The sequence below is a fragment of the Dyella agri genome (assembly GCF_044904705.1).
Classification (GTDB): domain Bacteria; phylum Pseudomonadota; class Gammaproteobacteria; order Xanthomonadales; family Rhodanobacteraceae; genus Rhodanobacter_A; species Rhodanobacter_A agri.
In genome coordinates this window covers 1-57,671 of record NZ_JADIKL010000012.1, presented here as the reverse complement: position 1 = coordinate 57,671, position 57,671 = coordinate 1, and the positions used below count along the sequence as shown (strand labels likewise).

Here is a 57,671-nt window from a genome sequence, read left to right as displayed (position 1 = left end):
TGCCGTCGAACGTGTTCTGCGCCAAGGCCGATGCAGGAGCAAACAGCGCGAGCACGAGGCCCGCGATCAGCAGACTTTTCATGACGAACCCCTCCCCAGAGCAGAGGCCTCCGCTTGATAGCGGCAGGCCTGCCGCCCGGAACCTCGCGCCGGGTTCTACGCGCGTCGCCGTTAAGCGTGCGTGTTCCCCTGGCCCGGCCTTTTAGGCGCGGCTTTCACGGCGAAAAGCTATGCTTCCGGCGTGGGCTGCCAGGCAATGGAGACGGCGTCATGCTCGAACAGATCGATGGATTGCCGCCGGGCGCGCTGGGCTTTCGCGCACATGGTCAGGTGACCGCGGCAGATTACGAGCAAGTACTGGTGCCAGACGTGGAGGCGGTGTTTGCGCTCAACCGCAAGCTGCGCATGTTGTTCGTGGTGGCGCCGGATTTCACCGGCTTCGACGCCGGTGCGATGTGGGACGACTTCATGCTCGGCATACGCCACATCAGCGGCTGGGATCGCGTGGCCCTGGTTACCGACGTGCCGTGGCTGCGCACCGCGACCAAGGCGACGCGTTTCCTGGTGCCGGCCGATTTCCGCCTGTTCGGGCTGGCCGAGCTGGAAGAGGCGGCACGCTGGATCGCCGAACCCGTGGACGGCTGAGCGAATGGATGGCCGAATGCGGTCATGCGAAATCATTACTTGCGCCGGCGCCCATCTTCTGTTTTAGTCGGCGCATGACCTTCACGACTGCCCCGTTCCCGAACGCCACCGCGCCTGCCGCGCGGAGCTTCGCTGCGGCCGTCAATAACAATCGCGCGAACAATAACGCCAATCGTTGGCGGGCCCGCGCGTAGCTGAAAGCAACACCACCAGACACGCGACCAAGGCCCGCCCAGTGCGGGCCTTGGTTTTTTTGTGTGCTTGATTTCTGTGCGGACCCGTCCGTGCAAAAGCAGAACCGGCCGTTGATGGCTGATTTGAGTCAACCAAGGCGCGTATCCATCCGCGCAGGGCAATCCCGGCCATCCATGGCCGACTTTCAAAAAGAGCTTTGTTTCCAACCCGCCGCATCAACCATACAAAGGCCAACCAGCATGTGTTCGATTTTCGGAATGTTCGACCTGCAGCCGGGCGACGATCTCGCCGCGCTGCGCCGGCAGGCACTGGAGCTGTCGCAGCGCCAGCGCCATCGCGGTCCCGATTGGAGTGGGGTGTTCGTGGATGCCGGCGTGATCCTGGTGCACGAGCGCTTGGCCATCGTCGATCCGGCTTCGGGCGCCCAGCCGTTGCGCTCGCGCGACGGCGCCCTGGCGCTGGCGGTGAACGGCGAGATCTATAACCACCGCGAGCTGCGCGAAGCCAGCGGCTACGACTTCACTACCGGCTCGGACTGCGAGGTGATCAACGCCTTGTACCGCGAACACGGCGTCGATTTCCTGCCCATGCTCAACGGCATCTTCGCTTTCGCACTATGGGACGGTGCGGCGCAGCGTTACCTGATCGCGCGCGACCCCATCGGCGTGTGCCCGCTGTATTGGGGTCACGACGTGCAGGGTCGCCTGTGTGTCGCCTCTGAGATGAAGGCGCTGGTCGGCATGTGCGCCGATGTCGCCGCGTTCCCGCCGGGCCAGGTCTACGACAGCGCTACCGGCGAGCTGCGCAGCTACTACGCCAAGCCGTGGCGCGACTACGCGGCGACGCAAGGCCATGCGCCGGCGCCGGGCGAGCTGCGCCACGCCTTCGAGCAGGCCGTGCACCGCCAGCTGATGACCGACGTGCCCTATGGCGTGCTGCTGTCGGGCGGCCTCGATTCCTCGCTGGTCGCGGCCTGCGCCGCCAAGTTCGCCCGCGAGCGCATCGAGGACGGCGACCGCAGCGAAGCCTGGTGGCCGCGCCTGCATTCCTTCGCGATCGGCCTGGAAGGCTCGCCCGACCTCGCCGCCGCGCAGGTCGCCGCCGACGCCCTGGGCACGGTGCATCACGGCTTCATCTACACCTTCTGGGAGGGCCTGGACGCCGTGCCCGAGGTGATCCGCTACCTGGAAACCTATGACGTCACCACTATCCGCGCCGCCACGCCGATGTACCTGCTGGCCCGCCGCATCAAGGCGATGGGCGTGAAGATGGTGCTGTCGGGCGAAGGCTCCGACGAACTCTTCGGCGGTTACCTGTACTTCCACAAGGCGCCCTCGGCGGAAGCCTTCCACGAGGAAACCGTGCGCAAGCTCGATGCGCTGCACAGCTACGACTGCCTGCGCGCGAACAAGGCGATGATGGCCTGGGGCGTGGAGGCGCGCGTGCCGTTCCTCGACCTCGAATTCATCGACGTGGCGATGGGCATGGACGCCGCACACAAGATGGCCGGCAACGGCAAGATCGAAAAGCATGTGCTGCGCGCGGCCTTCGAAGGCGCCTTGCCCAAGGAGATCCTGTGGCGGCAGAAGGAGCAGTTCAGCGACGGCGTGGGCTATGGCTGGATCGACGGCCTGAAGGCGCACGCCGAGCAGATGGTGAGCGACCGCGAATTCGCCGCGGCGGCCGCGCGCTTCCCGTTCAACACGCCAGCCACCAAGGAGGCGTATTTCTACCGGCGCATCTTCGAGCAGTTCTATCCGGGCGAGGCCTGCGCGGCCACCGTGCCGGGCGGCAAGTCCATCGCCTGTTCCTCGCCGGCGGCACTGGCCTGGGATCCGGCCTTCGCGGCGATGGCCGATCCGTCGGGACGGGCGGTGCGCGGGGTGCACCAGCAGGCGGTGGCCTGAGTCCACTCGCCCGCCCGCTCAGCGCTTGCGGGCCAGCGTAAGGCCGTCGCCGACCGGCAGCATGGACAGGTCGATGCGTTCGTCGTCGTGCAGGCGCTGGTTGAGCGCCTGCAGCGAACGGGTGTCGTCGTCCCGCGCCGGCTGCGCCACCGCGCCGCTCCACAGCACGTTGTCGATCGCGATCAGCCCGCCCGGACGCAGCAGCTGCAGGCAGCGCTCGTAGTAGTCGGCGTAGCCGGTCTTGTCGGCGTCGATGAAGGCGAAGTCATAGCGACCGGACGCGCCAGCAGCCAATTCCTCATCCAGTGTCTGCAGCGCCGGCGCCAACCGTAGCTCGATCTTGTGCGCCACGCCGGCGCGATTCCAATACGACCGGCCGATGCCGGTGTACTCGTCGCTGATGTCGCAGGCGAGGATGCGGCCGTCATCGGGAAGGGCGAGCGCCACCGACAAGGCGCTGTAGCCGGTGAACACCCCAATCTCGATGGTACGGCGCGCGCCGAGCAGCTTCACCAGCAAAGCCATGAACTGGCCTTGTTCCGGCGAGATCTGCATGCCGGCGCGGGGATGGTTGCGCGTCGCCTCGCGCAGGGCGATCTGTTCCGGATGCTCACGCAATGAATGGGCGAGCAGGTAGCCGTACAGCGTGTCGTCGAGGTTCAGGCTGCGGTTGGACATGGCGGCGCTCCGGCAAGCGATACCGAACGCCCATGGTACGCCGACAGCGGGCTTGGTCACCGCCTGGCGTCTGTCGCAGTGCGGCAATTTTGCTACCATGTCGGGCCATTCGCATGACATGCCAATCCATGATCGAGACCAATCCGATCCTCGCGCAGATCGCGGACCTCACGGCCCGCGTCGAGTCGCTTAGGGGGTATCTTTGACTACGCTACCAAGCGTGAGCGCCTCGAAGAAGTAAGCCGCGAGCTGGAAAGCCCCAACGTCTGGGACGATCCGCCGCGGGCGCAGGAACTGGGCCGCGAACGCGCGCGCCTGGATACCGTGGTCACCGGCATCGACGAACTCACCTCGGGCCTCTCCGACGCGAAAGAGCTCGTGGAGATGGCTGCCGCCGACGGCGACGAGGACACGGTCGCCTCGGTGACCGACGACGTCGCGAAGCTCGAAACCCGGGTCGGCAAGCTGGAATTCCAGCGCATGTTCTCCGGCAAGATGGATTCGGCGAATGCCTTCGTGGACATCCAGGCCGGCGCCGGCGGCACCGAGGCGCAGGACTGGGCCGAAATTCTGCTACGCATGTACCTGCGTTGGGCCGAATCGCGCGGCTGGAAGACCGAGCTGCTGGAGGTCTCCGGCGGCGAAGTGGCGGGCATCAAGTCGGCCACCTTCCGTGTCGAAGGCGACTACGCCTATGGCTGGCTGAAGACCGAAATCGGCGTGCACCGCCTGGTGCGCAAGAGCCCGTTCGATTCGGACAACCGTCGCCACACCAGCTTCACCAGCGTGTTCGTCTCGCCCGAAGTCGACGACGACATCGACATCGAGATCAATCCGGCCGACCTCAAGACCGACGTGTACCGCTCGTCCGGCGCCGGCGGCCAGCACGTCAACAAGACCGAGTCCGCGGTGCGCATCACCCACGTCCCGAGTGGCGTGGTGGTGGCCTGCCAGACCGAGCGCAGCCAGCACGCCAACCGCGACCGCGCGATGAAGATGCTGGCCGCCAAGCTGTACGAAATAGAGATCCAGAAGCGCAACGCCGAGAAGGACGCGCTGGAAGCGACCAAGTCCGATATCGGCTGGGGCAGCCAGATCCGCAACTACGTGCTCGACCAGAGCCGAATCAAGGATCTGCGCACCGGCGTGGAGCGCTCCGATACGCAGAAGGTGCTGGACGGCGACCTCGACGAATTCATCGAGGCCAGCCTGAAGTCCGGCCTGGATGCGGGCGCCAAGCGCGTCGATGCCTGATCGAGTTCCGTTCACCACTGACGAGGTAGCCAGCATGAATGCCAAGAAAACTTGCAGCATCCTGTTTGCCTGTGCCGCGCTGGCAGCATTCGGGGCGAGCGCGCAGAGCGCCGGCCAGGACATCAAGCAAGGCGCCAAGGACGTCGGCCACGGCGTCGCCAACGGTGCGCGCGCGGTGGGCCACGCCACCCGCGACGTCACCAAGAAGATCGGTCACGGCGCCAAGGACGCGGGCACCGGCATCGGCCATGGCGCGAAGAAGGCCGGTACTGCCGTTGGCCATGGCGCCAAGGATGCCGGCACCGCGATCGGCCACGGCGCGAAGGAAGGCTGGGACGCCACCAAGAACGCCACCAAGAAAGTATTCGGCAAGGGCAATTGACCTGCCTCCGACTTCAAACACCTTGTCCGTTCACCCTGAGCGTAGGCCTGCAGGGCCGGAGTCGAAGGGCCGCTCCGCTTGGCGCTTCGACTTCGCTTGACTATCGCAAGCTACGCTCAGCGCGAACGTGAAGTTTCGAGCCATCTCCAAAGAACCCAGCCACGGCCGGCATGAACGCATCGGCCACCACGGAAACCCCATGAGCGATACCAACGATATCCTGCCCGTCGACGAGAACAAGCTGATCGCCGAACGCCGCGAGAAACTCACGGCGCTGCGCGGGCAGGGCATCGCGTTCCCCAACGATTTCAAGGTGGACAGCTTCGTCGGCGACCTGCAGGACGAGTACGCCGACAAGGACAAGCACAGCGCCGAAGCGATCGAGGCGGCACAGCGCCGGGTGAAGGTGGCTGGCCGCATCGTGCTGAAGCGGGTGCAGGGCAAGGTCAGCTTCGCGCAGATCCAGGACATGACTGGTCGCATCCAGCTGTTCATCCACGCCGGCACCGTGGGCGACGCCTACGAGGCGTTCAAGGGCTGGGACATGGGCGACATCGTCGGCGCCGAAGGCGTGCTGATGCGCACCAAGACCGGCGAGCTGTCGGTGAAAGTGGATGCCCTGCGCCTGCTCACCAAGAGCCTGCGCCCGCTGCCAGACAAGCACCACGGCATGGCCGACGTGGAACAGCGCTACCGCCAGCGCTACGTCGACCTGATCGTGACCCAGGAAGCGCGCGACACCTTCCAGAAGCGCTCGCGCATCATCGGCTTCATCCGCCAGTGGCTGGAAGCCGCGCCGCGCCGCTTCATGGAAGTGGAAACGCCGATGATGCACGTCATCCCCGGCGGCGCCACGGCCAAGCCCTTCATCACCCACCACAACGCGTTGGACATGGATCTCTACCTGCGTGTGGCGCCGGAGCTGTACCTGAAGCGCCTGGTGGTCGGCGGTTTCGACCGCGTCTACGAGATCAACCGCAACTTCCGTAACGAGGGTGTGTCGACCCGGCACAACCCCGAGTTCACCATGCTGGAGCTGTACCAGGCCTACGCCACCTACAACGAGATCATGGACCTCACCGAGAACGTGATCCGCGAGGCGGCGCGCCAGGTGATCGGCACCACCGCCTTGATCTGGGAAGGCGCCGAAATCGACGTCGGCCCGGCCTTCCGACGCTGGACGATGGAAGACGCAGTACTGGAGCACAACCCCGAGATCAAGCGCGAGGAACTGCGCGACCGCGCGGCGATGGCTGCCCACGCGAAGCGCCTGGGCGCGCAGGTCAAGGATGGCTACGGCTGGGGCAAGCTGCTGCTGGAGATCTTCGAGAAGACGGTGGAGCACACCTTGATCCAGCCCACCTTCATCACCCAGCACCCGGTCGAGGTCTCGCCGCTGGCGCGCGAGAACGACAGCGACCAGGGCATCACCGACCGCTTCGAGCTGTTCGTCAACGGCAAGGAGCTCGCGAACGGCTTCTCCGAGTTGAACGACCCGGAAGACCAGGCCGCGCGCTTCAAGGCCCAGGTGGAAGCCAAGGACGCCGGCGACGACGAGGCCATGCACTTCGACGCCGACTACATCCGCGCGCTGGAAGTGGGCCTGCCGCCCACCGGCGGCCTCGGCATCGGCATCGACCGCCTGGTGATGCTGCTCACCGATTCCGCCTCGATCCGCGACGTGCTGCTGTTCCCGTACATGCGACCCGAAGCCTGAGCCTGTTCGCTGAGCCGTGACACGACAAGGCCCGCAATCGCGGGCCTTGTGCGTTTCAGGCGGTCAGGCGCCGGATGTGTTGCCGTAGCATGACTGGCGGCACAGTCGGGTAAAATTGCGGATTCGAATGCAACGGAGCCTTGCCCATGTGGTTTGCGATCATCGCCCAGGATCACCCCGGTACGCTGGACAAGCGCCTTGCCGCCCGCGCTGAACACCTGGAGCGACTGAACAAGATGCAGGAGGACGGACGCCTGCTGCTGGCCGGCCCGTTCCCGGCGATCGAGTCGGAGAATCCCGGCCCGGCCGGCTTCACCGGCAGCCTGATCATCGCCGAGTTCGACACGCTGGCCCATGCGCAGCGCTGGGCCGAGGCCGATCCCTATATGGCCGCCGGTGTCTACGCCGAGGTCAGCGTCAAGCCGTTCCGCAAGACCCTGCCGTGAGCGAGGCGATGGTCGAGCAGATACGCGCGCGCCTCGCCGCCGCGTTTTCGCCCAGCGCGCTGGATGTGGTGGACGAAGGCCATCTGCATGCCGGCCATGCGGGAGAGGGCAAGGGCCACTTCCACGTGCGTATCGTCAGCCCGGCGTTCGCTGGCGTGCTGCCGATCAAGCGCCACCGGATGATCTACGCCGTGCTCGACGACCTGATGCATCATGGCATTCATGCCTTGTCGATAGACGCAAGGTAAAATTCCACTTATAACAACCTATTGCAATGCATACTTGCAGTGAAATATCACGCAAGAATGCATTGCGGCACCGTCCCGTGTTTGGCACAGTGCCCTATCACCCGGTCGTCCGGGCTTTTCCTGCTTTCCCAGCGATGACCGCATGCGCCTGACCACGATCAAACTCGCCGGCTTCAAATCCTTCGTCGACCCGACCACCTTGCATCTGCCGGCCAACATGACCGGCGTGGTGGGACCGAACGGCTGCGGCAAGTCCAACATCATCGACGCGATCCGCTGGGTGATGGGCGAGAGCGCGGCCAGCCGCCTGCGCGGCGACTCGCTCACCGACGTGATCTTCTCCGGTTCCACCTCGCGCAAGCCGGTGGGGCAGGCCACGGTGGAACTGATCTTCGACAACGCCGACGGCACGGTGCAGGGCGAGTACGGCCAGTACGCCGAGATCTCGGTGAAGCGCCAGGTGACGCGCGACGGTCAATCCTTCTATTTCCTCAACGGTGCACGCTGCCGCCGCCGCGACATCACCGACTTGTTCCTCGGCACCGGCCTTGGCCCGCGCAGCTACTCGATCATCGAGCAGGGCATGATCTCGCAGATCATCGAGGCGCATCCCGAGGAGCTGCGCACGCATCTGGAAGAGGCCGCCGGCATCTCCAAGTACAAGGAGCGCCGCAAGGAAACCGAGAGCCGCATCAAGTCCACCCGCGAGAACCTCGACCGCGTGAAGGACGTGCGCGACGAGGTGGACAAGCAGCTCGAACACCTGAACCGCCAGGCCCGCGCCGCCGAGCGCTGGAAGGCCTACAAGGAAGAACAGACCCGCAAGGAGGCCGAGCTGCGCGCACTGGAATACCGCGCGCTGAAGGGCCAGCACGACGGCGAGGGGGCAGGGCTGTCCGCCGCCGAGATCGAGATCGAGAAGCAACTGGCCGGGCAGCGCGAGATCGAAGCGCAGATCGAAGTCATGCGCGAGCGCCACACCGAGGCTGGCGAGCATCTGAATTCGGTGCAGGCCGAGGTCTACAAGGTCGGTGCCGAAATCGCCCGCGTCGAACAACAGGTGCGCCACAACCGCGAAACCGCCGAGCGCCTGCAGCGCGCCCAGGGCGACGCCGAGCGAGAACACACGGAACTGGCCGAACACATCGCCGGTGACCGCAGCCAGGTCGAAACGCTGCGCATGGCGCTGGCCGAGGGCGAACCCAAGCTCGAAGCCCTACAACAGATGCAGGACGACACCGCCGAGGCCCAGCGCGGCGCCGAAACGAAACTCGCCGACTGGCAGCAACGCTGGGACACGCATACCCGCACTGCCGGCGAATCCAACCGCGCCGCCGAAGTGGAGCGCACCAAGCTCAACTACCTCGACCGCCAGGCGATCGACCTTGCCAGGCGCCGCGAAGCGCTGGAAGCCGAGCAGAAGGCCACCGACTTCGCCGCGCTGGACGCCGCCGCCGAGCAGATGCATCTGGAACACGATACCCAGCGCGAGAAGGTGGAGTCGCTGGGCGGCCTGCTCGACCAGCACAAGGGCAGCCACGAGAAGCTGCTGGACGAGGAGCGCCAACTGCAGTCGGCGCTGAACGAAGCGCGCTCGCAGCTGCAGACCGCACGCGGCCGGCAATCCTCGCTGGAGGCCTTGCAGCATGCCGCGCTGGGCCAGGAGGAAAACGCAGCCAGCCAATGGTTGTCGCGCCTTGGCCTCGACAAATCGCCGCGCCTGGGCGAGAAGCTGCAAGTGGAAGCCGGCTGGGAAACCGCGGTGGAAACCGTGCTGTCCGGCTTCATCGACAGTGTGCTGGTGGACGGCGCACACACGCTGGCCGCCGAGTTCGGCGGGCTGGAGAACGCCGACGTCGCCTTGCTCGATGCCGCCGAGGGCGGCGCCAACACCGCCGGCACCCTGGCTGCGCACGTGCGCGGCCCGGCGGCGGCCATCGCCGTGCTCGGCCACGTACTCGTCGCCGAGTCGCTGGACGAGGCGCACCAGCGCGTGACCGGGCTGTCGGCGCTGGCGCCCTACCAGTCGGTGATCACCCGCGGTGGCGAGTGGCTGGGTCCGGGCTGGGCCCGTGTGCGCCGCGCCCAGGGCAATCAGGTTGGCGTGCTGGCGCGCGAGCGCGAGATCCGCACGCTGGCCGAGCAGGTCGCCGCGCTGGAAGCACGCATCGAGGAATGCACGTCGCAGCTCGACGAACTGCGCACGCGCAAGTTCGAGGCCGAGCGCGCCCGCGACGACACCCAGCGCGAGCTGTACAACGCGCACCGTCGCGCGTCCGAGCTGGCTGGCCAGCTGCAGAGCCACCGCGGCAAGCTGGAAACCGCGCGCGCCCGCGGCGAAAAGGTCGCCGGCGAACTGGCCACGCTGATCGAGCAGCTCGACGAATTGCAGACGCAGACGCGCGAGGCTCGCGCGCGGCTGGACGAATCGGTCGGCCACATGGGCGACCTCGAGGACCAGCGCCGCGAGCTGGAGAACGAGCGCCGCGCACTGCTGGAAACCCGCGAGGAAGCGCGCATGAACGCGCGCGAGGCCGCCGACCAGGCGCACGCGCTGGCGCTGTCGCTGGAATCCAAGCGTTCCTCGCTGGCCTCGCTGGAACAATCGCTGGCACGCATGGAGAACCAGCTGCGCCAGATCGAGGCACGCCGCGGCGAGATCGCCGAACAGCTCGCCGCCGGCTCCGACCCCATCGCCGAACTCGAAGCCGAACGGCAGACCTATCTCGACCAGCGCCTGCTGGTGGACAAACAACTGGTGGAAGCGCGCCGGGCGCTGGAGGAATGCGATATCGCTTTCCGCCAGCTGGAACAGCGTCGCCATCTCGCCGAACAGAGCCTGGCCGGCCTGCGCGAAAGCCTGTCCGAGAAGCGTCTCGCCGCGCAGGCGCTGCAGCTGCGCGCCGAGCAGTTGGCCGAGGCGATCGCCGCCTCCGGACTTGAGCTGGAAACCCTGCTCGCGGAGCTGGCCGAGGATGTCGATGCGACGCAATGGAAGCAGCAGCTGGTCGAACTCGGCCAGAAGATCGCACGGCTGGAACCGGTGAACCTTGCCGCGATCCAGGAGCACGCCGAGCAGAGCGAGCGCAAGACCTACCTAGACAATCAGCTCAACGACCTCACCAGCGCGATGGAAACGCTGGAAGGTGCGATCAAGAAGATCGATCGCGAGACACGCGCGCGCTTCAAGGAAACCTTCGACAAGGTCAACGCCGGCGTGCAGGAACTGTTCCCGCGCCTGTTCGGCGGCGGCCATGCCTACCTCGAACTCACCGGCGACGACTTGCTCGACACCGGCGTGGCGATCATGGCGCGCCCGCCCGGCAAGCGTCCGTCCAACATCTCGCTGCTGTCCGGCGGCGAAAAGGCGCTCACCGCGGTGGCGCTGGTGTTCGCCATCTTCAATCTGAACCCTGCGCCGTTCTGCCTGCTCGACGAGGTGGACGCGCCGCTGGACGAAGCCAACGTGGGCCGCTTCTCCGCCATGGTGCGCGAGATGAGCGAGCGGGTGCAGTTCATCTTCATCAGCCACAACAAGGCCACCATGGAAGCCGCCAGCCAGCTGTGCGGCGTGACCATGCGCGAACCCGGCGTGTCGCGTCTGGTGCAGGTGGATCTGGCCGAAGCAGCTAAACTGGCGGGGACTGCCTGAGGCAGCTCCGCCTTCGCATGAACTGAGGAACGGTCCGGCTTCGCCGGACTCACGGATTCGGAAGTTGCCCACAGGCGCTGCCCGAGCTACACGAGGAACCGATGATGACGCTGCAACCCGTGCTTGCCCTTGCCTGGAATCCGGCGGTCGGCATACCGCTGCTGATCGTCGGCGTGGTCGTGCTCGCGCTGATCTGGCTGTTCGGCCAGCCGAAGAAGGAACAGGGTAGGCGACGCATGCCGACCGGGCACGGGCAGGGCGCGCAGGGCGGCGAGCGCCGCGAGCCCACGCTGGGCGAAGCTGGCGACGCGGACGGGCTGTCTTTCAGCGCCACCGATCACGCACTGGCTGACGAGCCGCCGCCACAGCAGGGCGAACTGGATGTCGGCCTGCGTGAAGAACTGGAACGCCTCGGCGCCACGCTGGCCGGCGAACGCAAGCCGGCCGAGTCGCGCAGCAAGCTGGCCGGGCAGGCCGCCTCGATCGTCGACGCGCTGCGCGCGCCGTCGTCGGCCGCGCCCGCACCGCTTGCGGCACCGGCTGCGCCGACGCCTGGCTCCGCCGCACCGGCGCCAGCGCCGCAGGCATCCCGCATGCCGCCGCGTTCCGATCTCGGCCGGCGTCCGCCGCAGGTCGCGGTGGAACGCATCGTCACCTTGTTCGTGATGGCGCGCGAAGGCAGCCACTTCAACGGCTCCGACCTGATCGTGGCCGCCGAGAAGGCGGGCCTCGAATTCGGCGACATGGGCATCTACCACCGCCTCGTCGACGGCAAGCGCGAGCTCGGCCCCATCTTCAGCGTTGCCAACATGCTCAAGCCCGGCAGCTTCGACCTGGCCCGGCTCGACGCGCTGCGTACGCCGGGCCTCAGCTTTTTCATGACACTGCCCGCGCCGATGCCTGCGCTCGATGCCTGGGACACCATGCTGCCTACTGCACAGCGCATGGCCGAACTCCTGGACGGCCAGGTGCTGGACGAAGAACGCAACGCCCTCGGCCGCCAGCGCATCGCGCATATCCGCGACGAACTGCGCGGCTGGGACCGCGACCACGAAGGCGAGGAAATCCACTTCGGGCGCTGAGTCCGTACCCGGGCAAGCCAGCGCTGATTGGCGCTGGCCTCGTCGATGAATCTCGACGGGGCAATCAGCGGTTGTGCCGGGTCCGGGCCAATCGTTGTTCGCGGGGCGGGGCTGCGGCTGAGGCTCTCGAGATGGTGTGTCGGCGTCGCTGACGGTTTGGAAAGAAGCTATGGCGTCGTCGGCGACGACGAGGACGAGGACGAGGACGAGGACGATCCTGACAAGCCGCGGCCACCGAAAGTGGCGGCGCCTCGCAGCCGCCGCCAGGCCAGCAGTCCCGCGCCAAGTGCGAGAGCGAAGATCCCGCAGAGCCACGGGAAGGCATTGCCGATCCGCGTATAGAGCGTGGGCCCGGATCCCAGCGGCAGGTCGGCGACGATCATGGTCAGGCCCGTAGGCGCATCCTGCTTGAGGGCGATCAGACGCCCCTGCGCGTCGCTGGCGAACACCAGGCCGTCATTGGCAGCCCGCACGATCGAGAACCCGCCTTCGACGCCGCGCATCACGGACATGATTCCGTGCTGCCAGCCATCGATGCCCATGTCGCCCGCGGGTACGCCCATCAGGCGGATGCCCTTGGCGGCATCGGCGCGGATGGTGTCGGGGAAATCCATGTCCTTGCAGATCTCCTCGGCACGCCCGTCGCCCAACCAGCCCGAGACATGACCCGGCGTGAGATCGTGCTCGAGGCCCGGCACCGGATGGCGTTTGTCGTAGCGCTGAGTCCTGCCATCGGGCGTGATCGCAAGCGCGAAGTCGGCGGCCGGCGCCACGGCGTGGAAGCCGGCAATGATCTGCACGCCTGTATCCCTGGCGGCAGCAACGAGCCGCGCAACGATCGCGCTCTGTCCGGCAGGAGTCGATACCATGCCGCCTTCCGGCGTAACCACGAATCTGGCGCCTTCCCGGGCAGCCGCGCGGATTTCGCGCGCATAGGTTTCGGCCACCGCGACAGCGGCGGGCACGGTCTTCGCCCGCCAGGCGTCCGATACCGCCGCCTCATCGACGATTCCCGCCACCCGCACCACGTCGGGCTGCGGGCGTGCGAGCCGCACGATACCGAACACCAGGTTGGCCGCACAGATCGCCAGCCCGAGGCCGACTGCGGCCGTGTTCCGTTTGAGCCGCAACGCCATGGCGAGGGTATTCGCAAAAAGGCAGATCAGGAACGTAACGACATACATCCCCAAGAGCGATGCACCCTGGATCAGGACGGGCGCTGACATCGTGCTGTAAGCGAGCGATCCGTAGGTGCCGTTCGGCGACTGCAGTTCAATCAGGAACTCGAAGGCTGTCCAGCAAGCCGGAAACGCAAACAGTGTGAGGAGGGGCGATGCCCGGCGCTGCACGAAGCGCGCAAACCACACCGCGACGCAAAACAGCCCGATATCGACCGTCAGCACCGACGCAAGGACAAGCGGTGGTATGAGGTGAAGGTAGGGGGATTGCAACATATAGCCTGCGCCGCCGAGTAGCGCGATCGCGCTCGCCCCGATTACTTGCCACGTGCGCGTATGGCCGTAGGCGAGCCACAACAGCGGCACGGGCGCGAGCCATATCAGGGCCCAGACATGGTCGTATCCCTGTGAGAGATAAAACATGATGCCGCTCAACACGGCTGCAAGCAGGGTGATCATTCGTTTTTCCCGGACGGTTTGAGGGAATCGAGGAACTGGCGCCGCGCCGCGCGATACAACGCCTTTAACTGTTCGTCGCTCGCGAAACGCCTGGCCCGTTGCATCGACACGAATCCCTGTCCGTAGGCCGCGAGCGCCATGGCGATCCCGAGTGTGGGCTCGTCGCGGAACCGACCATCCGCCTTCGCCTGATCGATGCGCGCCATCGCGAGCGCTATCGCCGGCGAGCGGCCCGCGGCGAAATCATCGGGGAACTGGCGCGCCGCGGGCGCAGGCAGGAAGAACGCCGCGTCGAACCGGTGCGGCTGTGTAAGCGCAAAATCGAGATAGGCCTCCGTGAGCGCCTCCAGCCACTCCACCGGGTCCTGGCTGCGGATGCCGCGAACGATCGCCTCCCACGCAGAGATACCGTCCTGCATGAGGGCGTTGATCAGCTCGTCCTTGTTCTTGAAATGGCGGTAGAGCGCCATCGGCGAGAGGCCCGCTTGCTGGGCGACCCTGCGGATCGTCAGCCCCTCGAAGCCCACCGATTCGAGCACGGCTTTCGCGGCCGAGAGTATGCGGTCCTTGGTCATGCGTACACAGTACACGTGAGAGTACTAAGTACACAAGTGGGTCTCGCGGCCCAGGGACCGACTGTGGCCGAAACCCGGAACAGGACAACAGGCCGCCTATCAGGCGGGGCAGGTGGCGAACTCTGGAAGCGGCGGTAGCTCGATGGCCACACCGACCCGCGCACACGGTCAATGTTGGGCAGGGTGATTCAGGGTTGGCTATCGGGGGTAGCTAAACGGCGACGCTCCGTTATGTGTCTTAAGACGCATACGGTGCATCACACCAAATTCTTGACTGAATGCGCACCCGTGGTGGCGCCTGCTCGAACACGTGCCGATTCCACGCCGGACGCGTCGCGGCATGGCTGGGCTCCGTTGAGCTATCGCCCGCACCGCGGGCGTGCACGCATGCTGTTCGATGACGCTACAGCGTGTTCGAGCGCACAATCGCCGCCGCCGCGTAACCGCCGGTCAACCTGCACGGAAGTTTCGTTATCGTCGATTGAACGTCCCGCCGGCTCAGTCTGCACGGTGTGTCTTCCACCATTCGAAGATGGCCTCAGCCAGGGACGCTACACGCGTGAAGGCAGACGCTGGGTTGGTCAGCTCTTCGCCGATCCCTTCGAACACGTCGAGTTGGTAATACTGAGCCAGGGTTCGCCCGCTTTCGCTCAGGCTGCTGAAGGTGACGAAGCCATGGTAGATGAAGGCGTGTCCGTGCCCGCCATGGCTGGCCGACAAGTCGATGCGGGTGAGCGCCGCCTGGCGCACCAGTGGCAGCGAGATCGCGCTGGTGTGGCATTTCAGCTCCAGACCAACCAGGTGCGGCAAGCTGGCAGCGCCTGCCACCCAGGCTTCGCGGTCTTGCTTGTGCAGCAAGCAGATGTCCAGTTCGTGATCTACCTGGCTGGCACCGGTGAACTGCAGCGAATTGTGCAGCTCGAAGGCGGTGCCGTCCGGCGTTTCGAGCATGAGGAAACCTGGCGCCTGGCCGCCTTTGCGCCGCAGCTTGGCTGGCGATCCGCGAAACACGATACGCTCGCCTCGCCGTACCGGCTGGTAGCTGCCCGTATACCAGGCGGCCCGGCCCTGCAGCAGCTCGCTGAGGTCCGCACCCAGTGCCAGCAGGATCCAGGCTTCATATACCTTGCCCTTGTCGTTCAGCGTTGCGTCGTCAACGCCGGCATCGGCGAATCGATCGGCTGCATCCCCGATGGCGGCGGTGGCTGCACGGATGACCTCGTCCAGATCGTTTCTAGGCATATATGTCGCCGAAAACCAGCTCGCGCTCCAGACCGCCAGGCGAGGGGTTGCTTGGCGTGCCTTCGGTAGGTGTCGAAGTGGGTGGGCCGAAAGCGTTGCGGATATCCCGTAATGCCTCTTCGAGAATCAGCAAGGCCTTTTCCACGCTTGCTCGCTCGGTGACCAGCACCGCGGGGCTTAGTGGAAGCGTATGCCCGTCTTCGTCTGGCGTGCCAGCATCGAACCGCAGCAGCATGTTGTCTTCGGGACCGATGCCGAGAATCTGGGGAGCGAGTCGATCCAGGATGTCGAAATGCGCTCGAAGCGGGAGTACGATCATCGACTCCAGCAGGTCGGTCGTCATAAGCACTGCTTCGGGGGAATTACCCTTCAGATCGGTCAGCCTTACGCGGCTTCGGATATCCGCTGCGGTATCTGGGAAACGCTTGCCGATGGCGTCCACGAGCAACCTGGAATACGTCCCCTTGTCCATGGCTGAACGACCCTGATTGAGGAGATATCGCCGACGATACCACCACCACCCGACCTGTCAGGCGATGGCGTCCTAAATGGTGGATACGGGTGCATGACGGCAAAAGCGCGCGGCCAAAGGCCAGTCTGCTCAAGCGGTGTTTGGGGACCGAACGCCACGGCGTTTCAGGTAGGCGCTAGCCAGCCGCGCGATGCGTAGAGCTTTAGGGGGGCGTAATGCCGAAAAATATTGTCATTTGCTGTGACGGCACCGGCAATCAGATTGATAACACCATTTCGAACGTGCTCAAGCTGTACCGAATTCTCGAAAAGGGCGATCGTCAACGCGTTTATTACAGTCCGGGCATAGGGACCATTGGCCAGCAGAACGCTTGGCAACGCTTCAAGCAAAAGGCACGAGGTGTATTTGGTCTAGTAACTGGCTATGGGCTCGATGACGATGTACTGGGCGCCTACCGCTTCTTGAGCCAAACCTACGAGAAGGGCGACAAAGTCTGGCTCTTCGGGTTCAGCCGCGGCGCCTACACGGTTCGCGTTCTCGCGGCTTTTCTCCATGTGATAGGTCTTCTGCGGCCTGATCAACTCAATCTGGCCGGATACGCTCTGACGGCTTTCAAGAAATCGAGCGCCGACAGCCACCGCGCAAGTCCTGGAAAATCCGAGAGCGACAAGATTGGAACTGGCAACGAAGGCCTAAGTACAGAACTTGAGGATGCTTGGCATTTCAGCCGTGTCGCTGGTGGCAAGACGATTCGTATCGAGTTTGTGGGAGTATGGGATACCGTTGCTTCAGTCATCATTCCCCGCAAGGACACGTTTCTGCCTGACCTGCAAACACTGCGCTTCACGCGGACGAATTCAAGCGTCAAGACTTTCCGACATGCGATGGCGATTGATGAGCGCAGGAGAATGTTTCGATTGAATGCCTGGAAGGAGGGGCAACCCTATCGACCGGTCCCCTTTATTCCTGCTTCGGAAATTCCTCAAGATATCCTTCAGGTTTGGTTCGCAGGCGTCCACGCCGATGTTGGCGGAGGCTATCCCGAGTCCGAAAGTGGCCTTTCAAAGTATCCACTTCTTTGGATGATCGAAGAGGCCCATGCCAAAGGCCTTCTTATCCATCGTGCGATGGTGAATCATCTCGTTCTTGGCCGCCCAAGGAAGGGCAGCAACCATACATATGTGGAGCCAGATGCAGCGGCAAAACTACACGTGTCGATGACTGCCGGATGGAAGCCCCTCGAATGGTTACCCAAGAAGTCCAAGTGGCGGGAGTGGAAGCAGCGCCGTTCGGTGCTCGGATGGTACTTGCCGTGCGCTGAGCCGCGCGTCATCCCGGAAGGAGCATTCATCCATCGAACCGTATTTGAGCGGATCGAGCGACTACCGGACTATCGACCGGTGAATCTGCCATCCGAGTACCAGGTGGCTCAGTGACCCGAGATAGAGGCGCCGGAGGAGTAGGGGACAGCTACATCCCAAGAAGGCTCCGTGAGGGCGGCCGAGCCCTATCGACATGTCTTTTGTAGTATGCGGAGTGGGTCGTCTGATTCCTTTCCAAGGGGGAGACCATGTCCAAAGGATTCTCGGCAGAAGCGTTGGCAGGACCCATTCGCGATCGACGCCTTCAAGCGATGGACGACGTCACCGCCGCCGGTCTGATCATTGGGGAAAGTCACGACAATCCGCATGGGCGCGGACTGGCGGCCAATTTGATCGCGGCCGGACGAGTGGATGACTTGTTCCTGGAGATCGCCGACATGCCCATTGCCACGGCATTTGACTCGCATCCGCCAGCCGGGGGCCACGCGACCTTGGGCGCGTGGTTGAACAGTCTGGCCGGTACCGACATCCGTACGAACGCACACTGGGCCCGATTCAAGGAAGAGTGGAGCTTGGCCCTCTTTCGGTACGACCGTCACGAGCAACGTCCCGAAGGGAATCCAGCCACCATGGTGCGGTTGATCGAAATGGCGGTGCAACGCGGTGTGCGCGTGCACCTGGTCGATGACGAATGCACCCTCCAGGGGCGGGGGAACCAGATGGCCGTGCGCAACAGGACCATGGCCCAAAACATCACAGCGGCGACCGCCGGGAATCCCTCACGCTCGCGCTGTCTGTTTCTCGTAGGTGCCGATCACCTTGCTAGTCCTCAATTGACCGGTTTGAACATGCGCGTGATGAAGGACCTCGAGCGCCCGTCGTAGCGCTTACTGCCGTACGTTCTCACTGCGTAAGGTTCTGTGCGCTGGAACTATGTTGATTGCCGGTTCGCGCAACCGCGGGGTGTGTAGCTGCTACATCATGGTGATTAACGACCGTTATCGTGGGTAGTCATCCAACGGTCCCACGGGGGATCGCCGGCGAACTCCTGTTGCAGGAACTCCGTGAACGTGTGGACCTTCGCGGACACGAATCGACGCGTCGGGTAGATGATCAGGGCGTCGGTATGCGGCGGTCGCCATTTCGGCAGCAGCGACACCAGGTCGCCGCGCGCCAGATCGTCGCCGACGATGAAGGTGGGCAGCATGACGATTCCTTGTCCTGCCAGCGCAGCACTGCGCAGCAGGTCACCGCTGTCGGCACGGAAGTCTCCGTGAACGCGAATGGTGACGACGCCGTCCGCGCCTTCGAGCGGCCAGCGACCCTCGAACCCTCCGCTCGGCAGTGTCAGGCAGTTGTGTTCCGCCAGCTCCTGCGGCGTGCGTGGCGTGCCGTGGCGTTTGAGATAACCGGGAGCCGCGCAAACCGCCAGCCGCACCACCGTCAGCGGACGTGCCACATAGGTGGGCGGAATCTCCAGCGATAGGCGCAGGGCGAGATCGAAGCCTTCCTCGATCAGGTCGACGCGACGATCCGTGGCATGCACTTCGAGTTCCACCTCCGGGTACTTCGTGCGGTAGCGGGGAAACAGGTCGGCCAGATGGCGAACGCCGAACGAGAGCGGCACGCTGATGCGCAGCCGCCCCCGAGGTGTCGTCGTGGCCGAACCGACCTCGGCTTCCGCTTCCTGCAGATCGGTCAGCAATTGCGTAGCGCGTTCGATGAAGCGGTGGCCGGCATCCGTCAGGTGAAGCCGGCGCGTCGTTCGTTGCAGCAGGCGCGTGCCGAGGTGCTCTTCGAGCTCGGCGATCAGCCGTGACACCGAGGTGGTCGACATGCCGAGCTTCTCCGCGCCGCGCACGAAGCTGCCGGCTTCGACCACTTTCGAGAATGCCTGCATCGAGAGGAATCGGTCCATTGGATTGTCCTGTATGACGGGATAAATATTGCCATGAAGAGCTATTTATCCGCCAATCCGGGATGCTTAGCATGTCTCCACCGTTTCACCCACCCACTGGAGATCGCCATGAACGCTTCCACCTTTGCTTCCGCGAAGACCGACACGAAATTTGTTCCCACGAAAACCGACACGAGCACCACGTCCTCCCGCGTCACGCTGCGCGATACCGCCGAACTCGGCGGCCGCATCCTTCTGTCATCGTTGTTCGTGCTCTCTGGCCTGAGCAAGATCGGCGCCTACACCGCCACCATGGCCTACATGTCCGCCATGGGCGTTCCCGGCGCTTTGCTTCCGGTGGTGATTGCCACCGAGCTGCTCGGCGGCCTGGCCATCGCCTTCGGCTGGAAGACGCGGGTAGTGGCGTTCCTGCTCGCCGGTTTTACCTTGCTGACGGCACTCACGTTCCATACCCACCTGGCCGATCAGATCCAGATGATCATGTTCATGAAGAACGTGTCGATAACCGGCGCCTTCCTGCTGCTGACGGTCAATGGCGCAGGCCGGCTCAGCCTCGACGGCAAGTCACGCTGATACCTCACACCCATTCCATCATCAGTCCATCGGGAGACATCTCATGAGCTACGCCATCATCGGGTCGGGCGCCATCGGCGGCGCCCTCGCCAAGCAGTTCGCCCGCAGCAAGATCAAGGCCGTGATTGCCAATCGTCGTGGACCGGCCTCGCTGAAGGATGCTGTGCAAGCCTTCGCTCCTGCCGTAAGCACTACAGAAATCACCGATGCACTGAATGCAGACGTGATCATCCTCGCCGTCCCGTTCGGGGCGACGGAGGAGGTCGCCAAGTTGCGCAGTGACTGGACCGGCAAGATCGTGGTGGATGCCACCAACGCGATCGAGTTTCCTGCCTTCAAGCCGCTGGATCTGGGTGGGCGTCCCTCCAGCCAGGTCGTGGCGTCGCAGTTCAAGGGTGCCAAGGTCGTCAAGGCGTTCAACACGCTGCCGGCGGCGGTGCTCGCGGATGAGCCGCGCCGCAGCGACGGCCATCGCACGATCTTCGTTTCCGGCGACCACGCCGATGCCAACGAGCAGGTCGCCTCGCTCGCCACCTTGCTGGGCTTCAGTCCCATCACCCTGGGCCGTCTTGCAGAAGGCGGTTTGCTGCAACAGTTCGGTGGCCCGCTGACGATGCACAGCCTGATCCATCAGCAGGCCTGAGTCATGAGCAGCTCAACGCAAACCCATGAAGGACGGACCGCACTGGTGACCGGCGCGGGGCAGGGCATCGGTCAAGCGATCGCCATGGCACTGGCAAAACGCGGGGCGCGAGTGATCGCGACCGATCTCACGCCCCCCAACGCCACCGTCGGAAAAATCGGTTCGAACGCATTCGCGCTGCAGCTCGACGTCACGCAGGAAGAGGATTGGCGTTCGGTATTTCTGCAGAGCCGTGAGATCGGCGACGTCGATATCGTCGTGAACAACGCGGGCTATTTCCCCAATCGGCTGATCGACGAGCTGGACCTGCCGACGTGGCGAAGGACGATGGCCACGAACCTGGACTCGCACTTCCTCAGCGCGAAGTATTTCCTGCCGGCGATGAGGAAGAAGAAGTGGGGCCGCTTTGTCGGCATCTCGTCGAACATGGTGGGTCTGGCCATACCCGGCATGAGCCATTACATCGCGTCGAAAATGGCGATCATCGGATTCATGCGGGGGCTGGCCAACGATGTCGCCAGCGATGGCATCACCGCGAACGCGCTATTGCCCGGCCTGATCAATACGCTGGCGACCGCAGCGCAATCGGATGAGCAGAAGCGCTCGACCTGGGAGCAGCAGGCGATCAAGCGACTGGGCGAGCCCGAAGACATCACCGGCGCGGTGCTGTTCCTGACCAGCGACGATGCGGCCTTCATGACCGGGCAGGCCATCGTCGTGGATGGCGGTCAGTATCGCGTCGGTTAAGCGCCGGTGCGCGTTTTCGCGGGAAATCTGCAGCAAGAAACCTGACTCTCGACCTGCCAATCGAGCTGCACCTAGCGACTGGGCACCTGCATGGCATGACCAGCTCCGGATGACGTGGTGATCGAGCCCGGACATGACGCGGCAGCATGCAGACTGCCGTTGATGGCAGCCCGGTCGCGTTGAATCCCTTGTTCAATGGTTGCCCACAACAGTCCGCGAGCGGCGCAATCGGCGCCGTAATCGAAAAGCCGCCGCAAGCTCTCCGGACGGAAATCGGCAAAGCTGTGACCCGGATAGTCTGCGGGTATCACCGTAACCCGAAGCCGCATGTGGTGCTCTCGGGTCACGCTGTCGACCAGGGCAAGCGTTTCCTTCGTCTTGTACATCAGTTGTGCCGAGAAGCTCCTGCCGAGAAGTTCGGGGGTCTCAAGCGACGACTCACGAGGCGGGCTGGCCAGTTGGCTGTTGACGATCACGTACACGTTCGCCCCGTTCAGTTGATCGAGACTCGTCGAGACGACGTCGGCGACCAGCGGGGTGATGAACAGCGGCGTGGTCACGCTGCCATCCACATGCAGTTCGTCGTAGGCATGAACCCCGTCGCTGACATGGATGATCACCGGCGGGAACATGCCCGGCACGCTTGCGGAGGCGACAAGCACATCACGGAACAGCTTCCGGGCCGCATCGCCACCGTGCGCTGCAATGGCGCCCATGTCCCAAAGCACCGTTTCCTGCTTGTCGAGATCGGTCGTGGCGACAATCAACCTTCGACCCTTCGCGGTTTCGGCCGCCACGGCAGCGATCATCCGCGGCGTGACGAAGTGGTCCACGAGCTCATAAAGCCGACCATGGCTTCCCAGGCCGGAGGGGAAAACAAGTCGCGCCAGAAAGCTCGTCTTCGGCGAATGGATCAAGTCGCTACGCTCACCTCCGAATGCATCCTGCAGGGCGGGGTCCCACGACGATCCCAAAAACGCAAACGAAGCGATCAGGGCGCCGGCACTCACTCCGGTGACCAGCTGGAAGTCCGGCCGCTGGTGCCCTCGCGTCAAGCCGGCAAGGGCACCTGCACCAAATGCACCGCCGGATCCGCCTCCCGACAGCGCGAGGATATTCACCGGACCGCCGTGTGCGGCTTGGCGCAATCCCTGGATGATGGGCGGCGAAATGGTGGCGAAGCGCCGCCGGTCCGTGGTGACGATACGTATGCTGGGATCGAAGCCGACCGGTGCAGTGTTCGAGATGAGTGTGGGGGGCGGCGGCTTGCGACTTTGAGTCACGCAGCCGGCGAGGGTAATCAGGCATGCTAGGCAAAGAAGCGACTTGACGATATGCATGGATGTCCCCCCGAACCTGCAACCCGCTTGACGTCGAGACGGAATGCGGCCTGATCACGCGCTTGAGTCGCTGCAGTCTAGTGCTGGCTCGATCGCAGGCGAAAGCCCGGTCATCGTCTTCCGCAAACAGGGAGGTCATTGGGGCGTTTACCACTTTGAACGCTCAGAGGCCGAAGGCGACGCCTACCAACAGCATCGTTTCCCCGCGGTTGGGCTCGTGAAGCGAGCCGTTGGAGATGTGGCGAATCTGGAAGCTGAAGTGTTCGCCCTGCCAACCGATGGTACTGGCGAATTCATAGGCGCTGCTAAGAGCCTGCGTTCGACCACTATGCAGCACGGGTTGAAAGCCGAAGAACAGCCGTCGGTACCAGTCACCGGCATCGCCATAATGGAGACGTACTCCGCCCGCGATCAGTCCGATGGAGCCCTTCGTCGTGTAGCGGTCGTGCCTGAAGCGTCGAACAGCGCGGCCATCGATCCAGCCCAGTGACACGTCCGGCGACCAGGTAAAGCGGCTGGAACCGATACGCTGTTCCTTGAAGACACTCTCGACGAACACGGCAGCCGTGCTGTGGCTGTCCATGTAACTCGGACCGACCTGAATCTCCCAGCGGGTTGCCGCCATCGCAGGAAGCGCAGGAACTGCAAGGGCAAGCGCGAGGAGACCACGAAGGCACACGGCATGGCGGCGATGGTGCATGAGTGAGGCGTTGGGGATGAGGTGAAGAGGGTGGGTGTCAGTCCGACAGGTCGGCTTGGTGTCTCGGCTCATGGCGTTTGCCCCGACGTATTGCTGTCAGGTACATCATCCGTTCGTGCGAGTGCCGCTGTATTTCACGAATTGACCGCGCGTTGGATCAACGTGCTTGCAGCATCAGATCTCTTCCAGAGAGAAGAGTGGAAAGCTGCATGTGGGTCGGACGTCCATACACACTTTTGAGTCATGCCAATTCTTCCTTCGAGTCGAAAACTCTACCCAGAGGGAGGCTTCGAAACTTTCTCCATGTGCGTACCGTTGGGATGGGGGTGCAACTCTATCCAGGATGCCTCACCCATCCGGTTGAAAGAGACGACTATGTATGAAGGTGCGTTCGGCGAGAGGCTAGGGCGTTCATTCCGGATCAGCAGTCCGCCCACGCTGTTGAGTCAGACAAGGCGAGGAAGTCGGCTCGCAGTGACGGAGCTGCGCATCGACAAGACGAGCTATGGCATGACCTCGCCCATGGGGAGCGACGATGCCTACCTGGTCTGTTTGAACTTCCGCATGCAGACCGCGCACGAGTTGTGGTGCGACGGCCGATCTGTTTGTTCGATGGCCTATGAGGCGGGCACGACCTATCTCCTGGATTTGCGCCGGGATCCATTTGCCTACATCGGCGATCCGCTGCATTCGCTGTATTTCTACATGCCGCGGCGTGCTATCGGTGAAGTCAGCGAGGATCTCGGGGGTTCGAGTGTTGGTGATATCGCGCTGCAGCCGGGCGAATGCATCGAGGACTCCATCATCATGAGCATCGGCCAGGCACTGCTGCCGATCCTCCGCAATCCTTCGACGTTTCATCAGCCGCTCGTGGACCACCTTCTTCAGGGCCTGTGCGCCTATCTGGCCTCGAATTTCGGTGGGCCCTCGACCGCGAGCAGCATGGTCAAAGGCACCCTCGCTCCATGGCAACAGCGGCTTGTCACGCAGATGATGCGTGAGCGGCTTTTTGAAGGCATATCGGTCGCCGAGCTCGCGGAAGCCTGTGGCTTGTCCGCGGGAGCGCTGGTAAGAGGATTCAAGAAGAGTACCGGCGTTCCGCCGCATCAATGGCTGCTATCGCGCAGGGTGGATCTGGCGCTTGAGCTCATGGCGGATCCCGACGCCTCACTGGCAGACGTCGCCTTCGATGCCGGCTTTTCCGATCAAAGCCATTTCAGTCGCGTGTTCACGCAAAAGATGGGAGTGACGCCTGGCCTGTGGCGCAAGTCCCTGGCATTTGGTAGGAAAGTGGAGGCCGCTTAGTTGCCTGAAGGCGCCATGCCACTGCGGACAAGCCTAGGGCAACGAATCCAGGAAGCCCCGCTTGACGGCGATCATCACGGCATGGGTGCGGTCTTCCGCACCCAGTTTCGCCATGATGCTTTTCATGCGCGCCTTGACCGTATCTTCCGTGATGTTCAACGCCTCGGCGATTTGACGATTGCTGCGTCCCTGGGCCACCAGGGAGAGCACGACGATCTCGCGATCGGTCAGTCCTTCGCGACCCGCGTGGCTTGCGATTTCCTGGGCCACCTCGGGAGCCACGATATGGCGGCCGGCCAGTGCGCTGCGTATCGCCTTGATGATTTCCTCGCGGCGGGCCGTTTTCAGGAGGTAGGACGTGGCGCCGAGCGTGAAGGCCCGGATCACCCGGGCGTCGCCGGGGAAGGTCGTCAGCACGATGATCGTCGCATCGGGAAATTCGCTGCGAATGGTTGTAATGGCTTGCAGGCCATCCATGACAGGCATCTGGAGGTCGATCAACATCACGTCAGGAAGCAGCTTTCGAAATTGCTCGACCGCTTCCTTGCCATCGGAAGCTTCGCCGGTGATTTCCATATCGGGTTCCTGCTCGACGACCGCTCTCAGCCCATCCCGCATGACGGGGTGGTCGTCGACGACGAGGATCCCGAATCGGTCTTTGGTCACGTTCAAATAGGTCACCCGTTTTCTGTCGCCAGCGCCGAAAACAAGGGCATGAGCGGGATCCTCACTTTCTCCCCAGCGTCCCGACTATGCGCTGACGGGAGGGGCAGTTCAATGCTCGAAAGTGTATTTTTCAGCCCGGCGCGCTTTGGGTATTGCTCGCCGTTTCTTCGTCCACGCGTTCATCCCGCCACAAACGCATCGATGTCATTTGGAGAAAAACACACTCCAGTGCAAGAACCTTCAAGAAGAAGATCGACGCTGCGCGTAGCGTAGCTTTCAGGAAAGTTTGATCAATCGGTTTTTGCCCGTCACTCCTGCGAAAGCAGAGATGACGAGGAAAATCAGAGCTTCCTTCACTGGTCCACGATGGGGACTGCATGATGACGACGCGACTTTGTGCGGTGACGCGGGACAAATTGCGGAACAGCACCAGGCCCTTCGATGGTTTGCCAACCACGGACTTCTGGAGTGTCTTGCGATTGGCCAGGGGGATCGATCACGACCAGGCGCGGGTACGCGATTGGTATCTGACCGTGGGGATCCGCGAACTCGGTGGCAAGACGGCCCGGGAGCTGGTCCAGACGGGCGAGGCCGACCTCGTCATGGGCTTTCTGCGGTCGATCAGGCACGGCTATCGCGATTGATCCCGAAGGGAGCGCACATGAGAAACAGCAACCCGTTCGAAGCAGTGAGTGCGCAGCTCGAAGAGGCTCATTCCATGAAGGAGCGAGTCGCCTTCGCGGCGTTTTCGATCCTTGAGGAGCACCTCAAGGATTTCTCCAGCATGCTGATAAGCGGCTTTGGCGACCGATCGCGCGCGGCACGATGGATGTGCATGCATCACAGGGCGCTTGAAGGCCGGAACGCCTATCAGGTCATCGCCGATGGCGAGGCTGATCGGCTTTGGGAGGAGGTGGCGCGTACTTGCGGTCTGTCGGACTGATCCAGTTACGTGTCCATGAAGGAGTGAGTTTTCATCCTTCGTCGTCAGCTTTGTCCAAGAATGGAACGGTATCGGGTGCCATAGTCGCCTCGATGGTTCCCTCATCGAGACGTGCTTCGTCGTGTGCAACATAGGGACGGTGCGGCGCCAGTGATCCGAGGGCCAGTCGCCATGGCATCAACTAATCCCCTGGGGCAGCCACATGAAAAGCACGTTTTTTGTACCGATTACCCCCCGCGGCCTGTCGACGATCGCACCGACACCGCCCTGGCATTATTCAGGCGACTTCCTCGTCATTGATTTCTGGAGCGATCCGAAGGCCGCGGCAGCTGTCCTCCCCGAGGAACTGGAGCCTGACCACAAGGCGGAGGGGCACGCGCAAGCCTATTTCGTGGATTGGCAATTCACGGGAGAGAACGACGAGTTCCTGGATCCAGCGCGCTACCAATATCGCGAGTTCTTCATCCTGGTCGATGCGCTGTACGAGGGCAGGCCGGTCGCGTTTTGCCCCTACATTTTCGTCGACAACGATTCGGCCATTGCGCGCGGCTGGGCACAAGGCTTCCCGAAGCGGCGAGGCGAAATCTTCCAGACGCGCGACTTCGCGGCACACAGCATGGCGGCGCCCAGGCTCGCGCGCGGCAGCCGTTTCGGGGCGTCCGCATCGACGGCAGGCCAGCGCATTGCAAGAGGAATCGTGACGCTGGACAGCGAGGTCACGAACCTGGCCGCCCTGGGCTCGCGGCCCACCGTCAACCTGCGTCACTTTCCGCGACTGGCGGCAGGCGATCGGAAACGCCCAGCCGTACATGAGCTGGTGGAGTCCGTCATGGACAACTTCACGGCTGCCAACGCCTGGAGCGGCAAGGGCGAGTTGAGCTTGCCCGTCTGCGAGAACGAAGAGATCTCCGATCTCGCGCCCGTGCGTTGCGGCAACGGCTATCGCATGTCCGTGTCGTATTCGGTCACCGACCTCAAGACCCTCGTCGACCATTCGTCGAAATGACCCTGCTCGTTCTACCGACATGAAGCCATGGCCATGGGAAACATGCCCGTGATCGTCAAGCGTCTTCCGGCCCTTCTCTCCGGGTTGGCGCTGACGTGGTTGGTGATCCGGATACCCGGTGAATACGCCCATGCGAGCGTATGGCTCATGCCGACGGTGGCGGCATGCTTCGCGTTCGCCACATGGTTCGTGCTCATGTATCGCGACATGGCCCAGGCCTTGAAACCAAACGGCTCAGGTCAACGACAATCCAGGCCCCTGTGCATGGCCGACGCACTCGATGCCGTCGGCCATGTCTGCATCGGCGCCGGCATCCTGAGCGCGTTGATACAGGCGATTTCCAGCCCGGCGCATTGCAGCTGGCAGCTTCCGCTGGCCATGGGTGTCGGTATCTCGGCCGGCGCGAAGGTCTGGCAAAAGATGCCTGCGCAGAGTGCTGCGGGAGGATCCAGGACCCTTCCGAGATCTACTGTCAATTGACGGCATGCCATGCATACCTTGTGAGCTCTGTTCGACTCGATTGAGCAGCTGCGGGGAATGGCCGCGTTCGCTATGGACATGCAGCCATGCGCGTCCGAAGATGGTGCCGCTGACAGCACTCCCATGTAGAAACTGGCGCATGTCGCCGTGGGATGGTCTGAATGGCTCGTCATCCCGGCGAAGGCCGGGGCGACGAGAAAAACAACGCTTTCAACCTCGCCAACGGCGTACAGGGAGTCATCCCGCATGATGATCGGTGGTCATTTCGTGCAGGAAAAGGTTGAAAGGGGTTCACTCCATGTCGTGTCGTAAGTGGAGCTTGGCTCAAGCAGCCTGCGGGTGGCTGCTGGCTGCCGTCATCCTTTTGCTGTCACGACAGGTCCACGCTCAGCAGCGGCCATGGACGCTCGATCGTTACCAGCATGTTGCATGGACCGGCAAGAACGGTGCGCCCACTGGGGTCGCCGCATTAGCGCAGACGTCGGATGGCTACTTGTGGATTGGCACCGACCACGGCCTGTATCGCTTTGACGGCGCGCGCTTCGAGCGCATTGAAGGACTGCCAGGAGAATCGACTTCAGGGCGGCCCGTCTTCGGCTTGCACGCCAGTACTGACGGTGGCCTATGGATCAGTTACGAATTCGGCGACGTAGGCTTTCTCAAAGACGGGCATATCACTGAGTACGGTGCAAAAGCCGGGCTTCCAGGGCATGGCCAAATTGAAGGATTTGCCGAGGACCAGCATGGTGCGATTTGGCTTTACGGTTCCGGAGGTCTCTACACAATCGTCGGAGGGCATTGGAAAAAGATTGGCAGCGATGCTGGACTCAAGGGTAACTACGCGACTTTTCTGTTCATCGCGCGTGATGGCTCTTTTTGGGTGGGTACTCCTGAAGAGCTGTTTTACCGTGCCGCGAATGCCAGGCAGTTCGTGCCTCTGGAACACGAGGGGTCCGTGAGTGACATCGTGCAAGCCCCCGACGGCAGCATATGGGTCGCACACTTGCGCGGCGCCATTGAACGCTGGAAAGCCGGCATGACGGCGCCGATTCGGGATACTGGAAGCATACTGACGACCTCCGTAGGACGTATCCAATTCGATCATCAGGGTGGCCTTTGGATCAATGGACTGGGCGACGGGGTACGTCATATCGCCTCCATTGCGATCGATCAACACACCGACCTGTCAGCACTGAACTCAATGACTGAGCTGTTCAACAGCTCCAACGGCCTCAGTGGCGACTATGCGTGGCCCCTGCTGGTCGATCGGGAGGGAAACATTTGGGTCGGTACCGGCGCTGGCGTAGACCGATTCAGCCGCAGCAATTTCGCCCCAGCCCCGTTCCCATCGGGAACCCACGATTTCGCATTGGCCGCCGGGGCAGATGGAGCGATCTGGACGGGAAGCTCTTCAAAGCCGGTCATGGAACTCAAAGACTCGCGGGTCAAGACGTTTGAGGTACCACCCTACACGCTTGCGGCATACGCGGATCGCGACGGTGTGGTCTATATCGGAGGGCGCGGCGACATATGGAAGATGAGCGAAACAGGCGCCAAGCATCTGGCAAGTCGCCCTGGTCCCAATATGGTGGGATTGGTCCTGGCAATAACCAAGGACTTGCATGGCACGTTGTGGGTATCGATCGGTGGCCCATCAGCATCGGGACTGTATACGTGGGCAAGCGGCGAGTGGAAGAAATCGTCCATCAGCGGCACGCCGCGCGTCGATTTTACCGACGATTCAGGACGGGTCTGGTTGGGCTACAGGGACAATCGGATCGTTGTCGTTGATGGGGGCAACGTCACCACGTTGGGCCCCGATCAAGGCGTGACGATCGGCGATGCGAAGGCCTTCCAACAGGATGGTCGCCGTTTGTGGATAGGGGGTAGCAACGGCCTGGGTTACATGGATGGGCGGCGTTTGCAGGTGGTGGGGCTGGCTGATGGTGGCTCGCTGAAGAACGTCACGGGGATCGTGTTCTCGGCACAGGGCGACTTGTGGGTTCACTCGCTGGATGGCGTCTTCCAATTGCCCGCAAAGGACGTGCGTCAAGCTGAGAAAAATCCGTCGTATCCGATGCATTTTCGAAAGTTCGACACGCTGGACGGGCTGCCTGGCTCCCCGGCATTGCAATTTCCGCTGCCGTCGGTCGTCAAGAGTACCGACGGAAGACTCTGGTTCGCGACCAGCAACGGCGTCGTCTGGCTCGACCCCGCGCAATTGATCTCCAATCCCTTGCCGCCTCCCGTGGTGATCGATTCGATCGAGGCGGACGGCAAGACCTATGTGCCGCGAGATGGGTTGACCTTGCCGGCGCATACCGAGAATCTTCGTATCACTTTTTCCGTGCTGGGCCTGACCAGGCCGGAACGCGTGGATGCAAGGATTCGCATGCACGGCCTGAGCGACGGTTGGCGGGATGTTGGCCAGCAACGCGAGGCCAGCTATTCGCATCTCGGCCCCGGGCACTACCGTTTCGATGTCATCGGAGCCAATGAAGACGGTGTCTGGAACAACGTGGGCGCAAGCGTCGGAATCCGCATAAGACCCGCTTTCTATCAGACGGTTTGGTTCATGGCGCTCTGCGCGTGCCTGGCAGCTCTCGCGCTTTGGCAAGCGTTCGCATTTCGCATGCGCCAGGTCAATCGTCGGCTGCGCGCTCGCCTGGAAGCGCAGCACGCGGAGCGGGAACGGATCGCGCGCGATTTGCACGATACGCTGCTGCAGAGCTTTCCCGGGCTGTTGATGAAAATGCAGGCTGGCGTGGATCGACTCCCGGAAGATGCGGCCGAGCGGCAGTTCCTGGATCAAGTGCTGGATCAGGCGCGCGGGATCATGGTGGAGAGCAGGGATCGCGTGTCCCGGTTGAGATCCGAAGAATACGGCAACCTCGCCGAGGCTCTATCAGGCCTTGCCCATGAACATGCAGGCCGCCCCGGGATGACGTTGAACATATCGGTCGATGGCCGCGAACAAAACCTGAAGAAGGGAGTTTTCGAAGAGGCCTCCTTCATCCTGAAGGAGGCCGTGAGCAACGCCAATGAGCATTCCGGTGGAACCTTGCTGTCCGTGCAGCTTGACTATCGTCCCGATGCACTGGTGCTGGAGGTGCATGACAATGGCAACGGCATCGACCAAGCCATTCTGGACGCCGGCGAGAAGCCGGGGCACTGGGGCCTGATGGGCATGCGCGAGCGCGCCAAGCAGATGTCGGCGAAGCTTTCCATCGAGTCTCAGCCTGGCAATGGAACTCGCGTCACGCTCTGTATTCCCGGGCGTATCGCTTACGCAACACCTCTGAAGACAGGTCGTTTCTTCCGATCCAGGCGCCATGCGACTGATGCATGAAGCGGCGCGCAAGAAGCGTGATCCGTTTCTTCCCAAGGTTCCGGCCAAGTAGCTCACCCGAGGTTAACCCGCCGGGGCGAGTCTCTCCAGGAAATCCATCTCCAACTCGCCTTCATGGGTTTCGGCGCCGACTTTCAGTGCCTCCTTCACGCGCACTTGCGACACCTCGCTGGCGACACTCAAATCCGACTCATGGGCTTCCACTAGCAGCCCTTCTGCCAGGGAGCCAAATGCTCCCCTGTCCACGGCCGCCTTGACGTGAGCGATGGTATGCGCCGGAAACGAGGCGATACGGCGGGCCAGTTTCTCGACAAAAGGCGTCAGCTCGTCCGCCGGCAACGCCCGATTGATGTAGCCGTAAAGCTCTGCCAACTCCGCCGGGAAATCATTGCAGCTCAGGAGTACCTCCAAGGCGCGTCCCCGTCCCATGGCCCGTGGCAATCGCTGCGTGGCGCCGCCGCCCGGAACCAACCCGACCGCGACCTCCGGATGGCCAAAGACCGCTTTGCCCAGGGCGGCAAAACACATGTCCGCAGCCAGCGCGATCTCGCTACCGCCGCCCCGGCATCGGCCTTCGATCTTGGCAATGGTGACCTTGGGCATGTTCCTGAACCGCTCGCCGATCATCTGCGTCAGGCGAAAGCTGCGCGTATGCGACACCAGTTTGGAAGCGGCGCCGACCCGGCCCAAACCGGAGTGGGCTATGAAGAAGTCGGGGAGGGCGCTCTGCAAGACGATGACCCGGACGCTCTCGTCGATTTCGAGCTCCCTGCCGAGTTTGTCGAATTCCGGCGACAGAACCTCGTCGAGAAGGTTTATCGGCGGGTGATTGATGCTGACGAATGCGACCCCGGAGTCGAACGAGAGCTGGAAACATTTGTAGTCGGAATATGGCATGAGGTGGCTCCTTTTCGGTGATCGCTTCAGTGACGCCCGATTTCAGCAGGATCCATTCGACGAGCCTGGGGTCATCCATCAACCCGCGCCCGGACGACTCAATTCTTCGAGCAGGAAAACAAACGACTCATACGGTCGCCCGGTCGCGTGCCGAAGGCCCATCTCGCAGGTTCGGTTCGCCGAAACATAGGCCTCGGCCGGGTGGGCATCCAGAATGGCCTTGACCTCACGGGTCGCCGAAACGACGAGTTCAGGATGCAGGAGGCCTCTATCCCCGGCCGTGCCGCAGCAGGTCGTGCCGATCGGCACCTCGACATCGACGGCCAGATGCGTAGCGATTTGCTTGAGCGTCTTGGCCAATTCCAGATGCGTGATGGAGCAGGTTGGGTGCACGGCGATACGCCCAAGTTTTCGCCGTATCGTCAACTTCGGAAGCAGGTCGCGGCACCATGCAATCGAGTCGATGATGGTCAGACTCTCGTACCTGGCTCTGGTCTCGGCGTCGAGCAGTGGAGAAATATCCTGACTGAGGCCTAGCGTGCACGATGCCGCATCGACGACGATCGGGAGCTCGCCGTCGTCGCTCCACCTCAGCATGGCGTCGGCGATGGATTTGGCCATGAACTCGTGGCCTTTGGGATAGGCTTTCGACTTCCATGGTGTGGAGCAACATAGACCGGCGACGTCCGGCGGTATCCACAACGGCTTTCCAGCTCGCTCGGACAGCGTGACGAATACCTCCGGCAAGGACGGTGAAGCCGGGCTATCCGGATCGCGGCCGAACATGCGATTGATGCAGGCAGGGAAGTAGACGGCTGCGGCACCATTCTTTTGAGTCGACGGCAGAGCCCGCGCCGCCCTGGGCATGGGGCCCGGCACGCTGGGTATCAGATCGGGGCTCGCGACTGCTCGCGCAATTCCGGTCAAGGCCGTCAGCGGCTTGACCCCGAATAGCGTGGCGAAGGCATGGGTGGCGGACAGGCTGGCCCGTGCCAATGTCTCGACCGAGCTCCAGTTCCTGGCGAGCCGCAGCGCGACTTTGTCGGCCGTCGGCGTGGTCTCCTTCGCACGGAATTCGCGGATCAGGGCTCCGGTGTTGATCCCGATAGGGCACGGAATCGCGCATGTACCATCGCCCGCACAGGTCTCGATTCCGTCGTATTGATACTCTTCCTGCAGCTTGGCAAGCATCGTTGACCCGGGCGATTGACGGGCCATTTCACGCCTGGTCACGATCCGCTGCCTGGGCGTCATGGTGACGTTGCGGCTGGGACAGACCGGTTCGCAAAATCCGCACTCAATGCATTGCACGGAATCCGTGACGTTTTCGATCAGCGGCACCGATTTCAAATTCTCCAGGTGGAGTTTTGCATTGCGCGTCAGGATCACGTTTGGCCCAAGAATGCCTTTGGGATCGGCGAGTTCCTTGATTCGCCACATCATGGCGGTGGCCTTCGCGCCCCATTCCGACTCGACGAAAGGCGCCATGTTGAGACCGGTGCCATGCTCGGCCTTGAGCGAGCCGTCGTGCTTGCGGACGACGAGCTCGACGAGTTCTTTCATGAAGGTCGCGTAGCGTTCGAGATCCTCTGGATTGCCAAAGTCCGCAACCAGCGTGAAGTGAAGATTTCCGTGCGCCGCGTGACCCGCGACCCCGGGAATGAAACCGTGCTTGCTGAGCAATTCCTGCACGTCTCTCGCACCCTGCGCAAGACGTTCCGGCGGAAAGCACACATCTTCGGTGATGAGCGTCGAGCCCTTCGGACGCAGCTTGCCGACCAGCCCGAGCAACCCCTCGCGCACATGCCACGCCAGCTCGACAGCTTCTTCCACGCTCGTGAACTCCACGGGGTGGAGGAGACGCGCATTGGCGGTCAACTCGATGACCTTGTTCTGCAAGACCTCGAGCGCCTGCAGGTCCTTGGCGCCGAATTCCACCAGCAGGGCTGCGGCACTCGGATCGAGTGTTTTCCAGTAGCAAGGGGTGTTCGCGAAAGCCTTGCCCGCGGCAGTGAGGGCGGGGGCGATCATCAACTCGACGGCGGTGGCTCCGAGACCGACCAGGCTGGGTACAAGGGCGACCGCTTCATCAATGGTGGGGACCGGTATCCAGGCGACGCTGGTCACATCGGGGGATGGAACGGTGCCGATCACGGCCTCGGCAACGAACGCCAGCGTGCCCTCGGATCCCACGAGCAGACGACGAAAGATTTCGAGTGGGGTCTCGCCATCGAGCAGTGCGCAGAGCCGGTAACCATGGGTGTTCCGTATCGAATACTTGCGCCGCACACGATCGACCAACTCCCGATCTGCCAGAAGCTCTTCGCGAAGTGCGAGCAACCCTTTCGCAAGATCGGGTTCGGCTCGTTCGAATGCCGTTTCCGCGTCGGGCGCCGAGGTATCGATGACGGTGCCGGAGGTCGTCACGAACGTCATCGCCGAGACGGTCTGATAGGCATCGTTTTTGACGGTGCAGCGCATGCCGCCGGAGTTGTTGGCGATCACGCCACCTATGGTGCATGCCCCCAGACTTGCCGGATCCGGCCCAAGCCGTCGACCGTGCCGACTGAGCATGGCGTTGACATGCCCCAGGATCATTCCGGGGCGCGCGCGCACTAGGCGACCGTCGTCCTCCACGCTGGCGCCGTACCAATGACGACGCACATCGATGAGCAGATCATCCGACAGGGATTGACCATTCAAGCTGGTTCCCCCGGCGCGGAGCGTCGCGTGCCTTCCGTTGTCCCGGCAGTAGCGAAAGAGCTTGACGATGTGATCGGTGGTTCGGGGTTGCACGACGACCTGCGGGACAAGTCGATATGGGCTCGCATCGGAGGCAAACCGTACGAGATCGATCGCTCTGTGGAGGACGTTCTGCTTCCCCAGGAGGGCGATGAGATCGGTCTTCAGGTCACCAGGCGTTCCATTGGCCAGCGCGGCGGAAACCGCATCGCTCTTTGGTGGTCCATCGTATCGACCTATGCGCTCAGGGTTTGCGGAAAACAGCTTCCTGCTCATGGCGATGCCTCCTCGTGTGATTCTCGCTGGATGGGATTGCTCAAGACACCCATCCCCTCGATCTCCACCTCGAAGACATCGCCCGCTTGCATGTAGACAGGTGGCTTGCGTGCGGCCCCGACGCCACCAGGTGTTCCGGTGATGATCACGTCACCCGGCTCCAGGCTGATTGCGACACTGATCATTTCAATCAGCACGGGAACGCTGAAAATGAGCTTGTCGATGGACGAATCCTGCATCACCTGGCCGTTCAAGCGACCTTCAATGTGCAGCCCATGAGCTCCCGGTGGGAGGGCATCGGGCGTCACCAGCCAGGGACCGAACGCCCCTGTGCCATCGAAGTTCTTGCCCATCGTCCATTGCGGGGTGCGCAATTGAAAATCGCGGATCGTGGCATCGTTGAACAGGGAGTAGCCCGCCACATGATCAAGGGCCTTGTCGCGGTCGATGCGGCGTCCGCCCCGGCCGATCACTACGGCGAGCTCCGCCTCATAGTCGAGCATGGTCGATTCGCGCGGCATGCGGATCGGTTCGCCATGGGCGATCAGACTGGTCGCGAACCGCGCGAAAATTTCGGGATAGACCGGTTTTTTGAGTCCGCTTTCCGCGAGGTGGTCGTCGTAGTTGAGACCGACACAGAGGATCTTCGGTGGTTTGGGTACCGGAGGCAGTATCCGAACCGCGTCCAGGTCGATGGCGTGCATGGACAGAAGGTCTCTGCCTGCGCGCAGCAGATCCGCACCCTGCGTGATCAGATCGGGAAGAGTGCCTGGAAATCCGTTTTCGCGCTCCGCAAGGCCATGCCATCCCGAGCCGCCGTCCGCTGCAATTCCGAGGACACCATCCTTGTCGAAATGGACGATGCGCATGGATTTCTCCTTCATTGGCTTTCGGTCACATGCCTCAGCGCCATGAATTCGGCCTGGCCAAGGACGTTTTCGATTCAGAAGAGTTTTCGATGAACCCGTGGGCAAGCGAATGGCGATGTTTGCATCGAGACCCAAGCTAGCGCAGCGCAACTTTTCTCTCTTGTATGAGGTTGACTGGGTATGTATGAAAATCGCACGAGGTGTCGCTATGAGGAAGTTCTCCGATCTCCCCACAGTTCCTCACGGCACGCGGTGCTGAAACTGCTCAGGGGATCCATGGTCCTGTTGTCCAGGAGTTCCGTGATGTCCTGGAAGGTCTTGTTGGGGGACAGGTAGGTCTTGATGATCGCGCGAACGACCAGGTCCGCGTGCTCCACGACGCTTGGCGCCGACAGCACTCGCATGCGGCTGACCATGGCGTAGAGTCCTACCAGGTTCGTCACCTCCGGAGTGTCGTGTTCGTAAGCGTCGGCATACCACTTGGAGGCTTCTTCGATGAAGTTCCGGTACAGCTCCTGGCGCTGGCCGAGTTGCGCCGTTCGTTCCTGTGCCTTGAACTGGACCATTTGCGTGAGCCAGGACGCGCCCAGGCTTGTGAAGCCGCCAATGGCGGAACCAGTCAAGGCGGCAAGAGCGGGAACGATTGCTGTATTCATGGCTCAGACTCTTGAGGAGCCGGGACTGACGTCACGTGGCGTCGTGCCGGCCACAAAGATGGCATCCCCACCGCGGTACTTATCAATCCTCGAGCAACAAGCCTTGCGTGGCTCGGTTGTGCATGTGTTGCGTTGAAAGAGACGGACGGCCCAATACCTGTGTCCCATCCGTCACTTGTCGACACGTCAGATGTTCTCGCGCACCATTTCCAGCACATCCCCGCCGCGCCCATGCAGAACGGCCCGAGTCGCATAAAGCGCCATGCCGATAACAGGCTTCAGTTCCGTGAAAGGTGGTTTGACCAGTTCCAATGGACTTACGTGAACGTTGAGAAGGGCAGGCCCGGGTTGCGACAGCCATTCCTGTACGGCTGCCTCGATTTCCGAGGCCTTGCTGACGGTCTTGCCCCACAGGCCGATGGCCTCGGCGACTTTCCCGAAGTCCGGATTCTTCAAGCGGGTGAAGGTGTCGAGCATGCCTTCCGCTTTTTGCTCGATTTCCACGAAGCCCAGTTTGCTGTTGTCGTAGACCGCAATCTTGATGGGTACGTTTTCCTGGATGACCGTGAGCAGTTCGCCGAAGAGCATGGCCAGGCCACCGTCGCCGCACAGCGCAATGACCTGGCGGTCGGGGGCGGCCTTCTTCAAGCCGATGGCGTTGGGCAGGGCGGTTGCCATGGTCCCGTGCAGGAAGCTTCCGAAAATCCGGCGCTTGCCGTTTGACCGGGTATGTCGCACGGCCCAGACGATGGGGGTGCCGTCGTCACCGGAAATGATCGCATCCTCGTCGATGTATCGATCGATCACCGAGGTGAGGTAGGAGCCGGGAATGGTGTCGTCGTGGCCGGGGACCAGATGGCTCTTCCACGATGCCATCGCCTTGGCGAAGCGCTCGACATACTTTTGTTGAAACGACGCATCGTCATGTTGCTCAAGACGTGACATCAGTGCGTGCAAAGTCGGCTTGATATCGCCCACGGCACCGAGCGTGACGTGATGACGTCGGCCGATATGAGTAGGGTTGATGTCGATCTGGACGATCTTGGCCTTGTCCGGGTAGAACTGGCGCCACGCAAAGTCCGCGCCAAGCAACAGCAGCGTGTCGCAATCCAGGATGGCCTTGTAGCCAGCTTCGCTGCCGAGGATGCCGGTCATGCCGACGTTGTACGGATTGTCGTGTTCCAGGAAGCTCTTTGCGCGTGAGGTGTGCGCGACAGGAGCTCCGAGTTTCTCCGCCACCGCCTTGATTTCGTCCAGCGCATTCTCGCAGCCGGTGCCCGCGTAGATGGTGATCTTTTCGCCGGCGTCGAGGATCCTGGCAATCTCGTCGAGTTCTTCGTCATTCGGGATGACTACCGGTTTGCTGTGGTGGACTCGATATGGGAAATCCTCGTGCACTTCGCTATGAGAGATGTCGACGGGGACGATGAGAACGGCGACGCCTTGCCTGGTGAGAGCGGCCTGGCAGGCCATCACGGCCTTCTTCCTGGCTTGCTCGGGGGTAAGGATCATGTCGCAGAAGACCGAGCACTCTTTGAACACCGACTTGAAATCGACTTCCTGGATGAATTCAAAACCCATCTCGCTCATCATCACCTGACTGGCGATGAGAATGACGGGCGCGCGATTGCGATTGGCCTCATACAGGCCATTGATGAAATGCAGGCTGCCCGGTCCACAGCTTCCCGCGCATGCGGTCAGATTGTCGGTCAGCAGCGCTTCTGCGGCGGCGGCAAAGGCACCTGCTTCTTCATGCCGGACGTGCACCCACTCGATGGAACTCTGGTCAAGGTGTTCGGCGGTCAGATTCATGGTGTCGCCGACGATGCCGTAGCAGCGCTTGACACCCGCTTGTTCGAGGACTTCCACGAGGATTTCGGCGACTTTCTTGCTCATGACACACTCCACTGCTTGGGTGAGGGAAGAGGGAAGAGGGAAGGGGACGTCAAGGCGATGCAGGTTGACGGCCGAGTGCCAGGTCAAGCGCGGCCCTGGCAATTTGCACGTCGGCATCGGCGTCTTCCTGGTCGGCTTGCGCTTGCGCGAGAATCGCCTCGTTATTCGTCAGGTCGGTGATGCTGCTGAGTCCGCGTCGATAGGAATCCAGGGTCGCCTGGTAGGCGACGTCGGAGGCCCTGGTGTAGGCAAGCGCTTGCAGGCGGTTGTCGAGGCTCGTCTTGAGGTTGTCGTAGGCCTGTACGACTTGCTGTGAAGCACTGTTCCTGGCGGACGCCAGGGAATCTTCGGCAGCGGATTTCTCCGAAAGGGCGAGTGACACCTTGGTCGCGCGCGCACCGCCATCGAAGAGCGCCCATTCGAACGAGACGAACACGGCATTGCCGGTGCGGTTGATCGACGAATAGGGGCTGCCGTCGTTGCTGATTTCGCCGATGTTCTGGAACACCTGCGCATCGAGACTGATCGTGGGACGGTAGGCAGCCTTCGCCGTGTCGATCTTGGCTTCGGAAGCGGCGATTTTGTCCCTAGCCGCGAGGATGTCCGGTCGCGACTCCAGCGCTTCATCGATCAGCGCGTTCAGTGGTTTCAGGGAGGTCGGCGATGCGACGTCCGTCGGCGCGGCGACTTCGAAGTGGCTCTCGGGTGGCAAGCCGACCGTCGCGACCAGGCCTGCAAACGCAGTCTCGGCGGCGCCGGAAGCCTTGGTGAGCGCCAGGCGCATGGCCGCCGTCTGACGCTGGGCCTCGGCCACCTGGACCACCGTGGCACGCCCATGATGGTGTTGGTCGAGCACGGCCTCTTCGACCAGTCCGGCGGCTTCAAGAGCCTTCTGCGCGGCGCGAATGCGCCCTTGCGCCGAGACGGTCTCGAAGTAGGCCGCCGAAACATCGTAGACCAGCTTTTCCTGCGCGCCCGTGACCGCCGACTGCGCGGCATCGGCATTGTGTCGGGCCGCTTCGACTTCGCCCTTGCGCCGGCCGAAGTCGAACAGCAGCCACTTCACGTCGAGGGTCGGAAAGACCTCGCGCGTCGACGAAACGAAGTAGCCCTTCGGCGAAACCGTGGGCGGCATGGCCAACGGCGTGCGCTGGATGCCGCCCAGCGCCTTGACGCTGACCTGCGGCGCGTACTGGCTCTTGACCAGGCGCGTCGCCAGGTTCGCCTGGTACGCCTGTTCCTCGATTTCCCGCGTTTGCGGGTTGATCGACAACGCCAGCTTCAGCAGCTCCGGCAACGTATAGGTCCGGTTCTCGACCGTGGGCGCATTCGCTGCTGCCGGTGCGGCCGCGGTTGTTTTTGCCGAGACCCAGGAAACGGCGGCATCGCTCGCGAACGTGGGCGTGAGTTGGCCCCAAAGCGCGATCGCGATGCCGCAGCCGGCAAGGCGCGGCGATTTACAGCAGGCGCGATGCATGGTCGATCTCTTCGTTCAGGCGCAGGCGCGCACGACTGGCAAGTGATGCCGGGTTCCGCACGTGAGGAGAAAGCGGATCGGGAACTTCTCCTTTGGAAAGTGCGAGCAGGCGTTGCGACGTGGAGATGTCAGCGGTGGCGGAGGACGAGGCCGCTGGCTGCAGGCGCCGGAGGATGAACGTCGCATGGGTCAAGCGTTCCATGGCAGCTTCCTGCAGGTCGGCGGTATCGGCCGATCGACGGCTCGCGATCCATCGCCCTTCGAACAGCGAGCGCGACTTCAGCAGGGCTGCCTGCTGGGCTTTCGTGTTGATCTCGAACTGCAGGTCCGCGGCGGCTTGTGCCGTGGGAGCGACAAGGAATGCACTCAGCTTCTCAAGCGACGACGACCAAAAGTCACGTGCCTGCTGAAGCGCACTGACCGGCCAGAGACTCGTGAAAAAGACACTGATCCAGAGGTTGCCGACCACGATGCCGACGACGCGATCCCTGAGCACCGTCAGGTCGCTGGCCGGCGCGTAGCCCTGCAACACCCCCAGGAAAAATGCGAACGCCATTTGCATGCCGGCGTATGAAATATTCTCGCTGCCGGTGGAAACCCAGGCACAAAGTACGGAAACGCCGGCGACGAGCAGGCACAGCTGGCCGATATCCGTCAGCGCAGGAATGACGAAGACCAGGCACAGGCCGCCGAGAACGCCTCCCAGGATGGCACCCGAAATTCGCAGCGTCAGCTTGTGCGCACTCTCGCCGAAGGTGGCCAGCGAAACGAAGAAGCACGTCGTGATGGCGGTGCTGATGCCCGGCCAATCCAGCAGCGAGTAAGTGGCGTAGGAGGCCAGAACGGCAAACGTCACCTTGAGTGCGTAGCGTGCGTAGGCCGGATTGTGGAAGGCATCCGGCACAAGGAATCGGCGGGCTGCGCTCGCCTGCGCATGGGGAGTGTCCGCCCGGGTGTGCCCGCCGGCTACCCTGTGCAAATCCCTCAGCGCCAGACGAAGGGCTGCACAGGCGGGGTGGTGGTCGGATTCCGCTTCCATGCCGTCTTGAACCGTCGGGGCGGTCGTGGCGTCGATTTCGCGGCGCTTGAGAAAGAGCGCCCGGCTTTGGCGGACACCCAAGGCAAGCGCATGTCGGGAGGTTTCCGGAAGTTGCGCCGGCAAACCACGGGTGATCTGCAGTATTTCCAGCAGAAGCCCGAGCAGCCGCTGATCGGTTTCCGCGAAGGCCCTGAGCTTTTTATCCCAGATGTACGCCTTGCCTCGCAGCTGGTTGAGCGCCACGAGCTTTTCGCGCAGCAGCGAAGGATCCTGGGAAAGTGGCCGTTCGATGTAGTCGGCGACGGCGTCCATCAATGCCGCGGCACGCTGGCGGGCCAGCGAAACGGGGCTTTCACCGGTCAAGAGGTTGAGCACAATGACCGTGAAGACGGGTGTGGCCACCACGACCCAAAGCCACAGTACGACATGCGTGAGTGCTTCGGTGTTCGGCATGTCATCGACGATGGTTTGCGACAGCACCAGGACGAAGCCGGCGAGAAAGGCGATGGGACCCAGCGTGCTCGTGCGTGAGAGGTAGGAACCCAGGAACGTGCTCAGCGCCAGCAACGGAATCCGCAGCGCGGGTTCCGACGCGTCGAAAACGTAGAACAGGAGCGAGAGCGCGACCGCGAGCGTGGCGGCAACCAGTCCGCCGATCGAGCTGATAAGCGTTGACGCGGTGTCTTCCTGGCTGAGCAGGAAGATGATGTAGGCCACATAGGCCGGCAGTGGCATTTGAAAAACCATGGCGACCGTCACCGCGATGGCCGTTCCCGTGGCGATACGCGTGATGGAACGAATCCGCAAGGCATCGAGTCGGAGCTCGTGACGCAGCAGCGCAGGGAGCCCTTCCGGGGAAGTGCTGTCGCTGACGGAAGTCATTTCACCACCTTGACCGAGGCGGTGGCGCCGATGCGCAGGAAGCTCGCATCGACATGATCCAGGCGCACCCACACCGGGAAGCGCTGTGCAACGACGACCCAGTTGAGGTTCCGGTCAACCTCGGGCAGTCCGGGGCCGGCCTGTCCCTGCGGCTGTACGCCCGGGCCAATGCTTTCGACCACTCCGTGCAGCGGATGCTCGTCGTGCCCCATCACCCAGACCGTGGCGCGATCGCCCGCCTGCAGATGGCGCAAGTCGGTCTCCCGGAAATTGGCGATGGCATACCAATGGTGGTCGTCGATCAGCGTGAAAAGCGGATGCCCCTCGACGGCGAACGAACCGATCGACAGATTGAAGCCGGCGATCCGGCCGTCGACCGGTGCCCGGATGACCGTCTCACGGACGTCGCGCGCGGCCAGGGCCTGGGTCGCCTGCGCGCCGAGCAGTTGCGCCTTGAGGCTTTCCACGTCACCAATGGCTTCCCTGGCTTGCGCGGCTTGCTGGATCGCCACCGCCAGTTGCGTGTTGGCGGTCCGCTCGTTCGTACGCGCTTCGTCCATTTGCTGGGCGGTCACGAAGCCATTGGTCAACAGCGGCGCCATGCGTGCAACGGTGTCGTGCGCCAACGCCAGTTGCTGGCGGGCGCGATCCGCCTCATGCGCGGCCGCTTGCGCACCCGAACCCTGCGCCACCACCTGGCGGCTGGTCAGGTCTATCTCGGCCTGCAGGGCGGCGACCTGCGCTTTCGCCTGGTCGAGCTTCATCTCGAACGGTTCGGGGTCGATCCGGAGCAGGACGTCACCCTTGTGGACGAGCTGGTCGTTCCGGATGTGGGACTCGACGATGCGCCCACTGACCTCCGGCGTGATGCCTGCGCTGTAGGCAAAGACGTAGGCGTCATGCGTGCGCGGGCGCCGATCCTGGACGATCATTGCCGCGATCAGCATCACCACGGCACTGGCGATCGCAATGACCGCGATGATTCGACCCAGGGTGGTCTTTTCGGACATGCGCGGTGTCTCCCTCATCCCAGCCACAACAGCCAGATCGCCAGCGTCACGGCGATCCAGGCGCACAGGTAGACGACTGCCGGAAGCGGAAGCGCCTCGTCGATGCCGGCCTTGCCGAGGACGACACGCAGGACCACGGCACCGACCAGTCCGAGCAACGCGCAAATCATCCAGGTCGGGAAATAAGACCCCAGGATGTTCCGGGAGGGCGACGCGCTGCACGCCGCCAAGGCGGCGAGCGGCACCAGGGTCAGCGCAGTACGTAGCCACGCCCGCGCGTGCAGGAACGAAAGCGGGAACTTCAAGTGTCGACGTGATTTCGCCATGGTCCTGTCCCTTTGATGCAGTGCGTGACGCGATGCGCCGCGTCAGCGAAGGAGGTTCACTTTCGCCAGATCGATCAGCTCGCCACCGCGGCCGTCGAGAACCGCCTTGATCATGAAGAGACCGAATTTGTGGGCTTCGTCGAACGTCGTCTTGGGCGGCATCGCCAATTCCTGGCGCGCGCTCACCACATCCACGAGCGCGGGACCCTCGTGTTTGAACGCTTCAACGAGCGCCGCGCGCAAGTCTTTCGGATCCTCCACACGGATGCCCCTGACGCCAATGGCGTTGGCCATGTCAGCGAAGTTGGGGTTGACCAGGTCGCAACCGGTGTCGACGAAGCCGTTCGCCTTCATCTCCATCTCCACGAAGCCCAGGGTCCCGTTGTTGAGGAGGATGATCTTGACCGGGAGCTTCAACTGCACGAGCGAGAGGAAGTCGCCCATCATCATCGAGAAGCCGCCGTCGCCCGACAGCGAGATCACCTGGCGTTGCGGGAAGGCGACCTGCGCGCCGATGGCGTGAAGCATCGCGTTCGCCATGGAGCCGTGGTTGAACGAGCCGACGATGCGGCGCTTGCCGTTGACCTTGAGATACCGTGCCGTCCAGAGAATCGGCGTGCCGACATCGCAGGTGAAGATCGCGTCTTCCGTGGCCAGCTCGCTGACGAGTCGGGTCACGTACTGCGGATGGATCAGCTTGCTGCCCTCCCTGGGCTCGGCCAGTTTGTCCAGGCCTTCGCGCGCCTTCTTGTAGTGGGCAAGCGCTGCATCCAGATGGCTGGAGTCGACTTTCTCGGGTATCGAGGGAAGCAGGCTCTGGAGCGTTTCCCGCACGTCACCGATCAGGCCAAGATCCAGCGGGCAGCGATTGCCCAGGGCTTCCGGGCGCATGTCGATCTGCGCGATCTTCGCGTGCTCGGGGAAGAACTGGCGATAAGGGAAATCCGTACCCAGCAACAGCAATGTGTCGCAGCCCTTCATGGCGGCGTAGCCGGACGAGAAGCCGACGAGTCCGGTCATGCCGACATCGTAGGGATTGTCGTATTCAATGAATTCCTTGCCGCGCAGCGTATGAACGATCGGCGCCTTCAGGCGCCGGGCAAGTTCGATCACTTCGTCATGTGCTCCGGCGCAGCCCGCACCACAGAACAGGGTGACGCGCGTCGCGTCCTTCAGCAGAGTGGCCAGTCGCTTGAGGTCCTTCAGGGCAGGGTGAACGATGGGCTTGGTCGGTATCACCCAGTGCGGCGGCTCGGCCACGGCTTCCTTGAGTGCGATGTCGCCGGGGATGACGACAACGGCCACACCGCGTCGAGCGACGGCAGCGCGGATCGCGCGCCCCAGGATCTGCGGAAGCTGGCCCGGATTCGACACCAGTTCCACATAGTGGCTGCACTCCTTGAACAGCGATTCCGGATGCGTGGCCTGGAAGTAGTCGATGCCGATTTCGGTGCTCGGGATATGCGCCGCGATGGCAAGCACGGGGACGCCGCTGCGCTGGCAATCGAAAAGACCGTTGATCAAATGGAGATTGCCCGGTCCACAACTGCCGGCGCAGACCACCAGCTCACCGGTCAAATGCGCTTCGGCGCCGGCGGCGAACGCCGCACCTTCCTCGTGGCGCGTGTGCAGCCATTCGATGGTGCCCAGGCGCCGGAAGGCGTCGGTCAGGCCGTTGAGCGAATCACCGACGACGCCATAAACGTGCTTGATGCCTGCCCGCTCGAGAACGCGGGCGATGTAGTCGGCAGAAGTCATGGCCATGGTAACGGTCTCCCTTGCAATGAATGCCTGCGCACGACTTGGTGCCGATCAGACGAACCGGACAAATCCATCAGCAGGCGGGGTCCGAATCGACTGGATCCGTGGATCTGCCGCGAAGCGAAAGACGGCGCACAAGGTGATCGAGGCCGGCGGTCATGCCGTCCCGTCAGAAGAGAGGGCGAGGGCACTGGATGACGGCCAGTGATCGGACAACGCAACTGGGCACGAAGAGGCCAACTTTCACTGTCGTTTCCTGGAGAACCGTGCTTTCGGCGTCAGGGACGTTAGCGCCGATGCCTCGCAGCGGGCTTGTACGCGATTGATCGGATATGTACGAAACCCATGCGGCTTCTTCAGCCAGGGAATGGCGCGGAAGTGCGCCAACACTTTTGAGTCATGAACCCTTGGGCTCGATTCGCAGTGACGGCGATGGAAGGTCTCGTCTGTTCCTTGCGAGACAGTTTCGTCCAATACCGCTTCGTGCCCCCGACCTAACGTCGTCGCATCTCCATGTCATGCATGGACGAAACGACGTTCACCTATCGGCCGCCGATCGCGGAGACCCATCATGAAGCTTGGAAACACGGTGCTGTCGTCTCTGGCTCGTTTGACAACGGTGATGGCCTGCACGTCGTTGAGCGCCTGTAGCGAGGGCGTTCTCCTCCCCAAGGGACCTGTCGGGGCACAGGAGAAGCAACTTCTGCTGGAAGCGCTCATCCCGATGCTGATGGTGATTACACCCGTCATCATTCTCACGCTGTGGTTTGCGTGGTGGTTTCGCGCCTCCAACACGCGGGCGAAATATCGACCGCGATGGGCATACTCCGGAGCCATCGAGTTTTCGATATGGATGATCCCGCTGCTGGTGATCCTCTTCCTGGGAAGCCTGGCGTGGGTCGGTTCGCACAAGCTCGACCCGTATCGGCCGCTGGCGTCCAAGCGCAAGCCGCTCGTGGTCCAGGTCGTGGCGCTGGACTGGCGCTGGCTGTTCATCTATCCGGAGCAGGGCGTGGCCAGCGTCAACGAGCTGGCGATACCGGTCGATACGCCGGTCTCTTTCCAGCTGACGTCGGCGACCGTGATGAATTCGTTCTTCATCCCCTCATTGGGTGGGCAGGTATACGCCATGCCCGGCATGCAGACGCAGTTGCATCTGCAGGCAGACGAGGCGGGCAACTACCGCGGCATCTCGGCGCAGTTCAGCGGCGGCGGATTCTCGGACATGCATTTCCAGGTACTTGCGACCGACGCGGCGGGTTTCGCGGCCTGGATAGCGCGCACGAAGTCGGCGGCCACACCGCTGGATGCAGCGGTCTATGACCGCTTGGCGGCAGATCACAAAACCGGTGAGGTCGCTTACTACTTCCCGGTTTCCGATGGCCTGTTCGACCACGCCATTGAACATGGCACGCAACGTCCGGGATCGGCGTCCACCGTCTCCGCCAGCGCCGCCGGCGCCGCGCTCACATCCGTTCGATCGGAGCCATGATCATGTTTGGAAAGCTCACGCTAAGCGCGATCCCCTTCGACCAGCCCATCGTCATGGTCACCTGTTCGGTGCTCATCGTCGGCATCCTGGCGATCCTTGCCCTGATCACCTGGAAGCGCAAATGGACATGGTTGTGGACCGAATGGATCACGACCGTCGACCACAAGCGCATCGGCATCATGTACACCTTGCTGGCAGCGGTGATGCTGCTGCGCGGATTCAGCGACGCGATCATGATGCGTTCGCAGCAGGCGTTGGCCAGCGGCAATGCCCACGGCTTTCTGCCGCCCGAACACTACGACCAGGTCTTTTCGGCGCACGGCACGATCATGATCTTCTTCATGGCCATGCCCTTCGTGGTGGGCCTGATGAACTTCGTCGTGCCGTTGCAGATCGGCGCGCGGGACGTCGCCTTTCCGGTACTCAACTCGGTCAGTTTCTGGCTGACCGCCGCAGGCGCGCTGCTCATCAACATCTCATTGGGGGTAGGCGAGTTCGCCCGTACCGGTTGGCTGGCCTATCCGCCGCTGTCGGAGCTTCCATTCAGCCCCGGTGTCGGCGTCGATTACTACTTGTGGTCGCTGCAGATTGCAGGCGTCGGCACGCTGCTGTCCGGCGTGAACCTCGTCACCACGATATTGAAGCTGCGGGCACCCGGCATGACGCTGTCCAGGATGCCGGTATTCACGTGGACGGCGCTCTCGGCGAACATGCTGATCATCGCGGCTTTCCCCGTACTGACGGCAACGTTCGCGATGCTGCTGCTGGACCGGTATCTGGGGATGCACTTCTTCACCAACGATGGTGGAGGCAGCCCTATGATGTACATCAATCTCATCTGGATGTGGGGCCACCCGGAGGTCTACATCCTGGTTCTTCCGGCATTCGGCGTCTATTCCGAAGTCATCGCCACGTTCTCGCGCAAGCCCCTGTTCGGCTATCGGTCCATGGTGATAGCGACGATGGCGATTGCGCTGATGGCGTTCACGACCTGGCTGCACCACTTCTTCACCATGGGCTCCGGGGCCGATGTCAACGGATTCTTCGGCATCACCACGATGGTGATCGCGATACCCACGGGCGTGAAGATCTTCAATTGGCTGTTCACGATGTATGGCGGCCGTGTCCGCTTCACGTCGCCGGTGTTGTGGACCATCGGATTCATGGTGACCTTCACCATCGGCGGCATGACCGGTGTGCTGCTGGCCGTTCCGCCCGCCGACTTCATCCTGCACAACAGCCTGTTCCTGATCGCGCATTTCCATAACGTGATCATCGGCGGCGTGGTCTTCGGCTGCTTCGCGGGCTTCACGTACTGGTTCCCGAAGGCCTTCGGGTTTCGACTCCACGAGGGCCTGGGCAAAGCAGCGTTCTGGTGCTGGTTCTTTGGCTTTTATCTTGCCTTCATGCCGCTCTACGCCCTCGGCTTCATGGGCATGACGCGCCGCATGAACCATTACGACGATCCGGCATGGCTGCCTTACCTGCTCGTCGCCGAGTGCGGGGCCGTGGTGATCCTGATCGGCATTCTTCTCCAGATCACCCAACTGGTATGGAGCATCACGCACCGCGAGGCGTTGCGCGCAGGTGCGGACCCGTGGGACGGACGCACCCTGGAGTGGTCAACGACTTCGCCGCCGCCGGCCTACAACTTTGCGCGGGTACCGGAAGTGGGCGGCCTCGACGCCTACTGGGAGGCGAAGCAGGAGGCCATGCCTGCCTCGACCGAGCCTTTCGAGCCTATCGAGATACCGAAGAACTCGGGGCTGGGATTCTTCATGAGTTTCTTTGCCGTGGTCGGCGGGTTCGGCATGATCTGGCACATCTGGTGGATGGGCGTCGTGGCACTCATCGCATTCGTCGCACTGATCGCGTGGAAGTCGTGGGACGAACACGACGAGTTCAAGCTGTCGGCCGCCGAAGTCGCCCGGCTCGAACGCATGCCTCCTCATCTTGCCTGATCAGTAAAGGACAGACTTATGTCAAGCACTGTTGCGTCATTGGACATGCCGTCGGAAGGAGAATATCAGCGCTCCAGGCAACACATCACCGGTTGGGGCTTCTACGTCTATCTCTTGAGCGACGGCATTCTCTTTTCCGCATTGTTCGCGGCGTTTGCCGTGCTGAGGACGGCGACGGACGGTGGGCCCGATGGGCACATGCTTTTCAGCGCGCACAACGCATTCATCGAGACGGCTTGCCTGCTCACCAGCAGTTTCACCTGCGGCATCGCGATGCTGGCGTGCGACCGGCGAAACAAGTTCGTCGCGCTTGCCGGATTTCTGGCCACGGCCGTGCTCGGCATCGTGTTCCTGACGCTCGAGGTCCATGAATTTGCCGATTTCATAGCGCGAGGCCACGGTCCGGATCGCAGCGCTTTCCTGTCCTCGTTCTTTACCCTCGTCGGCACGCACGGCCTGCATGTGACCTGCGGACTCCTGTGGCTCGGCATCCTCCTTGTCCAATTCCTTGGACGCGGGTTCACCCCGGCGATGCTGCGTCGCTTCCTGTGCTTCAGCCTTTTCTGGCACGTCCTCGACGTGGTCTGGATCGGCGTCTTTACGTTTGTCTACCTGGTCGGAGGCAATTTATGACGGCACAGCAGCACGACCCACGGCGCGGGGAATCGCATACCCCGGGACTGGAAAATCAGCGTACCCATGGGAGCTTTGGTGGTTACGTCGTCGGTTACATCGCGGCGATGCTGCTCACCATTGCCGCGTTCGTCATGGCGCCCAGCACCAACATGGCTCCCTTCAGCATCGAGGCGGGGCTGGCCGTTTTGGCGATCGCCCAGATGCTGGTCCACCTGATCTTCTTCCTGCACATCAACACCGCTCCCGTGCAGAAGACCAACGTCATGGCGTTCGCGGCGACGATGCTGATCATCGCGATCGTGGTCATCGGATCCATGTGGATCATGGCCCACCTCAACCACAACATGGTTCCCATGAGCCAGGTCATGCAAATGCAGCGTTGAATGGCCGGGTGGGCACAGCAGCTGCCAACCGGCCTTGGGTTTCCCCTGGGATTCAAGGAGATGATGATGCGTATGTTCAACGTGGCGGCCCTGGCCCTTGGCTGCATCGGCGCCCTGGTCATGTTTCCGGCTTCCCGCGTACAGGCGGCCGACGCCAGTGTGACTTGCAAGCTGAGCTTCAGCTTGTCGGGTTGGTCGGTGATCTACAAGCACGCATCGGGCACCGGTGCGGTGACGTGCAGCAACGGTCAGCACGCCAAGGTGAAGATCACGCTGAATGGCGGTGGCCTCACTGCCGGCAGGTACCGTATCGACAACGGAAAGGGTGAGATCACCCATGTGCGCACGATCGACGATGTCTTTGGCCATTACGCGCAGGTCGGCGCGGATGCGGGCGTGATGAAGAGCGGCGAGGCTCAGCTGCTCACCAAGGGCACCACCTCGCTGGCGCTGCATGGAAGTGGCGAAGGCATTGACCTGGGGCTTTCCGTAGGCGCCGTTTCGATCACCAGGCGGTGATTTTTTGGTTTGAAGGATGAGGGGCGCCGCATGGCGCCCCTTGTTTCAATGGGCATCGAGCGAAGGTCTAGACTGCAGGCGTGTGGCCCGTCCGCGTCGTCGCGGACGCTTTGCATCCGGCCATGATCCTGGAACTCCCTCCACTTGTCTTTGCGTCGGTGCAGCCATGAAAGTTCCACAAGTAACGGGAAAGCTTCGCGAAGTGACGGCCGCCTATGCGCGCGATCCGACGGTGATCATCGAAAGGTCTTATCGGGCCATCACGCAAAGTGACCCAACCTACGCCGGGCTTCCATCGAGTACCAAAGGCGACTTCCTGGAGTCGATCCGGTTCTCGGCCGTGCTTTGGTGCAAGACCTTGTTGACGGGGGAATATCCTTCCGACCACGACATGGAGACATTTCGGAATGTGGGTCGAAGGCGCGTCCATCAAGGCATCGAGTTGGCGTCGCTACTTCGGGCCTATCGGGTGGGTTCAAAGGAACTATGGGCCATCTATCTGGAATTTTCGTCAGAGCACCATGACGTCAAGGACGAGCTTCTTTCCACCGTGTCGCCTTATCTCCTCGACCACTTCGACGAAATGGCCCAGGCGATCGCAACGGCCTACATGGAGGAGCAATACGAGCAGTCGAGATGGAAAGATGCGCTGAGATACGAACTATGCAACCTGGTCTTTGGCGCCACCGGGGACGTGGACGAGTTCAACCGGGTGTCGGAAACCATCGGCATCGATCCGACGATCGCCCGGGTGGCGTTTGCGCTCAACCTCGATGTGCCGGACACCTTACCGTCCCGCGTGGAGACGGAGCTGGACAGGATGATGCTGGTCGTGGCGCGCATGGCGAAGGTCAATGCGGCGGACCTCGTCAGGGCGATGTATCGCGGGCGGTTGATCGTCTGGATGCCATGTATCCGGGGTGATTCCGTGCTGGCCAGCGACCGGAGAATGGGGGAGTTGGCCGCGCGGTTGATCGCCAACGTTCCCGAGTTCAAACAGATGGGCGTAGGGATGATGGGCCAGGGGCCATCCGGCTGGTCCGGTTCCGTGGAAGAAGCGGTCAAGGCGCTGGAGATCGGCGAGCGCCATGGCGGCGGCGATGGCGTCTACCGGTATTCGGACATCGCATTGAACGAAGGCGCGCGACGGTCGGACAACGTGCTGCGCTATCTGGAGTCCCTGGTCGAGCGTCTGTCGCACGAGCCGGATCTGTTGAGAACCCTGGAGTGCTACCTGGAACAGTTCCAGAAGCACAAGCAGACCGCGTCGGTCTTGGGGATCCATCCCAATACGTTGAGCTACCGGCTCGAGCGCATCCAGGAGATCGCGGGCGGGAGCCTGGAAGACCCAGCGTGGCTTGCGAAGCTGTACGTGGCGACAAGGCTGCGCAAGGACAGCTTGTGAGAGCAATCAGTCAGGAAGCGTGGTCTGCTGCGCCTGCAGCCGTGATGACCCTTCGACTTCGACCCTTCGGACCTACGCTCTGGGCGCACGGAGTCCATGACTGAAGTTCGACGCTGATCAGGGCTTCCCGAATGCCTCGGCACTCATGGTCGCAGACGCGCGTAGGTGCCTGAAAATGGCCTGGCCAGCCCAGCGATGAGTGCGCGGCGCCGATGCCCGCGTCGGTTGGCGTTGTGTGTTTTCACAAAAAAGATCAGGAATCATCCAATTCATATGAAGGAGACCTGCTGATAAACAGGTAGCCGAACGCAAACGCGTCGGCTGACGAGGTGATATTTGTGCGAAACGAGTTCTCCATCTCGCACCCGGGCTGGGTGAAGTCGCTGAGTGTCGGGACGGCGCTGGTCTTCGCGTTTTGGAACTTGCACAAGTTGCGGCCGGGATACACCGAGCCGGGAAACCGTTCCCTGGAAGACGAGAGGCGTGCCGAACGCAAGCGCATGGCGCGAGAATTGCACGACACGCTGCTACAGGGTCTCCAGGGCATCCTGCTTGAGTTCGAAGTGCTTTCGTCGGAACTCCCGGAAGGAGAGCGCGAGCGCGCAGCGAAGATCGAGCGGAAGCTTCGTCATGTCGTCATGGACGGACGCAACGCGATCAACGCGCTCCGCTTGCCCGACGACGAGGAAACGGACTGGATGGCGGCCATCCTGGAAATGGGCGAGCGTGAAGCCTCCGATTCGAAGATCGATTTCACGCTGAAGATCAAGGGCGAACCCTGGAACCTTCCGTTGAACGTGCGCGTGGAGGTGTTGGCCATCGTTCGCGAGGGCTTGCGCAATGCGTTCGAGCATTCTCGGGCAAAGACCATCCTCGTCGTCATCAGATACGCAAAACGCGGGCTGAAGATTTCGATTCAGGACAACGGCAACGGTGTCGGCGAGCGATACCTCGAATTGCGCCAGAAAGAAGGGCATTGGGGAATTGCCGGCATGCGCGAGCGCGCCGAGAAACTACAGGGAAGGCTGACATTCACGAGTCAACCTTCCAAGGGAACCGTGGTCAACCTCGTCATCCTGAGGTGTGTTGCCCTCAGAAAGCCCCGCGCCCTGATTACGTCCGGGAAAGGGCATCGATGGAGCACGATGAAAGCGCGGCAAGCCGCTTGATGCTCGAGCAGCTTTGTGCAATTTGCAGTGTAATTGTTCAAGGGCGTCACACGGCTTGCGACCGTTGACCGTCGTAGTGCTTAATAGCTACCAACGCATCCAACTGTGTCGCTCCATGGGCATCAATGCCATCGGCAAGATAGCCCTTCTATGGGCCAGGCGATTTGTCGTCGGCCGAGGCAGCTGCGTGCCCGCGTCCTTCGTATGCTTGCTGCTGGTTACCCTCTGCTTCCCACCGGTGGCATGGCCTGCCGAACCGCCGCACTCCGTTGCTCCGCTCTCTTCGCAGACACCTTACCGATTGCGGCTGAGCCAGCTTCAGCACCACGCCTATCCATCTCGGGAGGGCGCCCCATCAGGTGCGACGTGGATCGCCCAGACACCGGACGGTTTTCTATGGATCGCAACGCAGAATGGCTTGTACCGATTTGATGGGGTGCGCTTTGACAAGAGTGTGACCCGCCTGTTGCCGAGCACGAGCATCTTTTCCCTTTATGCAGAATCCAATGGCGACTTGTGGATAGGCTACACATTTGGCGGAATGAGTCTGCTGCATGATGGGAAGGTATCGAATGTCCCTGCCTCCGCTCTACCTGGTGGAAGCGTCATAGGTTTTGCAAGGGCCAGGAATGGGGTGCTCTGGGTTGCAACGACACGTGGTGTTGCCTGGCAAAAGGATGGTCATTGGGAAACGGCCGGCCCCAGCCAGGGCTATCCCGGCCATCGGCCGCAAGCACTGGGAGAAGTCAACGGAGAGATCCATCTCTTCGATACCGACACCGCTTACGTACTCGACGATCACAGCAATCAATGGCGGCCTGTCGATTTTTTGCAGGCCAAGCGCGAACTGATCGGACTTCCCGCTGGCGTGGCTTTGAAAAAAAGCTATCCCTACTGGGCAAGCTTGCGCGATCCGTCGGGTGCACTATGGTTCACGCGTGAAGATCAGGAAGGCATCACTCGAGTGCGTTGGAGTGATGCAAATGGTTCGCCTTCCTCCGAAGAACACTTCGATCGACGCGACGGATTGACAGGTCAATTCGCGCTCTTCTATTTCATGGACCGCGAATCAAACGTCTGGGTTGCGACGGAAGGCGGTGTCGATCGCTTTTCAGTCGGGAAATTTACGCCAGTTCACTTCCCAAGCGAGATGAGCAACCTCACTATCGCTGCCGATGCCCATGGCGGCCTATGGGTAGGCAGCCTTCGGGAATATGGCTTGTACCTCAAGGGCGATCAGGATCCTGTCCGTATTGCCGGCTTCGGACTAGGCGCAGACTGTTCGACGGTGGACAGTCACGGCGTTGTCTGGATGCCGGGGAGAATGGATGTAGAAGCGTACGACGGCTTGCACGTCAAACACGTTCCGCCGCCGCCCGGCACTCTGGTTGATGACCATGGTGGTCAAGCTCTACAGGCTTGCCAGGGTATTGCGGAAGATGCAGCAGGCGACGTTTGGATGTCCATTGCCAAAGTGGGTGTCTTCAGGCTGTCAAACGGCACCTGGACCCTCAACGGTGGCCTGAAGGCTTTGCCGGATGGGCCGGCGATTCGCGTTATAGGTGATGAATCCGGACGCATCTGGTTGACTTATCCTGGCAACCGTATTGCTGTCGTCGACCATGACCACATCACGCTCTACAACAGCGGCAATGGCCTGGATGTCGGCAATGTACTCAGCCTGTATGTACGCGGTACGCACGCCTGGGCCACCGGTGACAATGGTGTCGCGTACTTGTCGCCATCAGGCGCATTCAGGAATTTGATTGGCAAAGGCGACAACAACTTTAGCGGCGTATCAGGGATCGTTGAAACGCGGGCTGGCGAGTTATGGCTCAGTGGGCCCGATGGTGTCTATCGTATAAGCGCAGGTGAAATCGCAGCGTGGCTCAAACAGCCCGGTTACACGCCAGGTTACGAGCTTTTCACCCAGACGGACGGCATCAACGGCGTTCCGCAATCCATTCGCCCGGGACCCACGATGATCGAAAGCACGGATGGACGCATCTGGGTCGCGACCAAGCAGAATCTTTCCTGGATCGATCCGGCTCATATCCGGCGCAATATGATTGCACCGGACGTTACGATCAGCACGCTGGCATCGGCCAATTCCAGCTGGCCCGTATCTTCCGTGCCGTCGTTGCCGCCGGGCACACACAGCATCCACATCGCCTATACAGCGGCTGCGCTGTCCATGCCGGAGCGGGTACATTTCCGGTATCGGCTCAAGGAAGTGGAGGAAGATTGGCAGGACGACGGGGGGCGGCGCGAGGCCTTCTATACCAATATGCAGCCCGGAAGCTACCACTTCGAGGTCGTTGCACTCAACGAAGATGGTGTCGCCAGCCCGCGACCTGCCACATTGCATTTCACGATCAGGCCAGCCTTCTACCAGACGACTTGGTTCAAGGCACTCATCGCATTCATCGTCGTGCTTGCTCTATGGCTGATCTATATGCTGCGCCTGCGGTTTATCGAGCGACGCTATCGGCTACTTTGGATAGAGCGCCTCGCTGAACGTGAACGCATCGCGCGCGATCTGCACGACACCCTGCTTCAAGTCATGCAGGGCATCCTCCTGCAGGTCGAGATGCTTTCCAACAGCCGTGATCTATCGGATACGCAGCGGCTGCGAATTACCAAGATCGAGGAGAAAATGCGTGGGGCCCTGATCGAGGGACGGGATGCCATCAGCGCGCTTCGACTGGCGCAGTCTGATCATGCGGATCTGATAGAAAATCTGAAGTCCATTGGCAGCGATGTAGCGACACATTCAGGCACACACTACTCAGTGCGGGTTGAGGGCGAGGCACGGCCGCTTTGCGCCATGCACTGCGGCGAAATGATTGCCATCGTGCGAGAAAGCGTCATCAATGCTTTCAAACATGCCGAGGCTGAATGTGTTGTGGTGTCCGTCAATTACTCGGATAACGCTCTTGCCGTAGATGTCGCGGATAACGGTATTGGCTTCACCGAACAGCAAATCCATGACAAACAAAGAGAAGGGCATTGGGGGATCGCCGGCATGCGCGAGCGTGCGGCGAAACTCGGTGGCCAACTGACCATCCGGCACGCCAATCCACGAGGTACCACGGTCGAGCTGGTCTTGCCATGGCAAGCGATCCAGGCAACCCACGCATCCATAAGGGGGCGCTGGCATTTTGGGGATAATGAAGACGATCAGCTGCACCGTTGCGGAAAGTGACTTTTCATCCTTCGCAGTCAGCTTTATCCAAGAACGGAATCGTATCGGATACCATACTTGCCTCGATGGAGTCGGCGATTGCATCGCGCTTTGTTTCGTGATGACAGATACTTTTCCACCGACGAACGAGACCACGACCATGAGCAATCCAAGCAAGGTTCTTTACACCGCCACCGCCACGGCCAAGGGTGGTCGCGAAGGTCGTGTCCACAGCAGTGACGACGTGCTGGATGTCGACCTGAAGGTGCCGAAGGAGTTGGGCGGTCAGGGCGGCCACGGCAGCAATCCGGAACAGCTGTTCGCCGCCGGCTATGCGGCCTGCTTCGAAAGTGCGGTGCGCCATGTGGCGCGTGAGAAGAAGGTCACGCTAAAGGATGCTTCGGTGACCGCACATGTCGGTATCGGACCGCGCGAACCGATCGGCTTTGCCATCGCGGTGAAGCTTGAAGTGAGCCTGCCGGGCATCGATCGTGCCGTGGCACAGGATCTGGTCGATACCGCGCATCGCGATATCTGCCCGTACTCGCATGCCACGCGTGGCAACGTCGACGTGCAGATCAGCCTGGTCTGATCGCACATCGGCGCTGGGGCGACAACGGGGCACCGAAAGGCGTCGTTTTACTTCACGACGTGGCGCGCCAAGGCGTGCGCCGCAAGCAAGGCGACAGGGGGCCCCGCCGCAGTACTTCGCTATGCTAGACCGCATGCTCCTTTGCTTTCGGAATGGCACCGTTTGCACGTAACCCATCGATCTCGGTCGCACTAAAACCTAGCTGATGAAGGATCTCCTCGTTGTGCTCTCCAATCTTCGGAGCTCGCTTGGCTGAGACCTTGGCAACGCCATGTACCTGAATCGGGCTACTGATGGTGGACGTCAATTTGCCACCGGCGCCTTCGAGCGGAACGATGATGCCATTGGCCAGTAGCTGTGGGTCGTTGATGACTTCTTGCGGGCCACGCACCGCACCAAACGTCACGTGAACACCGTTGAATACCTTGTACCAATGCTCCATCGGTCGCGCGCTGAAAACGCCATCCAGGATGAGAGCGAGCTGCGGCATATTCGCCATCAGCTTCGCCGGATCGGAGAATCTCGGATCGGTCAGGAGATCCGGACGGCCGATCGCTATCGCCACGGCCTCCAACTTGTCGGACGTGACGACAAGAACGAACCACGTGTCGTCAGCGGCGCGATAGACGTTCATCGCCGCATTCGCGGGATTTTTTCGATCATGCAGACCAAAGAATTTTGCGTCGCATAGCGCAGCCTGTATCGAAACGCTTGCGGACCAGACACCTTCCGCGAGCAGGGAGGTCGTGACATGCGCACCCTCTCCCGTTCGCTCGCGACGATACAGGGCAGTGACAATCGCCGAATAGAGCCCAACAGCAGTCGCATGGTCACCGCTGCCAGCCACCGGCCAGGTAGGCGGTGCGCCGGCATCGCGCGTCATCGACAACAACCCACTGCGAGCCCAGTACGACGTGATGTCAAAGCCAGGTAGATCGGCATCGGGCCCCTTTTCGCCGAAACCCGTGACGTCCGCGTAGATCAGGCGTGGATTCCATGGAACAACATCTGCATATTCAAGCTTGAGCCGCGCACGGGCAGGGTGCGGTGTGTTGACGATGAGCACATCGGCCCATTTGACGAGCTTTTCGAGAACCTGCCGGGCGCTCGACGACTTCAGATCAAGTGCGATACCCCGCTTGTTGCGATTGTTCAGGTGCCACGGGTAAGCATCCTCGGCGACCGGTTGCGGCGGTGCGTTATGCGCGTGTCGCCACAGTTCACCGTTCGGCGGCTCGGTAATCCCCCCGCTTTTAGCGCTCGCCAAAAGTGGAGCTAAGCGGGCAAGGCCAATTTCTGCATGGGTGTGATGCCGCCGAGAGCCATGTTCGGACGCTCGTGGTTGTATGTCCATAGCCAGTGGGTCGCCGATGCT

51 protein-coding genes (1 of these 51 running past the window's edge) are annotated in these 57,671 nt (G+C 62.1%); 29 read left to right on the top strand and 22 right to left on the bottom strand.

Annotated elements, in window-relative coordinates; all coding sequences use genetic code 11:
- Positions 1 to 82, bottom strand: partial view of a hypothetical protein gene (locus ISP14_RS16725; RefSeq protein WP_404542023.1) — the 5' portion only. Its footprint begins 707 nt before the window's first position; the window shows 82 of its 789 coding nt (coding positions 1–82); it begins with the start codon at positions 80 to 82; its stop codon lies beyond the left edge, outside the window.
- Between the two features lie 188 nt (positions 83 to 270).
- Here ISP14_RS16725 and ISP14_RS16720 point away from each other — a divergent pair, with 188 nt between their 5' ends.
- A complete protein-coding gene (locus tag ISP14_RS16720) occupies positions 271 to 645 on the top strand; it encodes a SpoIIAA family protein (RefSeq protein WP_404542021.1) in 375 nt (124 codons plus the stop codon).
- A gap of 434 nt (positions 646 to 1,079) precedes the next feature.
- Entirely contained in the window at positions 1,080 to 2,747 is a 1,668-nt protein-coding gene (gene asnB, locus ISP14_RS16715) for an asparagine synthase B (protein ID WP_404542019.1), read from the top strand.
- An 18-nt stretch (positions 2,748 to 2,765) separates the two neighbouring features.
- Here asnB and ISP14_RS16710 read toward each other — a convergent pair whose 3' ends face one another.
- Positions 2,766 to 3,425: a class I SAM-dependent methyltransferase gene (locus ISP14_RS16710; RefSeq protein ID WP_404542017.1), complete on the bottom strand. Its 660-nt coding sequence runs from the start codon at positions 3,423 to 3,425 to the stop codon at positions 2,766 to 2,768.
- 128 nt (positions 3,426 to 3,553) lie between these two features.
- Between ISP14_RS16710 and prfB the strand changes: the two genes are divergently transcribed.
- From prfB to zipA, 7 genes are all read left to right on the top strand, one after another.
- Positions 3,554 to 4,679, top strand: a protein-coding gene (gene prfB, locus ISP14_RS16705) for a peptide chain release factor 2 (protein WP_404542014.1) whose coding sequence is annotated in 2 segments (ribosomal slippage) — positions 3,554 to 3,628 and positions 3,630 to 4,679 — 1,125 coding nt in all. Because the reading frame shifts where the segments join, the coding sequence is not laid out codon by codon here.
- A gap of 34 nt (positions 4,680 to 4,713) precedes the next feature.
- On the top strand, positions 4,714 to 5,061 hold the full coding sequence (locus ISP14_RS16700; RefSeq protein WP_404542012.1) for a hypothetical protein: 348 nt from the start codon (positions 4,714 to 4,716) through the stop codon (positions 5,059 to 5,061).
- A gap of 199 nt (positions 5,062 to 5,260) precedes the next feature.
- A complete protein-coding gene (gene lysS, locus ISP14_RS16695) occupies positions 5,261 to 6,778 on the top strand; it encodes a lysine--tRNA ligase (RefSeq protein ID WP_404542010.1) in 1,518 nt (505 codons plus the stop codon).
- Between the two features lie 146 nt (positions 6,779 to 6,924).
- Positions 6,925 to 7,224 (top strand): YciI family protein, encoded by a 300-nt coding sequence (locus ISP14_RS16690; RefSeq protein WP_404542008.1) that lies wholly within the window; start codon positions 6,925 to 6,927, stop codon positions 7,222 to 7,224.
- Between the two features lie 8 nt (positions 7,225 to 7,232).
- Positions 7,233 to 7,472: a BolA family protein gene (locus ISP14_RS16685; protein WP_404542094.1), complete on the top strand. Its 240-nt coding sequence runs from the start codon at positions 7,233 to 7,235 to the stop codon at positions 7,470 to 7,472.
- A gap of 142 nt (positions 7,473 to 7,614) precedes the next feature.
- Positions 7,615 to 11,124 carry a chromosome segregation protein SMC gene (gene smc, locus ISP14_RS16680; protein WP_404542005.1) on the top strand — a complete coding sequence of 1,170 codons (3,510 nt, stop codon included), beginning with the start codon at positions 7,615 to 7,617 and terminating at the stop codon, positions 11,122 to 11,124.
- Between the two features lie 104 nt (positions 11,125 to 11,228).
- The gene (gene zipA / locus ISP14_RS16675; protein WP_404542003.1) at positions 11,229 to 12,206 is read left to right on the top strand and encodes a cell division protein ZipA; all 978 of its coding nucleotides are present in this window, start codon (positions 11,229 to 11,231) and stop codon (positions 12,204 to 12,206) included.
- A 167-nt stretch (positions 12,207 to 12,373) separates the two neighbouring features.
- Here zipA and ISP14_RS16670 read toward each other — a convergent pair whose 3' ends face one another.
- The 4 genes from ISP14_RS16670 to ISP14_RS16655 all read right to left on the bottom strand — a co-directional run bounded on the left by ISP14_RS16670 (position 12,374) and on the right by ISP14_RS16655 (position 16,132).
- Positions 12,374 to 13,843 (bottom strand): nitrilase-related carbon-nitrogen hydrolase, encoded by a 1,470-nt coding sequence (locus ISP14_RS16670; protein WP_404542001.1) that lies wholly within the window; start codon positions 13,841 to 13,843, stop codon positions 12,374 to 12,376.
- Positions 13,840 to 14,418, bottom strand: a complete 579-nt coding sequence (locus tag ISP14_RS16665) for a TetR/AcrR family transcriptional regulator (RefSeq protein ID WP_404541999.1) — start codon at positions 14,416 to 14,418, stop codon at positions 13,840 to 13,842. The genes ISP14_RS16670 and ISP14_RS16665 overlap by 4 nt, the downstream gene beginning before the upstream one ends.
- A 498-nt stretch (positions 14,419 to 14,916) precedes the next feature.
- Positions 14,917 to 15,660 (bottom strand): hypothetical protein, encoded by a 744-nt coding sequence (locus ISP14_RS16660; RefSeq protein WP_404541996.1) that lies wholly within the window; start codon positions 15,658 to 15,660, stop codon positions 14,917 to 14,919.
- Complete coding sequence (locus tag ISP14_RS16655; RefSeq protein ID WP_404541994.1) at positions 15,653 to 16,132, bottom strand: hypothetical protein; 480 nt, start codon at positions 16,130 to 16,132, stop codon at positions 15,653 to 15,655. Before ISP14_RS16655 ends, ISP14_RS16660 begins: the two co-directional genes overlap by 8 nt.
- 215 nt (positions 16,133 to 16,347) lie before the next feature.
- Here ISP14_RS16655 and ISP14_RS16650 point away from each other — a divergent pair, with 215 nt between their 5' ends.
- Positions 16,348 to 17,568 (top strand): T6SS phospholipase effector Tle1-like catalytic domain-containing protein, encoded by a 1,221-nt coding sequence (locus ISP14_RS16650; protein ID WP_404541992.1) that lies wholly within the window; start codon positions 16,348 to 16,350, stop codon positions 17,566 to 17,568.
- A 134-nt stretch (positions 17,569 to 17,702) separates the two neighbouring features.
- Positions 17,703 to 18,338, top strand: a complete 636-nt coding sequence (locus ISP14_RS16645) for a hypothetical protein (protein WP_404541990.1) — start codon at positions 17,703 to 17,705, stop codon at positions 18,336 to 18,338.
- 104 nt (positions 18,339 to 18,442) lie between these two features.
- On the opposite strand, the gene ISP14_RS16640 is transcribed toward ISP14_RS16645, so the two are convergent.
- Complete coding sequence (locus ISP14_RS16640) at positions 18,443 to 19,372, bottom strand: LysR family transcriptional regulator (protein ID WP_404541988.1); 930 nt, start codon at positions 19,370 to 19,372, stop codon at positions 18,443 to 18,445.
- 108 nt (positions 19,373 to 19,480) lie between these two features.
- Here ISP14_RS16640 and ISP14_RS16635 point away from each other — a divergent pair, with 108 nt between their 5' ends.
- From ISP14_RS16635 to ISP14_RS16625, 3 genes are read left to right on the top strand one after another with little or no spacing between them, the layout of a single operon-like run.
- The gene (locus tag ISP14_RS16635; RefSeq protein ID WP_404541986.1) at positions 19,481 to 19,945 is read left to right on the top strand and encodes a DoxX family protein; all 465 of its coding nucleotides are present in this window, start codon (positions 19,481 to 19,483) and stop codon (positions 19,943 to 19,945) included.
- A 43-nt stretch (positions 19,946 to 19,988) separates the two neighbouring features.
- Complete coding sequence (locus tag ISP14_RS16630) at positions 19,989 to 20,588, top strand: NADPH-dependent F420 reductase (RefSeq protein ID WP_404541983.1); 600 nt, start codon at positions 19,989 to 19,991, stop codon at positions 20,586 to 20,588.
- Positions 20,589 to 20,591: 3 nt separating this feature from the next.
- Positions 20,592 to 21,335, top strand: a complete 744-nt coding sequence (locus ISP14_RS16625) for an SDR family NAD(P)-dependent oxidoreductase (RefSeq protein WP_404541980.1) — start codon at positions 20,592 to 20,594, stop codon at positions 21,333 to 21,335.
- 71 nt (positions 21,336 to 21,406) lie between these two features.
- On the opposite strand, the gene ISP14_RS16620 is transcribed toward ISP14_RS16625, so the two are convergent.
- Both ISP14_RS16620 and ISP14_RS16615 read right to left on the bottom strand, forming a co-directional pair.
- Positions 21,407 to 22,675 carry a patatin-like phospholipase family protein gene (locus tag ISP14_RS16620; protein ID WP_404541978.1) on the bottom strand — a complete coding sequence of 423 codons (1,269 nt, stop codon included), beginning with the start codon at positions 22,673 to 22,675 and terminating at the stop codon, positions 21,407 to 21,409.
- Between the two features lie 163 nt (positions 22,676 to 22,838).
- The gene (locus ISP14_RS16615) at positions 22,839 to 23,447 is read right to left on the bottom strand and encodes an acyloxyacyl hydrolase (RefSeq protein WP_404541975.1); all 609 of its coding nucleotides are present in this window, start codon (positions 23,445 to 23,447) and stop codon (positions 22,839 to 22,841) included.
- A gap of 402 nt (positions 23,448 to 23,849) precedes the next feature.
- On the opposite strand from ISP14_RS16615, the gene ISP14_RS16610 reads away from it, so the two are divergent.
- Positions 23,850 to 24,680 (top strand): helix-turn-helix domain-containing protein, encoded by an 831-nt coding sequence (locus tag ISP14_RS16610; protein ID WP_404541973.1) that lies wholly within the window; start codon positions 23,850 to 23,852, stop codon positions 24,678 to 24,680.
- 33 nt (positions 24,681 to 24,713) lie between these two features.
- Here ISP14_RS16610 and ISP14_RS16605 read toward each other — a convergent pair whose 3' ends face one another.
- Together ISP14_RS16605 and ISP14_RS16600 are read right to left on the bottom strand one after the other, a co-directional pair.
- Positions 24,714 to 25,352 carry a response regulator gene (locus ISP14_RS16605; protein WP_404541971.1) on the bottom strand — a complete coding sequence of 213 codons (639 nt, stop codon included), beginning with the start codon at positions 25,350 to 25,352 and terminating at the stop codon, positions 24,714 to 24,716.
- A 124-nt stretch (positions 25,353 to 25,476) separates the two neighbouring features.
- On the bottom strand, positions 25,477 to 25,776 hold the full coding sequence (locus ISP14_RS16600; protein WP_404541967.1) for a hypothetical protein: 300 nt from the start codon (positions 25,774 to 25,776) through the stop codon (positions 25,477 to 25,479).
- Positions 25,777 to 25,825: 49 nt separating this feature from the next.
- Here ISP14_RS16600 and ISP14_RS16595 point away from each other — a divergent pair, with 49 nt between their 5' ends.
- From ISP14_RS16595 to ISP14_RS16575, 5 genes are all read left to right on the top strand, one after another.
- Complete coding sequence (locus ISP14_RS16595; RefSeq protein ID WP_404541963.1) at positions 25,826 to 25,990, top strand: hypothetical protein; 165 nt, start codon at positions 25,826 to 25,828, stop codon at positions 25,988 to 25,990.
- A gap of 17 nt (positions 25,991 to 26,007) precedes the next feature.
- Positions 26,008 to 26,289 (top strand): hypothetical protein, encoded by a 282-nt coding sequence (locus tag ISP14_RS16590; protein ID WP_404541961.1) that lies wholly within the window; start codon positions 26,008 to 26,010, stop codon positions 26,287 to 26,289.
- A gap of 202 nt (positions 26,290 to 26,491) precedes the next feature.
- Positions 26,492 to 27,295 (top strand): acetoacetate decarboxylase family protein, encoded by an 804-nt coding sequence (locus tag ISP14_RS16585; protein WP_404541958.1) that lies wholly within the window; start codon positions 26,492 to 26,494, stop codon positions 27,293 to 27,295.
- A gap of 48 nt (positions 27,296 to 27,343) precedes the next feature.
- Positions 27,344 to 27,775 (top strand): hypothetical protein, encoded by a 432-nt coding sequence (locus ISP14_RS16580; protein ID WP_404541956.1) that lies wholly within the window; start codon positions 27,344 to 27,346, stop codon positions 27,773 to 27,775.
- A 280-nt stretch (positions 27,776 to 28,055) separates the two neighbouring features.
- The gene (locus ISP14_RS16575; RefSeq protein WP_404541955.1) at positions 28,056 to 31,124 is read left to right on the top strand and encodes a sensor histidine kinase; all 3,069 of its coding nucleotides are present in this window, start codon (positions 28,056 to 28,058) and stop codon (positions 31,122 to 31,124) included.
- A 63-nt stretch (positions 31,125 to 31,187) separates the two neighbouring features.
- Here the strand turns inward: ISP14_RS16575 and ISP14_RS16570 are convergent, their stop codons facing one another.
- The 10 genes from ISP14_RS16570 to poxB form a co-directional block, all read right to left on the bottom strand.
- Positions 31,188 to 32,021: an enoyl-CoA hydratase/isomerase family protein gene (locus ISP14_RS16570; RefSeq protein ID WP_404541953.1), complete on the bottom strand. Its 834-nt coding sequence runs from the start codon at positions 32,019 to 32,021 to the stop codon at positions 31,188 to 31,190.
- A 78-nt stretch (positions 32,022 to 32,099) separates the two neighbouring features.
- Positions 32,100 to 35,039 carry an FAD-binding and (Fe-S)-binding domain-containing protein gene (locus tag ISP14_RS16565; protein WP_404541951.1) on the bottom strand — a complete coding sequence of 980 codons (2,940 nt, stop codon included), beginning with the start codon at positions 35,037 to 35,039 and terminating at the stop codon, positions 32,100 to 32,102.
- Positions 35,036 to 35,908 (bottom strand): fumarylacetoacetate hydrolase family protein, encoded by an 873-nt coding sequence (locus ISP14_RS16560; RefSeq protein WP_404541949.1) that lies wholly within the window; start codon positions 35,906 to 35,908, stop codon positions 35,036 to 35,038. The genes ISP14_RS16565 and ISP14_RS16560 overlap by 4 nt, the downstream gene beginning before the upstream one ends.
- A 206-nt stretch (positions 35,909 to 36,114) precedes the next feature.
- On the bottom strand, positions 36,115 to 36,564 hold the full coding sequence (locus ISP14_RS16555; RefSeq protein ID WP_404541947.1) for a hypothetical protein: 450 nt from the start codon (positions 36,562 to 36,564) through the stop codon (positions 36,115 to 36,117).
- A 186-nt stretch (positions 36,565 to 36,750) separates the two neighbouring features.
- Positions 36,751 to 38,460 carry a thiamine pyrophosphate-dependent enzyme gene (locus ISP14_RS16550; RefSeq protein ID WP_404541944.1) on the bottom strand — a complete coding sequence of 570 codons (1,710 nt, stop codon included), beginning with the start codon at positions 38,458 to 38,460 and terminating at the stop codon, positions 36,751 to 36,753.
- Between the two features lie 49 nt (positions 38,461 to 38,509).
- Complete coding sequence (locus ISP14_RS16545) at positions 38,510 to 39,937, bottom strand: TolC family protein (RefSeq protein WP_404541939.1); 1,428 nt, start codon at positions 39,935 to 39,937, stop codon at positions 38,510 to 38,512.
- Positions 39,918 to 41,858, bottom strand: coding sequence for an FUSC family protein (locus ISP14_RS16540; RefSeq protein ID WP_404541937.1), 1,941 nt, complete (start codon positions 41,856 to 41,858; stop codon positions 39,918 to 39,920). The genes ISP14_RS16545 and ISP14_RS16540 overlap by 20 nt, the downstream gene beginning before the upstream one ends.
- The gene (locus ISP14_RS16535) at positions 41,855 to 42,868 is read right to left on the bottom strand and encodes an HlyD family efflux transporter periplasmic adaptor subunit (RefSeq protein ID WP_404541934.1); all 1,014 of its coding nucleotides are present in this window, start codon (positions 42,866 to 42,868) and stop codon (positions 41,855 to 41,857) included. Before ISP14_RS16535 ends, ISP14_RS16540 begins: the two co-directional genes overlap by 4 nt.
- Before the next feature lie 14 nt (positions 42,869 to 42,882).
- Entirely contained in the window at positions 42,883 to 43,173 is a 291-nt protein-coding gene (locus ISP14_RS16530; protein WP_404541931.1) for a YtcA family lipoprotein, read from the bottom strand.
- 63 nt (positions 43,174 to 43,236) lie between these two features.
- Positions 43,237 to 44,958 carry a ubiquinone-dependent pyruvate dehydrogenase gene (poxB, locus tag ISP14_RS16525; RefSeq protein WP_404541928.1) on the bottom strand — a complete coding sequence of 574 codons (1,722 nt, stop codon included), beginning with the start codon at positions 44,956 to 44,958 and terminating at the stop codon, positions 43,237 to 43,239.
- 568 nt (positions 44,959 to 45,526) lie between these two features.
- On the opposite strand from poxB, the gene cyoA reads away from it, so the two are divergent.
- The 9 genes from cyoA (at position 45,527) to ISP14_RS16480 (ending at position 56,296) form a co-directional block, all read left to right on the top strand.
- Positions 45,527 to 46,447, top strand: coding sequence for a ubiquinol oxidase subunit II (gene cyoA / locus ISP14_RS16520; protein WP_404541926.1), 921 nt, complete (start codon positions 45,527 to 45,529; stop codon positions 46,445 to 46,447).
- 2 nt (positions 46,448 to 46,449) lie between these two features.
- A complete protein-coding gene (cyoB, locus tag ISP14_RS16515; protein ID WP_404541924.1) occupies positions 46,450 to 48,408 on the top strand; it encodes a cytochrome o ubiquinol oxidase subunit I in 1,959 nt (652 codons plus the stop codon).
- An 18-nt stretch (positions 48,409 to 48,426) separates the two neighbouring features.
- Positions 48,427 to 49,041 (top strand): cytochrome (ubi)quinol oxidase subunit III, encoded by a 615-nt coding sequence (locus ISP14_RS16510; RefSeq protein WP_404541921.1) that lies wholly within the window; start codon positions 48,427 to 48,429, stop codon positions 49,039 to 49,041.
- On the top strand, positions 49,038 to 49,427 hold the full coding sequence (gene cyoD / locus ISP14_RS16505) for a cytochrome o ubiquinol oxidase subunit IV (RefSeq protein ID WP_404541919.1): 390 nt from the start codon (positions 49,038 to 49,040) through the stop codon (positions 49,425 to 49,427). The genes ISP14_RS16510 and cyoD overlap by 4 nt, the downstream gene beginning before the upstream one ends.
- A gap of 60 nt (positions 49,428 to 49,487) precedes the next feature.
- Positions 49,488 to 49,946, top strand: coding sequence for a hypothetical protein (locus ISP14_RS16500; protein ID WP_404542092.1), 459 nt, complete (start codon positions 49,488 to 49,490; stop codon positions 49,944 to 49,946).
- A 166-nt stretch (positions 49,947 to 50,112) separates the two neighbouring features.
- The gene (locus ISP14_RS16495) at positions 50,113 to 51,351 is read left to right on the top strand and encodes a PucR family transcriptional regulator (protein ID WP_404541916.1); all 1,239 of its coding nucleotides are present in this window, start codon (positions 50,113 to 50,115) and stop codon (positions 51,349 to 51,351) included.
- Between the two features lie 338 nt (positions 51,352 to 51,689).
- On the top strand, positions 51,690 to 52,520 hold the full coding sequence (locus ISP14_RS16490) for a sensor histidine kinase (RefSeq protein WP_404541913.1): 831 nt from the start codon (positions 51,690 to 51,692) through the stop codon (positions 52,518 to 52,520).
- 115 nt (positions 52,521 to 52,635) lie between these two features.
- The gene (locus tag ISP14_RS16485) at positions 52,636 to 55,725 is read left to right on the top strand and encodes a sensor histidine kinase (protein ID WP_404541911.1); all 3,090 of its coding nucleotides are present in this window, start codon (positions 52,636 to 52,638) and stop codon (positions 55,723 to 55,725) included.
- A 139-nt stretch (positions 55,726 to 55,864) separates the two neighbouring features.
- Positions 55,865 to 56,296 carry an organic hydroperoxide resistance protein gene (locus ISP14_RS16480; RefSeq protein WP_404542090.1) on the top strand — a complete coding sequence of 144 codons (432 nt, stop codon included), beginning with the start codon at positions 55,865 to 55,867 and terminating at the stop codon, positions 56,294 to 56,296.
- A 124-nt stretch (positions 56,297 to 56,420) separates the two neighbouring features.
- Here ISP14_RS16480 and ISP14_RS16475 read toward each other — a convergent pair whose 3' ends face one another.
- Entirely contained in the window at positions 56,421 to 57,563 is a 1,143-nt protein-coding gene (locus ISP14_RS16475; protein ID WP_404541909.1) for a CaiB/BaiF CoA transferase family protein, read from the bottom strand.
- Positions 57,564 to 57,671 lie beyond the last annotated feature (108 nt).

Bases quoted from the DNA above. Each gene is read 5' to 3' on its own strand.
- ISP14_RS16720 (WP_404542021.1), top strand. From the start codon at position 271: ATGCTCGAACAGATCGATGGATTGCCGCCGGGCGCGCTGGGCTTTCGC.
- asnB (WP_404542019.1), top strand. From the start codon at position 1,080: ATGTGTTCGATTTTCGGAATGTTCGACCTGCAGCCGGGCGACGATCTC.
- ISP14_RS16710 (WP_404542017.1), bottom strand. From the start codon at position 3,425: ATGTCCAACCGCAGCCTGAACCTCGACGACACGCTGTACGGCTACCTG.
- ISP14_RS16700 (WP_404542012.1), top strand. From the start codon at position 4,714: ATGAATGCCAAGAAAACTTGCAGCATCCTGTTTGCCTGTGCCGCGCTG.
- lysS (WP_404542010.1), top strand. From the start codon at position 5,261: ATGAGCGATACCAACGATATCCTGCCCGTCGACGAGAACAAGCTGATC.
- ISP14_RS16690 (WP_404542008.1), top strand. From the start codon at position 6,925: ATGTGGTTTGCGATCATCGCCCAGGATCACCCCGGTACGCTGGACAAG.
- ISP14_RS16685 (WP_404542094.1), top strand. From the start codon at position 7,233: ATGGTCGAGCAGATACGCGCGCGCCTCGCCGCCGCGTTTTCGCCCAGC.
- smc (WP_404542005.1), top strand. From the start codon at position 7,615: ATGCGCCTGACCACGATCAAACTCGCCGGCTTCAAATCCTTCGTCGAC.
- zipA (WP_404542003.1), top strand. From the start codon at position 11,229: ATGACGCTGCAACCCGTGCTTGCCCTTGCCTGGAATCCGGCGGTCGGC.
- ISP14_RS16670 (WP_404542001.1), bottom strand. From the start codon at position 13,843: ATGATCACCCTGCTTGCAGCCGTGTTGAGCGGCATCATGTTTTATCTC.
- ISP14_RS16665 (WP_404541999.1), bottom strand. From the start codon at position 14,418: ATGACCAAGGACCGCATACTCTCGGCCGCGAAAGCCGTGCTCGAATCG.
- ISP14_RS16660 (WP_404541996.1), bottom strand. From the start codon at position 15,660: ATGCCTAGAAACGATCTGGACGAGGTCATCCGTGCAGCCACCGCCGCC.
- ISP14_RS16655 (WP_404541994.1), bottom strand. From the start codon at position 16,132: ATGGACAAGGGGACGTATTCCAGGTTGCTCGTGGACGCCATCGGCAAG.
- ISP14_RS16650 (WP_404541992.1), top strand. From the start codon at position 16,348: ATGCCGAAAAATATTGTCATTTGCTGTGACGGCACCGGCAATCAGATT.
- ISP14_RS16645 (WP_404541990.1), top strand. From the start codon at position 17,703: ATGTCCAAAGGATTCTCGGCAGAAGCGTTGGCAGGACCCATTCGCGAT.
- ISP14_RS16640 (WP_404541988.1), bottom strand. From the start codon at position 19,372: ATGGACCGATTCCTCTCGATGCAGGCATTCTCGAAAGTGGTCGAAGCC.
- ISP14_RS16635 (WP_404541986.1), top strand. From the start codon at position 19,481: ATGAACGCTTCCACCTTTGCTTCCGCGAAGACCGACACGAAATTTGTT.
- ISP14_RS16630 (WP_404541983.1), top strand. From the start codon at position 19,989: ATGAGCTACGCCATCATCGGGTCGGGCGCCATCGGCGGCGCCCTCGCC.
- ISP14_RS16625 (WP_404541980.1), top strand. From the start codon at position 20,592: ATGAGCAGCTCAACGCAAACCCATGAAGGACGGACCGCACTGGTGACC.
- ISP14_RS16620 (WP_404541978.1), bottom strand. From the start codon at position 22,675: ATGCATATCGTCAAGTCGCTTCTTTGCCTAGCATGCCTGATTACCCTC.
- ISP14_RS16615 (WP_404541975.1), bottom strand. From the start codon at position 23,447: ATGAGCCGAGACACCAAGCCGACCTGTCGGACTGACACCCACCCTCTT.
- ISP14_RS16590 (WP_404541961.1), top strand. From the start codon at position 26,008: ATGAGAAACAGCAACCCGTTCGAAGCAGTGAGTGCGCAGCTCGAAGAG.
- ISP14_RS16585 (WP_404541958.1), top strand. From the start codon at position 26,492: ATGAAAAGCACGTTTTTTGTACCGATTACCCCCCGCGGCCTGTCGACG.
- ISP14_RS16570 (WP_404541953.1), bottom strand. From the start codon at position 32,021: ATGCCATATTCCGACTACAAATGTTTCCAGCTCTCGTTCGACTCCGGG.
- ISP14_RS16565 (WP_404541951.1), bottom strand. From the start codon at position 35,039: ATGAGCAGGAAGCTGTTTTCCGCAAACCCTGAGCGCATAGGTCGATAC.
- ISP14_RS16560 (WP_404541949.1), bottom strand. From the start codon at position 35,908: ATGCGCATCGTCCATTTCGACAAGGATGGTGTCCTCGGAATTGCAGCG.
- ISP14_RS16555 (WP_404541947.1), bottom strand. From the start codon at position 36,564: ATGAATACAGCAATCGTTCCCGCTCTTGCCGCCTTGACTGGTTCCGCC.
- ISP14_RS16550 (WP_404541944.1), bottom strand. From the start codon at position 38,460: ATGAGCAAGAAAGTCGCCGAAATCCTCGTGGAAGTCCTCGAACAAGCG.
- ISP14_RS16545 (WP_404541939.1), bottom strand. From the start codon at position 39,937: ATGCATCGCGCCTGCTGTAAATCGCCGCGCCTTGCCGGCTGCGGCATC.
- ISP14_RS16540 (WP_404541937.1), bottom strand. From the start codon at position 41,858: ATGACTTCCGTCAGCGACAGCACTTCCCCGGAAGGGCTCCCTGCGCTG.
- ISP14_RS16535 (WP_404541934.1), bottom strand. From the start codon at position 42,868: ATGTCCGAAAAGACCACCCTGGGTCGAATCATCGCGGTCATTGCGATC.
- poxB (WP_404541928.1), bottom strand. From the start codon at position 44,958: ATGGCCATGACTTCTGCCGACTACATCGCCCGCGTTCTCGAGCGGGCA.
- cyoA (WP_404541926.1), top strand. From the start codon at position 45,527: ATGAAGCTTGGAAACACGGTGCTGTCGTCTCTGGCTCGTTTGACAACG.
- cyoB (WP_404541924.1), top strand. From the start codon at position 46,450: ATGTTTGGAAAGCTCACGCTAAGCGCGATCCCCTTCGACCAGCCCATC.
- ISP14_RS16510 (WP_404541921.1), top strand. From the start codon at position 48,427: ATGTCAAGCACTGTTGCGTCATTGGACATGCCGTCGGAAGGAGAATAT.
- cyoD (WP_404541919.1), top strand. From the start codon at position 49,038: ATGACGGCACAGCAGCACGACCCACGGCGCGGGGAATCGCATACCCCG.
- ISP14_RS16500 (WP_404542092.1), top strand. From the start codon at position 49,488: ATGATGATGCGTATGTTCAACGTGGCGGCCCTGGCCCTTGGCTGCATC.
- ISP14_RS16495 (WP_404541916.1), top strand. From the start codon at position 50,113: ATGAAAGTTCCACAAGTAACGGGAAAGCTTCGCGAAGTGACGGCCGCC.
- ISP14_RS16485 (WP_404541911.1), top strand. From the start codon at position 52,636: ATGGGCATCAATGCCATCGGCAAGATAGCCCTTCTATGGGCCAGGCGA.
- ISP14_RS16480 (WP_404542090.1), top strand. From the start codon at position 55,865: ATGAGCAATCCAAGCAAGGTTCTTTACACCGCCACCGCCACGGCCAAG.